General features: G+C 53.2%; 52 protein-coding genes and 1 pseudogene (2 of these 53 cut by a window edge). 40 read left to right on the top strand and 13 right to left on the bottom strand.

The window, feature by feature from the left end; genetic code table 11:
* From M3194_RS24250 to M3194_RS24295, 10 genes are all read left to right on the top strand, one after another.
* Window positions 1–478 carry the 3' portion of a sensor histidine kinase gene (locus M3194_RS24250; RefSeq protein ID WP_251656674.1) on the top strand. It extends 1,361 nt beyond the left edge of the window, so only the last 478 of its 1,839 coding nucleotides appear in the window; its start codon lies beyond the left edge, outside the window; the stop codon is at window positions 476–478.
* Complete coding sequence (locus M3194_RS24255; RefSeq protein WP_251656675.1) at window positions 459–1,223, top strand: response regulator transcription factor; 765 nt, start codon at window positions 459–461, stop codon at window positions 1,221–1,223. Before M3194_RS24250 ends, M3194_RS24255 begins: the two co-directional genes overlap by 20 nt.
* Window positions 1,224–1,379: 156 nt before the next feature.
* A complete protein-coding gene (locus M3194_RS24260) occupies window positions 1,380–1,931 on the top strand; it encodes a hemerythrin domain-containing protein (protein WP_251656676.1) in 552 nt (183 codons plus the stop codon).
* Between the two features lie 21 nt (window positions 1,932–1,952).
* Complete coding sequence (gene mobA / locus M3194_RS24265) at window positions 1,953–2,516, top strand: molybdenum cofactor guanylyltransferase (protein ID WP_251656677.1); 564 nt, start codon at window positions 1,953–1,955, stop codon at window positions 2,514–2,516.
* Window positions 2,517–2,617: 101 nt separating this feature from the next.
* Window positions 2,618–3,322, top strand: coding sequence for a Crp/Fnr family transcriptional regulator (locus M3194_RS24270; protein ID WP_251656678.1), 705 nt, complete (start codon window positions 2,618–2,620; stop codon window positions 3,320–3,322).
* A gap of 125 nt (window positions 3,323–3,447) precedes the next feature.
* Window positions 3,448–3,927, top strand: a complete 480-nt coding sequence (locus M3194_RS24275) for a hypothetical protein (protein WP_251656679.1) — start codon at window positions 3,448–3,450, stop codon at window positions 3,925–3,927.
* Window positions 3,924–4,577, top strand: coding sequence for a response regulator transcription factor (locus M3194_RS24280; protein ID WP_285889533.1), 654 nt, complete (start codon window positions 3,924–3,926; stop codon window positions 4,575–4,577). Before M3194_RS24275 ends, M3194_RS24280 begins: the two co-directional genes overlap by 4 nt.
* Window positions 4,570–5,682, top strand: a complete 1,113-nt coding sequence (locus M3194_RS24285) for a PAS domain-containing sensor histidine kinase (protein ID WP_251656680.1) — start codon at window positions 4,570–4,572, stop codon at window positions 5,680–5,682. Before M3194_RS24280 ends, M3194_RS24285 begins: the two co-directional genes overlap by 8 nt.
* 76 nt (window positions 5,683–5,758) lie before the next feature.
* Window positions 5,759–6,184 (top strand): nucleoside-diphosphate kinase, encoded by a 426-nt coding sequence (gene ndk / locus M3194_RS24290; RefSeq protein ID WP_251656681.1) that lies wholly within the window; start codon window positions 5,759–5,761, stop codon window positions 6,182–6,184.
* A gap of 113 nt (window positions 6,185–6,297) precedes the next feature.
* Window positions 6,298–6,831: a TQO small subunit DoxD gene (locus M3194_RS24295; protein ID WP_251656682.1), complete on the top strand. Its 534-nt coding sequence runs from the start codon at window positions 6,298–6,300 to the stop codon at window positions 6,829–6,831.
* On the opposite strand, the gene M3194_RS24300 is transcribed toward M3194_RS24295, so the two are convergent.
* Window positions 6,824–7,066: a hypothetical protein gene (locus M3194_RS24300; RefSeq protein ID WP_251656683.1), complete on the bottom strand. Its 243-nt coding sequence runs from the start codon at window positions 7,064–7,066 to the stop codon at window positions 6,824–6,826. The genes M3194_RS24295 and M3194_RS24300 overlap by 8 nt on opposite strands.
* Before the next feature lie 152 nt (window positions 7,067–7,218).
* On the opposite strand from M3194_RS24300, the gene M3194_RS24305 reads away from it, so the two are divergent.
* The 19 genes and pseudogenes from M3194_RS24305 (at window position 7,219) to M3194_RS24400 (ending at window position 28,171) form a co-directional block, all read left to right on the top strand.
* On the top strand, window positions 7,219–8,103 hold the full coding sequence (locus M3194_RS24305) for a LysR family transcriptional regulator (protein ID WP_251656684.1): 885 nt from the start codon (window positions 7,219–7,221) through the stop codon (window positions 8,101–8,103).
* A gap of 159 nt (window positions 8,104–8,262) precedes the next feature.
* Window positions 8,263–8,796 (top strand): GNAT family N-acetyltransferase, encoded by a 534-nt coding sequence (locus M3194_RS24310; RefSeq protein ID WP_251656685.1) that lies wholly within the window; start codon window positions 8,263–8,265, stop codon window positions 8,794–8,796.
* A 28-nt stretch (window positions 8,797–8,824) separates the two neighbouring features.
* The gene (locus M3194_RS24315) at window positions 8,825–9,694 is read left to right on the top strand and encodes a transporter substrate-binding domain-containing protein (RefSeq protein WP_251656686.1); all 870 of its coding nucleotides are present in this window, start codon (window positions 8,825–8,827) and stop codon (window positions 9,692–9,694) included.
* 39 nt (window positions 9,695–9,733) lie between these two features.
* Entirely contained in the window at window positions 9,734–10,534 is an 801-nt protein-coding gene (locus M3194_RS24320) for an amino acid ABC transporter permease (protein WP_251656687.1), read from the top strand.
* Window positions 10,524–11,234, top strand: a complete 711-nt coding sequence (locus M3194_RS24325) for an amino acid ABC transporter permease (RefSeq protein WP_251656688.1) — start codon at window positions 10,524–10,526, stop codon at window positions 11,232–11,234. The genes M3194_RS24320 and M3194_RS24325 overlap by 11 nt, the downstream gene beginning before the upstream one ends.
* On the top strand, window positions 11,231–11,983 hold the full coding sequence (locus M3194_RS24330) for an amino acid ABC transporter ATP-binding protein (RefSeq protein WP_251656689.1): 753 nt from the start codon (window positions 11,231–11,233) through the stop codon (window positions 11,981–11,983). Before M3194_RS24325 ends, M3194_RS24330 begins: the two co-directional genes overlap by 4 nt.
* A gap of 51 nt (window positions 11,984–12,034) precedes the next feature.
* The gene (locus M3194_RS24335) at window positions 12,035–13,045 is read left to right on the top strand and encodes an LLM class flavin-dependent oxidoreductase (protein ID WP_251656690.1); all 1,011 of its coding nucleotides are present in this window, start codon (window positions 12,035–12,037) and stop codon (window positions 13,043–13,045) included.
* 25 nt (window positions 13,046–13,070) lie between these two features.
* Window positions 13,071–14,252, top strand: coding sequence for an amidohydrolase (locus M3194_RS24340; RefSeq protein WP_251656691.1), 1,182 nt, complete (start codon window positions 13,071–13,073; stop codon window positions 14,250–14,252).
* A gap of 51 nt (window positions 14,253–14,303) precedes the next feature.
* Window positions 14,304–15,402 (top strand): annotated as a pseudogene (solA, locus tag M3194_RS24345) (N-methyl-L-tryptophan oxidase).
* A gap of 32 nt (window positions 15,403–15,434) precedes the next feature.
* The gene (locus M3194_RS24350; protein WP_251656692.1) at window positions 15,435–15,929 is read left to right on the top strand and encodes a DinB family protein; all 495 of its coding nucleotides are present in this window, start codon (window positions 15,435–15,437) and stop codon (window positions 15,927–15,929) included.
* The gene (locus M3194_RS24355) at window positions 15,929–17,257 is read left to right on the top strand and encodes an LLM class flavin-dependent oxidoreductase (RefSeq protein WP_251656693.1); all 1,329 of its coding nucleotides are present in this window, start codon (window positions 15,929–15,931) and stop codon (window positions 17,255–17,257) included. The genes M3194_RS24350 and M3194_RS24355 overlap by 1 nt, the downstream gene beginning before the upstream one ends.
* Before the next feature lie 32 nt (window positions 17,258–17,289).
* Complete coding sequence (locus M3194_RS24360; RefSeq protein ID WP_251656694.1) at window positions 17,290–18,483, top strand: M20 metallopeptidase family protein; 1,194 nt, start codon at window positions 17,290–17,292, stop codon at window positions 18,481–18,483.
* A gap of 229 nt (window positions 18,484–18,712) precedes the next feature.
* Window positions 18,713–20,056: an LLM class flavin-dependent oxidoreductase gene (locus tag M3194_RS24365; RefSeq protein WP_251656695.1), complete on the top strand. Its 1,344-nt coding sequence runs from the start codon at window positions 18,713–18,715 to the stop codon at window positions 20,054–20,056.
* 18 nt (window positions 20,057–20,074) lie between these two features.
* Entirely contained in the window at window positions 20,075–21,745 is a 1,671-nt protein-coding gene (locus M3194_RS24370) for an ABC transporter substrate-binding protein (protein WP_251656696.1), read from the top strand.
* Window positions 21,746–21,766: 21 nt separating this feature from the next.
* Window positions 21,767–22,687, top strand: a complete 921-nt coding sequence (locus M3194_RS24375) for an ABC transporter permease (protein WP_251656697.1) — start codon at window positions 21,767–21,769, stop codon at window positions 22,685–22,687.
* A 29-nt stretch (window positions 22,688–22,716) separates the two neighbouring features.
* On the top strand, window positions 22,717–23,610 hold the full coding sequence (locus M3194_RS24380) for an ABC transporter permease (RefSeq protein ID WP_251656698.1): 894 nt from the start codon (window positions 22,717–22,719) through the stop codon (window positions 23,608–23,610).
* A 15-nt stretch (window positions 23,611–23,625) separates the two neighbouring features.
* A complete protein-coding gene (locus M3194_RS31340) occupies window positions 23,626–25,653 on the top strand; it encodes an ABC transporter ATP-binding protein (protein ID WP_285889534.1) in 2,028 nt (675 codons plus the stop codon).
* Entirely contained in the window at window positions 25,632–27,116 is a 1,485-nt protein-coding gene (locus tag M3194_RS24395) for a DHA2 family efflux MFS transporter permease subunit (RefSeq protein WP_251656699.1), read from the top strand. Before M3194_RS31340 ends, M3194_RS24395 begins: the two co-directional genes overlap by 22 nt.
* Complete coding sequence (locus tag M3194_RS24400) at window positions 27,113–28,171, top strand: LLM class flavin-dependent oxidoreductase (RefSeq protein ID WP_251656700.1); 1,059 nt, start codon at window positions 27,113–27,115, stop codon at window positions 28,169–28,171. Before M3194_RS24395 ends, M3194_RS24400 begins: the two co-directional genes overlap by 4 nt.
* Before the next feature lie 383 nt (window positions 28,172–28,554).
* On the opposite strand, the gene M3194_RS24405 is transcribed toward M3194_RS24400, so the two are convergent.
* From M3194_RS24405 to M3194_RS24420, 4 genes are all read right to left on the bottom strand, one after another.
* Window positions 28,555–30,009 carry a glycoside hydrolase family 32 protein gene (locus M3194_RS24405; RefSeq protein WP_251656701.1) on the bottom strand — a complete coding sequence of 485 codons (1,455 nt, stop codon included), beginning with the start codon at window positions 30,007–30,009 and terminating at the stop codon, window positions 28,555–28,557.
* A 15-nt stretch (window positions 30,010–30,024) separates the two neighbouring features.
* Window positions 30,025–31,641: an ABC transporter substrate-binding protein gene (locus tag M3194_RS24410; protein ID WP_251656702.1), complete on the bottom strand. Its 1,617-nt coding sequence runs from the start codon at window positions 31,639–31,641 to the stop codon at window positions 30,025–30,027.
* A 21-nt stretch (window positions 31,642–31,662) separates the two neighbouring features.
* Window positions 31,663–32,544 (bottom strand): carbohydrate ABC transporter permease, encoded by an 882-nt coding sequence (locus tag M3194_RS24415; protein ID WP_251656703.1) that lies wholly within the window; start codon window positions 32,542–32,544, stop codon window positions 31,663–31,665.
* Window positions 32,545–32,675: 131 nt separating this feature from the next.
* The gene (locus M3194_RS24420) at window positions 32,676–33,611 is read right to left on the bottom strand and encodes an ABC transporter permease (RefSeq protein WP_251656704.1); all 936 of its coding nucleotides are present in this window, start codon (window positions 33,609–33,611) and stop codon (window positions 32,676–32,678) included.
* A 206-nt stretch (window positions 33,612–33,817) separates the two neighbouring features.
* Between M3194_RS24420 and M3194_RS24425 the strand changes: the two genes are divergently transcribed.
* Both M3194_RS24425 and M3194_RS24430 read left to right on the top strand, forming a co-directional pair.
* Complete coding sequence (locus M3194_RS24425; RefSeq protein ID WP_251656705.1) at window positions 33,818–34,801, top strand: LacI family DNA-binding transcriptional regulator; 984 nt, start codon at window positions 33,818–33,820, stop codon at window positions 34,799–34,801.
* A gap of 58 nt (window positions 34,802–34,859) precedes the next feature.
* Entirely contained in the window at window positions 34,860–35,822 is a 963-nt protein-coding gene (locus M3194_RS24430) for a carbohydrate kinase family protein (protein ID WP_311291975.1), read from the top strand.
* A 50-nt stretch (window positions 35,823–35,872) separates the two neighbouring features.
* On the opposite strand, the gene M3194_RS24435 is transcribed toward M3194_RS24430, so the two are convergent.
* The gene (locus M3194_RS24435; RefSeq protein ID WP_251656707.1) at window positions 35,873–36,676 is read right to left on the bottom strand and encodes a phytanoyl-CoA dioxygenase family protein; all 804 of its coding nucleotides are present in this window, start codon (window positions 36,674–36,676) and stop codon (window positions 35,873–35,875) included.
* Window positions 36,677–36,757: 81 nt separating this feature from the next.
* Here M3194_RS24435 and M3194_RS24440 point away from each other — a divergent pair, with 81 nt between their 5' ends.
* Window positions 36,758–37,639, top strand: coding sequence for an AraC family transcriptional regulator (locus M3194_RS24440; RefSeq protein WP_251656708.1), 882 nt, complete (start codon window positions 36,758–36,760; stop codon window positions 37,637–37,639).
* On the opposite strand, the gene M3194_RS24445 is transcribed toward M3194_RS24440, so the two are convergent.
* Window positions 37,623–38,288 carry a helix-turn-helix transcriptional regulator gene (locus M3194_RS24445; RefSeq protein ID WP_251656709.1) on the bottom strand — a complete coding sequence of 222 codons (666 nt, stop codon included), beginning with the start codon at window positions 38,286–38,288 and terminating at the stop codon, window positions 37,623–37,625. The two genes, M3194_RS24440 and M3194_RS24445, sit on opposite strands and share 17 nt — an antisense overlap.
* Window positions 38,289–38,546: 258 nt before the next feature.
* Here M3194_RS24445 and M3194_RS24450 point away from each other — a divergent pair, with 258 nt between their 5' ends.
* Both M3194_RS24450 and M3194_RS24455 read left to right on the top strand, forming a co-directional pair.
* Window positions 38,547–38,846 (top strand): DUF6171 family protein, encoded by a 300-nt coding sequence (locus tag M3194_RS24450; protein WP_251656710.1) that lies wholly within the window; start codon window positions 38,547–38,549, stop codon window positions 38,844–38,846.
* A 141-nt stretch (window positions 38,847–38,987) separates the two neighbouring features.
* A complete protein-coding gene (locus tag M3194_RS24455) occupies window positions 38,988–40,466 on the top strand; it encodes an alpha-N-arabinofuranosidase (protein WP_285889535.1) in 1,479 nt (492 codons plus the stop codon).
* 452 nt (window positions 40,467–40,918) lie between these two features.
* On the opposite strand, the gene M3194_RS24460 is transcribed toward M3194_RS24455, so the two are convergent.
* Window positions 40,919–42,076: a Gfo/Idh/MocA family protein gene (locus M3194_RS24460; protein WP_251656711.1), complete on the bottom strand. Its 1,158-nt coding sequence runs from the start codon at window positions 42,074–42,076 to the stop codon at window positions 40,919–40,921.
* 14 nt (window positions 42,077–42,090) lie between these two features.
* Window positions 42,091–43,164, bottom strand: a complete 1,074-nt coding sequence (locus M3194_RS24465) for a Gfo/Idh/MocA family protein (RefSeq protein WP_251656712.1) — start codon at window positions 43,162–43,164, stop codon at window positions 42,091–42,093.
* A gap of 124 nt (window positions 43,165–43,288) precedes the next feature.
* Between M3194_RS24465 and M3194_RS24470 the strand changes: the two genes are divergently transcribed.
* From M3194_RS24470 to M3194_RS24480, 3 genes are all read left to right on the top strand, one after another.
* The gene (locus M3194_RS24470; RefSeq protein ID WP_251656713.1) at window positions 43,289–44,125 is read left to right on the top strand and encodes an AraC family transcriptional regulator; all 837 of its coding nucleotides are present in this window, start codon (window positions 43,289–43,291) and stop codon (window positions 44,123–44,125) included.
* Between the two features lie 25 nt (window positions 44,126–44,150).
* Window positions 44,151–44,486, top strand: coding sequence for a GNAT family N-acetyltransferase (locus M3194_RS24475; RefSeq protein ID WP_285889538.1), 336 nt, complete (start codon window positions 44,151–44,153; stop codon window positions 44,484–44,486).
* Between the two features lie 367 nt (window positions 44,487–44,853).
* Window positions 44,854–51,303, top strand: a complete 6,450-nt coding sequence (locus tag M3194_RS24480) for an alpha-amylase family glycosyl hydrolase (RefSeq protein ID WP_251656714.1) — start codon at window positions 44,854–44,856, stop codon at window positions 51,301–51,303.
* Between the two features lie 429 nt (window positions 51,304–51,732).
* Here M3194_RS24480 and M3194_RS24485 read toward each other — a convergent pair whose 3' ends face one another.
* The gene (locus tag M3194_RS24485) at window positions 51,733–52,629 is read right to left on the bottom strand and encodes a LysR family transcriptional regulator (protein WP_251656715.1); all 897 of its coding nucleotides are present in this window, start codon (window positions 52,627–52,629) and stop codon (window positions 51,733–51,735) included.
* Window positions 52,630–52,761: 132 nt separating this feature from the next.
* Here M3194_RS24485 and M3194_RS24490 point away from each other — a divergent pair, with 132 nt between their 5' ends.
* Window positions 52,762–53,433, top strand: coding sequence for an O-methyltransferase (locus M3194_RS24490; protein ID WP_251656716.1), 672 nt, complete (start codon window positions 52,762–52,764; stop codon window positions 53,431–53,433).
* A gap of 35 nt (window positions 53,434–53,468) precedes the next feature.
* A complete protein-coding gene (locus M3194_RS24495) occupies window positions 53,469–54,461 on the top strand; it encodes an NADPH:quinone oxidoreductase family protein (protein WP_251656717.1) in 993 nt (330 codons plus the stop codon).
* A 45-nt stretch (window positions 54,462–54,506) separates the two neighbouring features.
* On the opposite strand, the gene msrA is transcribed toward M3194_RS24495, so the two are convergent.
* The 3 genes from msrA to M3194_RS24510 form a co-directional block, all read right to left on the bottom strand.
* On the bottom strand, window positions 54,507–55,028 hold the full coding sequence (msrA, locus tag M3194_RS24500) for a peptide-methionine (S)-S-oxide reductase MsrA (RefSeq protein ID WP_251656718.1): 522 nt from the start codon (window positions 55,026–55,028) through the stop codon (window positions 54,507–54,509).
* 150 nt (window positions 55,029–55,178) lie between these two features.
* Entirely contained in the window at window positions 55,179–55,844 is a 666-nt protein-coding gene (locus M3194_RS24505; protein ID WP_285889539.1) for an ABC transporter ATP-binding protein, read from the bottom strand.
* A 366-nt stretch (window positions 55,845–56,210) separates the two neighbouring features.
* The gene (locus tag M3194_RS24510; protein ID WP_251656719.1) at window positions 56,211–56,960 is read right to left on the bottom strand and encodes a YheC/YheD family protein; all 750 of its coding nucleotides are present in this window, start codon (window positions 56,958–56,960) and stop codon (window positions 56,211–56,213) included.
* 152 nt (window positions 56,961–57,112) lie between these two features.
* On the opposite strand from M3194_RS24510, the gene M3194_RS24515 reads away from it, so the two are divergent.
* Window positions 57,113–57,671, top strand: the start of a protein-coding gene (locus tag M3194_RS24515; RefSeq protein ID WP_251656720.1) for a phenylacetate--CoA ligase family protein. 710 nt of this gene lie beyond the right edge of the window; the window shows 559 of its 1,269 coding nt (coding positions 1–559); its start codon is at window positions 57,113–57,115; its stop codon lies beyond the right edge, outside the window.

The raw sequence follows: 57,671 nt of genomic DNA on the forward strand, positions 1-57,671 counted from the left end.
GCTCCGTGAAGAATTGGCTATCTGCGGGATGTATTTGGATATTCAGAAATTCCGCTTCGAGGAGAAGCTGCATTACCGGATGGATGTGCCGGATGAAGCGCTGGAGCAGTATATTCCAAAGTTCTCGCTGCAGCCGCTTGTGGAGAATTGCGTCATCCACGGCACCGAAACGGGCACGTCCAGAGTGACGATTACGCTATCAGCCGCCTTACAAGGCTCCGAATATACGGTTACGGTAGCAGATTCGGGCTCTGGCATAGAACCGGATCATCTGCGGCATATCGAGCGGGATTTGCGGGAGAAGGAGCTGTCTACGGTCGGCGCGCATATCGGCATCATTAACGTCCATCGCCGCATCATGCATTTATGCGGGGAACGGTTTGGATTAAGGCTCGCCAGTAAACCGGGGAAAGGAACTACCGTTACGATTACTTTGCCGCTGAAGGAGGAAGACCGCCATGACGCAATCTCCGTATAGCGTATTAGTGGTAGAAGATGAGCGCTGGGTAAGAGTTGTTCTGCGGGAGGTGCTCCGGGAGACCGGGCTGCCTTTTCAAATTGTGCAGGAATGCACGAATGGTCTGGAGGCATTGGATTGGCTGCAGGGACATACGGCCGATATCGTGCTGGCCGATGTAAAGATGCCGGTCATGGACGGCGTTTCTTTTATCGAGCGGCTAGCGGGTTTAAAGGATAGTCCGTCGGTTGTGTTCATAAGCGGCTATGACGATTTTCAAGCGGCACGCAAAGCCTTGCGCTGCGGGGTTATCGACTATTTGATGAAGCCGGTTGAAGCCGAAGAGCTGGCCGGGACGCTTGGCAAATGGATGAAGGAGCAGGAGCGGAAGAGGGAAGCGACTCAGAGCCCGGCAGCTCCGTCTTCGGAGGAAGGCCAAAGCGAGATTATGGAGCGGGTGCTTCGGCTTATTCATGAGCGTCCCGGCCATGTCAGCCTGAACGGAATAGCAGCGCAGGTTCATATGAATGCCAGCTATTTAAGCCAATATTTTAAGCAGCATACGGGGCGGAACTTTACGGATTACGTGGCGGGACTGCGGTTAGAGGAAGCCAAGATGCTGGTCGCCCGCACCTCGCTGCGCATCTCGGAGATTGCGGAAAGGCTGGGGTACAGCGATATCGCCTATTTTAGCAACACGTTCAAAAAAACAACCGGCAAAAGCCCGCTCGATTTCCGCAGGCAGGAGCAAGTGCTGCGGCATTAACGGCATAACGGAAAGCGACCGGCAACGGATTACTAGTCCTAGTAGTCCGTTTTTTGTTTTAGACGCCAAGTCCTGTGACGTGCATCACAGCCAGGAGCAAAGCCGGATGGTAAGCTGTTGGATATAGAGGAATTCAAGCCGTCGGGAGGGATTGGAATGAAACTGGATCCGTTAAATACAGCCAGGCCAAGCGCTTTTGTCGAGCTGGCTATGCGCCTTGAGGCCGATCATGAACAAATAAAAGCCATGTGCAGCGCTTTATGCCAGCAGAGCATCCATCATGCTACGGGGATGAGCAGTTATGTAACGATACAAGGATTAATCGAGCTCCGGCAGGAGGCGGAAGCGCTGCTTGGCGAGCTGCAACGGCATTCGCAGTGGGAAGAAGACGAGCTGTTTCCCGTTCTGATGCATTATTCGCACAAGAAGATCGAACCAACCATCATGCCTTCCTTATGGGTACTGGAAAAGGATCATGAGCTTGCTGTCCTGTATATTGAATCTTTTATTCGAGCGAGCAGCACGCTGCTTCATGCTTGGAGGCTGGAGCCGATAAGCGGCGCTGACCTGCAGAGCGGGCTGAAGGAAGGATGCGATTGCTTGACGCAGGGCTGCTTTATTTTGACCGCGCATTTTCAAATGGAAGAGGAGCTGCTGTTTCCTTTGGCCGAAGAGATACTGACCGACATGGATTATTTATTCTCCTGATTGAAGGAAGGAGGGATTCTTGTGCTATCCGGCGTGATATTGGCGGGAGACCTTCGGGACTGCAGCAAGTCGGATCAACGGGCGTTTCACAGGATAGGCGGAGAGACCGCAATTCAACGTCAGATCAAGGAGATGCGGAGCAACTGCGACGACATTACCATAGTAACGAATGAGCCGCGCCTATTCCTTCGTCATGTGGACCGGGATATTCGCATCATCGGCGATTATTATGCAGGCCAAGGCGTATTAAGCGGCATGCATGCGGGTCTCGCTCTTGCGAGACACCGGAATGTCTGGATAATCGGCTGCCACATGCCGTATCCTTCGGCGGAAGCCGCCGATCTGTTGTTATCCTTGAAGCAGGAAGGAACCGACGCGGTCATTCCGTGGATTGGAGGGAGAATCTATCCTCTGCACGGTCTATACGACCGGGCCTCCGCGGAGCTGATCCGAATGCTGCTGGAGACGGGACAGACGGAGGTCGCCGCTTTTTTGCATCAGATCAATTGGCTCAGGCTGAAGGAATCCGCGCTTAAGAGCAGAGGGATCGACAGCCGGTTTGTCCGGACTCTTCCAGCCCCGTAAATAAGGAAATGACCCCCCGCAATTCAGGGAATCCCCCGATGTTGCTCCTCTTCGATTGGCGTTATGATGGAAGCAACGGTCACTCGGAAGGGGATTGCGATATGGAAGTTCAACATGTACCAATAGATACCACGATTTTGTCCAAAGACAGCTTCAATAAGCTGGACAGCATTATGTATAAACGGAGCTATGACAAAGGGAGCTGCTTGTTCTGGGAGGGCGATGCGGCGGATAAATTGTATTTTATGATCAAAGGACGGATTCGGGCTGCCAAATCAACCGACAGCGGAAGGAGCCTGACCTTGTATCTGCATCAGGAAGGCGATCTGATCGGCCAGATGGATCCGTTTCGGGATTCGGTCCACAGCTTTCGCGCGGAAGTTATCGAGGATGCGAAGGTCGGAGTTATTCAGCGCAAGGATCTGGAGGTGCTGTTGTGGCAGCATGGCGATCTGGCCGTTGAATTTATGAGATGGATGGGGCTGATGCACCGCCTCACGCAGACCAAGTTCCGGGATCTCATGATGTTTGGCAAGACGGGAGCGCTTTGCTCGCTGCTCATTCGTCTCGGCAACTCTTACGGCAAACCGAAAGAGGAGCATATCTATATTACGCTTAAGATAAGCAATACCGAGATGGCAGACATGATTGGAGCGACGCGCGAAAGCGTCAACCGGATGCTGAGCGATCTGAAGAAAGAAGAGGTCATTGCATATGAGGACGGCCATTATATCATTAAAAATCTCCGTTATCTTCGGGATATATGCTGCTGCGAGAATTGTCCGAAGGAGATTTGCCGCATGTAAAGAGCCCCGGCTGATTGGCAGCCGGGGTTTTTCCTTTGCGCTAGGGGAATTCCCTGACGTACGAATAAGGGAGCACCCTTACTTACAGCATGCCTTACTTCCTATACAATAGAAGAATAGATCGCATGGAAACGAATAACAAAGGGGATAGCAGCTTGAGAGAGTTATCGGAGTCCGCGGCAGACGAGGGGCAGCTGCTGCGCAGCTTGTATGCCATTCGCCAGCGGAGCTGCAGCGATTTTGCCGCCTACGCCAGCTCAGCAGAGTTTAACCTGGGGATGAAGTGGAGCAAGGTGCATGGGAGCCTGAACGGAAAAGTCGAGCATATGAAGATTCAGCCGGGAATAGGAATAGGCGGAATGGTTCTGCGTCATGGAACAGTCTTCGCGGTGGATGAGAAAAGAAACGCCGCGATGCTCCGGGAATGTCCGGTTATGCTTGCGGAGAAGCTGATATCCGCGATAGGCGTCCCTGTCTCTTCGGCGGGCTATACTCATTCAATGAACGGAATTCTGCTGCTGGGCAGGAGAAGCAACCCGCTGTTTACGGAAGAGGAAATTCAAGGACTCTCTTCTTTTCTTGCCGAGAAAGGGGACAACCGATGATAAAGGTGATAATTGTAGACGATCATGCCATGGTCCGCTCCGGGCTGCGCATGCTTCTTAACGGATCCGAGGATATTGAAGTCATCGCGGAAGCGTCGGACGGAGATGAAGGGATTCAGGCTGCCCTTGCCCATAAGCCGGATGTGGTATTGATGGATTTGAGCATGCCGCTGGGCAAGGATGGCTTGACGGCAGCCGCGGAGCTGAAGGAGTCGCTGCCGTCAGCGGCTATTCTTATTCTGACGATGCATGATGACGATGAATATTTATTCCGGGCGATTCATGCCGGCGCGGCAGGTTATGTGCTGAAAAATGCTCCGCATGAGGAGCTCCTTGCGGCGATCCGATCGATTGCCAGAGGGGACGCGTATCTCTACCCGACGGCAACGAAACGATTAATGAAGGAGTACGTCGACCGAATGAAGCGGGGCGACAGCGGAGATTTATTCCATGCTTTGTCCGAGCGGGAGAAGGAGGTCCTCTCCCTGACGGCCAAAGGCTATGCGAACAAGGAAATCGCCGAGATGCTTGTCATCAGCGTCAAAACCGTCGAGACGCATAAAAGCAACGTCATGGAGAAGCTGGGCCTTAAGACAAGGCCGGAGTTAATCAAATACGCGATGAAAAAGGGGCTGCTGCATTTTGAATAAAGGGAGAGCTGCGCATTCGGGGAATAGGGTACTGGCCGAGCATGTCGACTCCTTGCTGCTGCAGCTGGAGGAGAGAATCGAGGACTCGCGGTTCAGAAGCGAATTGCAGAGCTCGCTGAAGCAGCTGGCGGATGTCAAATTAGCGCTTGATGCTTCTTCCATTGTTGCGGTAACGGATCACAAGGGAAAGATCTTGTACGTAAACGACAAGTTCTGCGAAATATCGAAATACGAGCGCTCCGAGCTGCTTGGACAAGACCACCGGATTATCAATTCGGGTGCGCATTCCAAAGCTTTTATGCAGGATTTGTGGGCGACCATTACGGCTGGCCGGGTATGGAGCGGAGATATCCGGAACAAGGCGAAGGACGGTACTTATTATTGGGTAAACACGACGATTGTTCCTTTTGTTGATGAAGGCGGGAAGCCTTATCAATACCTGGCGATTCGAAGCGAAGTTACCCGGTTGAAAAAGGTAGAGGAGCAGCTTCAGGAGACATTATCCAAAGTGATGACGATCCAGGAAGAGGAGCGGAGAACTTTTTCCCGGGAGCTTCATGACGGCATTGGCCAAAGCTTATTTTCCCTGCTCATTCAGCTTGACCGTGCCATCACGGCGCCGGGGCAGGCGAAAGATCAGCTGACCTTTATCCGCGGCCAGGTCGCGGGCATTATTGAAGAGGTACGGAGCATGGCGTGGCAGCTTCGGCCGTCGGTACTGGATGATCTCGGTCTTGTTCCCGCGCTGCGTACGCATATCGAGAATTATGCCTCCCATTACGGAATCAAGGTCGCATTCCGTCATCATCTGCAGAAGCGGCTGAGCGTACAGGCGGAGACCGTCATGTACCGGGTTATTCAGGAGGCGCTGACCAATATCGCCAAGTATGCGGATGTACCGGAAGCCGAAGTAGTCATCGGGGAAGACGAGAAGGAAGTCACTGCCCTAATTCGGGATCATGGGGTTGGCTTTGACGCGTCGGTTCCTACCCAAGGGGTTGGGCGATACAGCATGATTGAAAGGGCGAAGCTGGCTGGCGGCAGCTTGCACATTGCATCGGCCTTGGGCATAGGGACAACCGTTAGCCTAATTATTCCAAAATAATCATCAAGGTGTGATTTTCATCACTTCTTCCCCTTACGCAAAGCAGTAAGATGGAATCAAGAAGGAGATGATGGAGATGAACGAAAGAGCCTTCATAATCATTAAGCCCGATGGCGTACGGCGGGGATTAATCGGAGAGATTGTGAACCGTTTCGAGAAGAAAGGGCTGAGGCCGGTGTATGCGGAGCTGAAGGAGTTATCCGGGGAGACGGCCCGATCCCATTATGGCCATCTGAAGGAGCAAGTGTTTTTTGACGAATTAATTGCGTATATGACCTCCGGTCCGGTGTTCGCGATGATTGTGGAGGGACGATCGGCCGTAGCGAATGCAAGGTCCCTGATTGGGCCTACAAATCCCGTGAAGGCTCCTCCGGGAACCATTCGGGGCGATTATGGTTCGGATATCGACGAGAACGTGATTCATAGCTCGGATTCCTTAGATCATGCAAGCCGGGAGATTCAGCTGTTCTTCGGAAGGACCGGCTTGCTGCACAAGCTGTAACGCGTACACGAAATAAATGCACGCCGGATGATATACGACTCTTAGAGCTATCCGGTGCATGTGCTTTCTCAAAATATTGTGAAATTATTCACAAATCCAAAGGAGCGAGGATCATGATTATTAAATTTATGCGCGAGAATGTTTATGCGGCGGGTCTTATGCTGCTCGTCAGACTGTATGTGGGCTGGCAGTGGCTGGATGCGGGCTTTCACAAGCTGAAAGACGGCTTTAATGCCGGCGGGTTCCTGAAAGGGGCCATTACGAATCCGGTCATCGATCACGAGACGAATGCAAACGTCTATCCGAACTTTGTCCGGTTCATCGAGCATGTAGCAATGCCGAACGTGAAGGCGATTAATATTCTTATCCCGCTTGGCGAAACTCTTGTTGGACTTGGCTTAATCGTAGGCGCGTTAACGGCAACGGCAGCATTTTTCGGATTGCTGATGAACTTTATGTTCCTGTTCGCGGGAACGGTAAGCACGAATCCATGGCTGGTTCTTCTTGGCGGCATTGTGATGATTGCGGGAGCAAACGGCGGAAAATTCGGCGTCGATTACTACCTGCTGCCGCTGCTGCGGAAATGGACCGGGAACCTGCGGAAAGGCGGGGGTACAGCTCCTCCCGTTAATCAGCTTCTCAAATGAATGAACAGAAAGGGAGAGGAGAGCGATCATGGCGGGCAGCAATAGTGAAAGCGAAATGACGAAAAATATGATCAAGTTCTGTTTTACCTGCGAGGATGCCCACAAATGCGATACGGAGGAGAAATGCATCGCCTGCTGGAAAGCCAAAGGCATTATCATACCGGATAGGAAATAGCAGAGAAGGAAGGGGCCGGATTACCGGTCCCTTCTTTATGTGCTTGGCATTGGCTGCCAAGCACGTTTACCCTCCCGCAAGGTCGGAGGTGACGTGATTTTGAAGTTTTTTACAATCCCTCTATTCCCTAAATCCGATTAATCCTATATGATAAAAATAATTTAAAAACCGTATAGAGATTATCTATCGACAAGGTCACGGAGGGATTGCGTATGAATATTGAGAACATCGAAGCTTTTGTGTATGTCAATCATTACGGCAGCTTTAATAAAGCGGCGGAGGTGCTTTTCCTATCCCAGCCATCCGTTACCGCACGCATTCAGACGCTGGAGCGAGAGCTCGATTGCCGGCTCTTCGACCGGCTTGGCAAGCAGATCATGCTGACGGAGAAGGGCAAGCAGTTCCTGCCTTACGCTCAGCAGATCCTTCAAACGATCCAAAAAGGACGTCTCCATCTGCAGGAGAAGGGTGCCCGTCCGCAGGAGCTTCGAATCGGAAGCACCGTGTCGGTCTCCAATTATTTAATTCCGGATTTGCTCCCGCGATTACAGCGCTTATTTCCGCGTTTAACCTTCAAATTAACAACGGCGCCTTCGGATGATTTGGTCAAAAAGCTCCTCGACAGGGAGATTGATCTCGCTTTTGTCAGAAAGCTGGTTCATCCGTCGCTGCAGTCGTTTTCTTACTATGATGATCCCATCCGTTTGTATGTCTATGAAGGACATCCGTTCGCCGAGGAAGGACGAGTATCGATTGACGAGATCCGTGACCAGCCGCTTGTTTTCTTCGAATGCGGATCGCTGGACTGGCTGCGGCTTCACCGTGTGTTCGAGCATCTGGAGCAGCCGCCAAGCATCGTCTTCCACGCGGATAACTCCGAGACCGCCAAGAAGCTTGTGCTGCAGAAGGCCGGCATTTGCTTCCTTCCGGGCCTATGCGCGAGAGAAGAAGTAAGCAAGGGCAGACTTATTCCGATCGAGATAGAAGAGACAAAGGGCATTTCCCTGCAGACGAACCTGATTGCGCTCACGGGCGAGAACGAGGAGTTTATTCAAGCGCTGCTGCCCAAGAATAACTTAAGCTTTTACAGCATCTAAGAAGGCATCCATCCCCCTTATTCGCGGTTCCAAGATAATCAATCGATCAATAGAGAAAGTCTATTAGCGCATTGGGCTGACTAGATGATACATTTATACCAACTTAATTCTTACTAAGTTTATAGGAATTATCTAATTAGACTATTGAGGGGTGGAACTATGAGTGAATTGTTTAGGCAAGCCGGAGTGGAAGACGCGGAGCGTCTGCGCGAAGTAACGTATGAAGCCTATTCGCTCATTCGGGAGCTGAATCTGCAATGGCCAGCGGCGAATGCCGGACTGGATCAAATACGGGACAACATTACGCAGAATGAGTGTTACGTACTGGAGGCAGACGGCGTGATCGTCGCAACCATTACCTTATCGAGAAACGATGAAGTGAAGGCCATTACGGATTTGCCGTTTATCAAATGGTTCGCGGTCCATCCCGGCGAGCAAGGCAAAGGGTACGGAGATAAGCTGCTTACCTGGGTCGAGAACGCGATTATTTGCGACAAGGAGGGCGAAGCCGCGGTAACGCTTGGAACGGCCGAGAAGCATCCTTGGCTGCTGCCGATGTACCAGCGCAGAGGTTATGAGAGCATTCGATCCTTCGATTCCGGGAACGGCGACGGACCGATGCATCTGCTCCGCAAAATCGTTAATCCGGAGTTGTTTGAACAAGCAAGCAGAGAGCAAACGGCAGCAAATTAAATTAAAAAATGAAATGGGGGTTATCTATATGAAGAGAAAAGCATTAGTCGTTACAGCCGCATTATCGCTAGTTCTGGTGGCGGCAGGCTGCGGCTCGAACAATAAATCGGACAATACGCAAGCGCAAAACGGCAATAAAGCTGCTGCCAACGTATCGGCGTCAAGCAATGCAGGCGGCGAAGTGAAAAAGGTCGTTATCGGTACGGGCACCGGGTTCCCGCAAGTATGCTTTATTGACGAGAACGGCAAATTGACAGGCTTCGACGTCGAGCTCATTAAAGAAATCGACAATCGCCTGCCGCAATACGAGTTTGATATTCAAACGATGGAATTCTCGAACCTGCTGCTGAGCCTGGAAACGAACAAAATCGATCTCGTTGCGCATGAAATGGAGAAAAATCCGGAGCGCGAAGCGAAATATTTGTTCAATACCGAGCCTTACGCTCATTGGAGAAATAAAATCGTTGTTCCGCAAGACAATGACACCATTCATTCCCTCGACGATCTGGCTGGCAAGAAGGTGCTGGTTGGCGCAACAAGCGCGCAAGCTCAAATCCTTGAGAACTACAACAAGGACCATGACAAGAAAATCAACATCGTGTACCAGAACGGTGCGGCTAACGATACGGTCAGCCAAATTACAAGCGGCCGCGTAGACGCAACGCTTGCGGCAGACTTCACGCTGTCGCTGATTGATCCGCAAGCGAAGCTGAAGACAACGGGCGATAACCTGTCGGAAGCGGATATTCTGTTCGTGCTTCGCAAGGGCGATCCGGCAAGCCAAGAGCTGTCCGATGCGGTGGACGTTGCGCTGAAGGAGCTTAAAGCAGACGGTACGCTTGGCAAATTGAGCACGGAATGGCTGGGCGGCGACTTCACGGAAGACAGCGCCAAATAGCATGGCGATTTAAAGAGTAATGAGAGGTGAGACCGCAAGATGGAGTATGGCTTCGATATTAATTATGTATTCGATTTTATTCCCAAACTGCTGAGTACGCTGAATATTACCCTGTTAATCGTGGCAGGAGCTATCGGACTGGGACTGCTGATTGGTTTCCTGGTAGCCCTGCCCCGGCTCTACAACGTACCGGTGCTTCGGAATGTATCGATGGTATACGTTTCCTTCTTCCGGGGCACTCCGATTCTCATTCAGCTATTTCTGTTCTATTACGGGCTTCCGGAAATATTGAAGCTTGTCTCTATCGATATTTCGAAGCTTCCCGTCATTTATTTCGTCATTCTAACGTTTGGCCTTAACGTGGCCGCCTTTGTATCCGAGACGATCCGGGCAGCCGTACTGGCGGTTAACCGGGGGCAGGTGGAAGCGGCGTATGCCGTCGGCATGACCGGGTATCAGGCGTTCACCCGGATCGTGCTGCCCCAGGCAGTCGCGATTGCAATTCCGGTCTTCTCCAATCTCGTCATTGCGATGCTGAAGGACACCTCTCTTGCCTTTACGCTGGGCGTAATGGAGATGACAGGCAAAGCTCAAACGCTTGGCTCCTTGTCCCAGCATTTTATCGAAACTTATATTGCGCTGGCCCTTATTTATCTGGTTATGAGTATTGCGCTCGAACGTCTCATGCTTGTTGCCGAGCGCCGTTTATCCCGTCATATGCGCCGCGACGCAAGCGAGAAGAACCGATTCTTTACGAGAAGACGCAAACGCCTGACCTTAGGCGGCTTAACCCGCGAGCTCAAGCCGGGCAACAAGGAGGTGCCTCGTTATGAAGCTTGATCCGTCGTTTATATGGACCGCGTTCCTGCAGCTGTGGTCAGCTGTACCAACTACGCTGTACATTACGGTCGTATCCGTATCCGTCGGATTTGTGATCGGGATAATAACGGCACTCGCGCGGATTTACCGGATTCCGGTGCTGTCCCAGCTGTCCAGCGGTTATGTGACCTTTATTCGGGGTACGCCGATGCTGACGCATCTGCTTCTTATTTATTTCGGACTGCCGATGCTTGTGGACGGCCTCTCCGCCCATTACGGGCTTGGCTGGAATTCCGCCAAAATTCCGATGATCGGATTTGCTTACATTTCGTTCTCCATTACGGCGGGCGCGTATTTGTCCGAGGTTGTCCGCTCCGGGTTGCTTGCGGTTGACCGCGGGCAGATGGAAGCTGCCTGGTCGGTCGGAATGACAACGCCGCAGGCGCTTCGCCGGATTGTATTTCCTCAAGCGCTGGCGGCAAGCCTGCCGAATCTGTCTAACTCGGTTATCGGCATGCTGCACGGGTCGACGCTTGCTTTTACCGTGTCGGTTGTGGACCTGAACGCAAAAGCGCAAATCGTGGCTTCAACGAACTGGAAATTCTTCGAATCTTACGTTGCCGCGGCATTAATATTCTGGGGATTAACGATCCTGATTGAACGCATTACCGGCCTTATTGAAAGAAGAATCCGCGTGTACAGCAAGGGAGGGGTAGCATGATCAAGCTCAATGGCATTCGCAAGTCGTTTGGACGACATGAAGTGCTTCAAGGTATTGATCTTACCGTGAATAAAGGCGAAGTTGTCGCGATTCTGGGGCCAAGCGGCTCCGGCAAAACAACGCTGCTGCGCTGCATTAATTATTTGGAGAAGCCAAGTGACGGCCAGATTCAGATCGGCGACTTCACCCTGGACTGCAAGCATGCGGGGAAAAAAGATATTTATTCGCTGCGCCAGCGCTCGGCAATGGTCTTCCAGCAATACAATCTGTTCAGCCATAAGACAGCGCTCGAGAACGTGATCGAGGGGCTGATCGTGGTGAAGAAGGTTGGCAAGGAAGAGGCTCGCAAGCGCGGTATCGAATTGCTTGAGAAGGTAGGTCTTGGCGCCAAGCTGGATGCTTATCCGAGCCAGCTGTCAGGCGGTCAGCAGCAGCGTGTCGGCATTGCCAGAGCGCTCGCTCTTGAGCCTGAGGTGATTTTGTTCGATGAGCCGACATCGGCGCTGGACCCTGAGCTTGTGGGCGAAGTGCTGGCGGTTATACGGCGGATCGCGAAGGAAGGCATTACGATGATTATCGTCACCCACGAGATGGGCTTTGCCCAGGACGTGGCCAATCACGTGGTGTTTATGGACGGCGGGGTTATCGTCGAAGAGGGCAATCCGGCTGAGCTGTTCGGAAACCCGAAGGAAGAGAGAACCAAGCAGTTCCTGAAGCGTTTTACGACGGAATACAGCTATTCGATTTAGCAGAAATTCGTCACAATCAGCTTAATCCAGTCTTTTTGGGAGGTAGATGGCATGTCCATTACAATAAGCATTTTGGATCAAAGCCCGGTCTATCCGGGTGAGAGCACGGCAGAGGCATTTGCTCATACGGTAGCCCTGGTACAGAAAGCGGAAGCTCTTGGATTTCGCCGGTTCTGGGTATCGGAGCATCATGATTCCGAGCATGTAGCGGGCTCTTCTCCGGAGGTTCTGATCTCCTATTTGCTGGCCCGCACGAATCGGATTCGCATTGGCTCCGGCGGCATTATGCTGCAGCATTACAGTCCTTACAAGGTAGCGGAGAACTTCCATGTCCTGGCTTCCCTTGAACCTGGCCGGGTGGATCTTGGCGTAGGCCGCGCTCCGGGCGGACTGCCGCGCAGTACGCAGGCTCTTCAACGTAACATTGCAAATCCTCAATCTCTTACGGACAAAATCGTCGAGCTCCGCGGTTATGTAGAAGGACGCGCCGAAGAAGAAGGACCTCTTGCCGGACTGAAGGCGACGCCGATCCCGGCTGTTGCGCCGGAGCTGCATGTACTTGGCGCATCTGCCGACAGCGCAGAGCTGGCTGCAAGCCTTGGCCTGCCTTATGTATTCTCCTTGTTTATCGGAGGAGACGAGCAGGCGGCTATTGATTCGGTTAATAAATATAAGAATGAATTTAATTACGAGCTTGGAGCTGCTCCGCAAGCGATACTGGCACTGGCTGCCATTGTCGCGGATACGGACGAAGAAGCCGTCAGTCTGATTCCGCCGCAAAAGCTGGTGAAGGTGCATTTGGCAAGCGGCCGCAAGGTTACTCTCGGCACGGTTGAACAAGCGGAAGCTTACGGCCAGCAAGCTGGCGAGCCGTACACGATTGAAGAGAAGGAGCCGCTTATTGCCGCAGGCTCGAAGGAAACGGTGCGCGGCAAGCTGCTTGCCCTGCAGGAAGCTACAGGCGTAGACGAGTTTATTGTGACCACGAATATTTCGCCGTTCGAGAAACGAATTCGCTCTTATGAGCTGCTAAGCGAGGCGTTTGCCGAAGTGACGGCTTAAGCGTTAAGCGCAGGAGGTTGGACAAATGAGCAACGAAACGAGGACCCTTAGCGCTGCCGCGCTGGCGGGTCGTTTGACGGATATCCGCAGGGAGCTGCACCGGAACCCGGAGCTTTCCCATGAGGAGTTTGAAACAACCATCCGAATCCGGAAGTGGCTGGAGGCGGCCGGCATCCGGATCGCCAATTACTCTCTGAAGACAGGCGTCATCGCGGAGATCGGAGCGGGTAAACCGGTTATTGCGCTGCGGGCTGATATCGATGCGCTTCCGATTCAGGAGGAGACGGGACTGCCGTTTGCCTCGGCCGCAGCGGGCAAGATGCATGCCTGCGGACATGATTTCCATACGGCGGCCATTATCGGTACCGCCTATTTATTGAAGGAACGCGAGCATGAGCTTAAAGGTACGGTCCGGCTGATCTTCCAACCGGCAGAGGAGAAGGCGAAGGGCGCGCGGCAAGTGATTGCAAGCGGAGCATTGGAAGGCGTGCAGGCTATATTCGGCCTCCATAATAAGCCGGATCTGCCCGTGGGCGCCATTGGCATAAAAGGCGGTCCGCTTATGGCGGCTGCCGACGGTTTTGTTGTTGAAGTCGCGGGGCATGGCTCCCATGCCGCTGTACCGGAAGCCGGCAATGATCCGGTTGTAACGGCTTCGCATATCGTTACCGCGCTTCAGTCGATCGTTAGTCGTAACGTAGGCGCGCTTCATAGCGCGGTTATCAGCGTTACGAAGCTGAACAGCGGCACGGCGTGGAATGTGATCCCGGAGAAGGCTGTGCTTGAGGGTACCATTCGTACCTTTGATGCGGATGTCCGCCGCCGGGTTCGCGAGCGGTTTGATCAGGTGGTAGCCGGTGTTGCCGCTGCCTTTGACACAACCGCAGTTGTCCGCTGGATTGAGGGTCCTCCTCCGGTTCATAACGATGAAGGGCTGGCGGAGCTGGCATGGCGGGAAGCCGAGCAATTGGAGCTGCTTCCGGTCAGTCCTGTACCGTCGCTGGCAGGAGAGGATTTCGCAGCTTACCAGCAGCTGGTGCCGGGTCTGTTTGTTTTTATTGGCACGGATGGACCAAGAGAGTGGCATCATCCCGCGTTTGATCTTGATGAACGCGCGCTTCCGGTAGCAGCTGATTTCTTTGCCGGCACGGCCGTTCGCGCGCTTGAGCAATTTGCGGCCGACTTTGGTGACGGGACGGAAGCTTAAATGAGCAGCCGTCTTCCCGTCTATGATGTCATCGTGGTTGGAGCAGGCTCGATGGGGATGAGCGCGGGTTATCAGCTGGCACGGCGCGGCGTTAAGACACTGCTGCTTGATGCCTTTGATCCGCCTCATCCGGAGGGCAGTCATCACGGCGAGCCCCGGCTGATCCGTCATGCTTATGACGGAGGCGAGACTTATGTCCGGCTGGCTTTGCGGGCAGATGAGTTCTGGCGGGAGGCAGAAGCAAGGACGGGGAGCAAGCTGCTCGAACGTTCTGGAGTGCTGAATCTGGCGGATCCGGATGTTTATTCGTTTCAGGGGAAACGAACGGATTCGGAGGGGCTTGGCGTAGTGACCGAGCTGCTGCAGGCGGATGAAGTGCAACACCGCTGGCCGGGGCTGACGCTCCCGGAACGGTATCAAGCGTTGTATGAACCGGATGCGGGTTATCTGTTCAGCGAGCAATGCGTCGCCGCGTATAAGCAGCTGGCGCTTGCGAGCGGCGCGCATCTGGAAGTGAATACGCCCGTCCGGGGTATTACCGCGCAAGAAGGAAGCGTTATTGTCCATACCTCCAAAGGCGACTATGCGGCCGGTTCCGTTATTCTGAGCGCGGGTGCTTGGTTCAAGACTTTGAAGCCTTTCGTCACGCTGCCGATCCGGCCGGTAAGAAAGGTCGTCGGTTGGTTCGAAACGAATGGCCCGGCTTACGATGCCGGACGTTTTCGGGTTTACGCTGGGGACGGGGCAAGGCGGTTATTACGGTTTCCCAAGCATCGGCGGAGCGGGGCTGAAGATTGGCCGTCATGACGGCGGCGTTCCTTGGCAGCCGGGCGAGACACCGGCACCGTTCGGAGCTTATCCCGATGACGAAGGCGATTTAAGAAGCGCGCTGGAAGCATTTATGCCGGGTGCGGCAGGCAGACTGCTGCAAAGCGCGGTTTGCAAATACGAGCTAACGCCGGACGAACGTTTTCTGATCGACCGTCATCCGGAGCATCCGCAGGTTATTATAGCCGGCGGCTTCTCCGGGCACGGATTCAAATTTTCGAGCGCGGTAGGCGAGCTGTTGGCTGATCTGGTTCAAGGTTTTGATTCTGAACGGGATCTAAGCCTATTCTCGCTCTCGCGCTTCACGCAGGAACCGGCCTAGTGCCGGGATGCCCATATAACGGAGGGATTCTAATGAGTGCAATCAATATTCAAGCTTATTTAGATACGCATCTGGAGCTGACTCAGGCGATCGCGGGATTAGATGAGGTTAAGCTGAAATGGAAAGAAACCGAAGCCAAATGGAGCGTAACCGAGGTGCTCTCCCATCTGGCCGATCACAATATTGTAGTGTCCTTCCGCATCCGCGACATTCTTGCGGATACGAAGGCGCAGCTTCCTGCCTTTAATCAGGATCTTTGGGTGTCCGGCCAGCATTCCAATGACGGCAATGCATCCGATATTCTGAACGTGTTCTGGGCGCTGCTGCAGTACAACGGTCTGCTGTTTGGCCGCTTGAGCGAGCAGGATCTGGATAAAACGGGCATCAACTTCAAGGGCGAGACGGTCCGCGTCCGCGACATTATTCAAGGCTTCTCGAAGCATGTCCATCATCATCTCGGGCAAATCAACCGGATTAAAACAGCTTACCAAGCTCAAAGCCAGGTAGCGCAAGGAGGCAATGTATAATGGCGGCACGCAGACAATTAAAGCTAGGCGCGATGCTTCATGGCGTCGGCAGCAGCACTTCGCTTTGGAGACATCCGGAGATTCCGTCCGATGCAAGCGTGAACTTCGAGCTGTACAAATCGTGGGTAGAGAAAGCCGAAGCCGGCAAGTTTGATTTGGCCTTTATCGCCGACGGTCTTTATATCAACGAAAAATCCATCCCCCATTTCCTGAACCGCTTCGAGCCAATTACGATTCTGAGCGCGCTCGCTGCAGTGAGCAATCATATCGGCCTTGTTGGTACATTGTCCACTTCATACAGCGAGCCGTTTACGGTCGCGCGCCAGTTCGGATCGCTTGATGTCATCAGCGGCGGCCGCGCAGGCTGGAATATCGTTACCTCCCCGCTTGAAGGCTCCGCTCTGAACTACGGCAAGAAGGAGCATCCGGATCATGACAAGCGTTACCGGATCGCGACGGAATATCTGGAAGTGACGCGCGGCCTCTGGGATTCCTGGGAGGATGATGCGTTTGTCCGCGACAAAGAATCCGGCGTATTCTTTGACCCGGCCAAGATGCACGCGCTGAATCACGAAGGCGAGTTCTTCTCGGTTAAAGGTCCTCTTAACATTGCCCGCTCGAAGCAGGGGCATCCGGTTATTTTCCAGGCTGGCGCATCGGAGGTCGGCAAGGATTATGCCGCGAAGCATGCGGATGCCATCTTCACCGGCCATGATTCGGTTGAAGACGCGGCCGCGTTCTACCAGGACGTGAAGCGCCGCGCGGCGGCGTTCGGACGCAATCCGGATCATGTGCTGGTCTTCCCTGGCATCGGTCCGATTATCGGCAGCACGGAGGAAGAGGCGGAGCGCAAATATCAGGAGGTTGTGGATCTGGTATCGGCGGAAAATGCATTGATCTACATGGGACGTTTCTTCGAGCATCATGATTTCTCCCAATACGATCTGGATGCGCCGTTCCCCGAGCTGGGAGATCTCGGCCGCAACAGCTTCCAAAGCGGTACCGACAAGATCAAAGCCAATGCGAAGGAGAAGGGGTTAACGCTGCGTCAAGTGGCTTTGCAGGTGGCCACTCCTCGTCCGATCTTCATCGGCACGCCAGAGCAGGTAGCCGACCGTGTGCAGGAGTGGTTTGAAGCCGGCGCTGCCGACGGATTTATGGTGGGTTCTTCGGTGCCCCATGGCCTTGAAGATTTCATTGAGCAAGTCGTGCCGATTCTGCAGGCTCGCGGCTTGTTCCGCACCGAATACGAAGGCGATACGCTGCGCGGCAATCTTGGCCTGCCGATTCCGGGCAACCGTTATACGAAAGCGGCTGAGCACGTTTGAGTCTAAATAGGAATACGGCAGCAATAGCTGAGATGATGGCGTATGCAGGCTCGCTGCATGAGGAGCTTGTCGCGATTCGCCGCGATCTGCACCGCCATCCGGAGCTGCTGTACGACACGGATCGTACAGCGGCATTAGTCGCGCGGCTGCTGCAAGAATGGGGGATCGACGTCCGAACGGGCGTCGGCCCCCATTTTGGCAAAGGCGTAGTTGGAGTGCTGCGCGGAGGCCTGGATGGCGGCAGGACGATCCTGCTGCGAGCGGATATGGATGCTCTTCCGATCGCGGAATTAAACGAGATTGATTATAAATCTATAACGCACGGCATCATGCATGCCTGCGGCCATGATGCGCATACGGCGATGCTGCTTGGCGCTGCCAAGACGCTTGCGGCTTACCGGGAGAGCTTCGCCGGGGAAATCCGGTTTGTCTTCCAGCCCGCCGAAGAAGGGGCGCTGCCAAGTCCCCTTGACGGCAGGCTGCTCTCCGGCGGGAGGGATATGATCGAGGCGGGAATACTTCAAGGCGTTGACCGCTGTTATGCCCTGCATGTATGGCCGGAGCTTGATGCGGGAACGATTGGCGTCCATCCGCAATACGCGATGGCGGCTTCCTCCCATTTCCAAGTGACGTTCCGCGGGACTAACGGGCATCACAGCTCACCTCATCTCGCGGCGGATGCCATTCAGATGACGGCAGCTTATATTGCCGGCGTGAATGGCATGATGGCGAATAGTATTGACCCTCTTGAGCAGGCCGTGCTTGCGTTCGGAACGCTGCGTGCCGGCACCGTTATTAACGCAATTGCCGAGCAGAGCGTCCTTACGGGAACGTTCCGTGCCTTCAGCAAGCAGACGGTTGCCGCGATTACGGCGGGGCTGGAAAGACACGCGCAAGCAGCATCTCTTTCCTACGGCGGAAGCTATGATATTGTGCTGCGCGAGGGGATCGCTGTCGTAAACGACAGCAAAGCGATTGAAGAGGTTATCCGCGCGGCTACTTCCGTGCTTGGGAGGGAGAACGTGCTGACGCAGCTTGAGCCAAGTCTTGCCGGAGAGGACTTCGGCTGGTATCTGGACCAAGTGCCGGGAGCGTTTGTGCTGCTGGGCTGCCTGAATGAAGAGTTCGGGCAACAGGAGGGGCTGCATCGTCCACGCTTCAATCTGGACGAGGCTATTCTTGTTCACGGTACCAGACTGCTAGTTCAGCTTGCTGCAGGATCATAGAGATGAAGCAACGCCAAACGCCAACCGGCGCTTGGTGTTTTTTTGCCTTTTAAGGCCTGACCCATAGATGATTACTAACAGTCGATAGAAGACATTTATATGATATTGTGCTGCCGGTAGCCGGATGTTAGAGTATTGCCAAGATAAATTCCTATTAAACAGATGGGATATGTTACTATACCGGAACTTTATTGAATCAGACAAAAATTTGGATAAGGGTGGAGTGTATATGTCAAAGAGAAAAGCGTTGAAATTAGGAGCTATTATTCATGGCGTTGGAGGAAGCAGCTCAGGCTGGAGACATCCCGATATTCCGGCGGACGCAAGCGTCAATATCGGTTTCTATAAGCAGCAGGCGCTGAAGGCGGAAGAAGGCAAGTTCGACTTCCTCTTTATTGCGGACGGTCTATACATTACGGAGAAATCCATTCCCCACTTCTTGAACCGCTTCGAGCCCATTACGATTCTGTCGGCACTTGGCGCCGTTACATCCAACATCGGTCTAGTGGGAACCTTATCGACTTCGTACAGCGAGCCGTTTACGGTAGCCCGTCAATTCTCGTCCATCGATCATATCAGCGGCGGCCGCGCGGGCTGGAATGTGGTTACTTCCCCGCTTGAAGGCAGCGCGCTTAACTTTGGAGGCAAGCAGCATCCCGAGCATAGCGAGCGTTACCGGATTGCGGAAGAATACTTGGAGGTTGCAAAAGGCTTGTGGGATTCCTGGGAGGATGACGCTTTTGTCCGCGACAAAGAAAGCGGCGTGTTCTTCGATCCGGAGAAGCTGCACCGGTTGAATCACCAAGGTCAATTCTTCTCGGTTCAAGGACCGCTGAACATCGCGCGCTCGAAGCAGGGCCAGCCCGTTGTATTCCAGGCAGGATCGTCCGAAAGCGGCCGTAATCTGGCTGCCAAAACAGCGGATGCCGTATTTACGGGTCCCGAGTCGCTTGAGGATGCGAAGGAATTCTACCGCGATGTGAAACGCCGTATCGCCGAGAATGGCCGAAACCCGGAGCATACGCTTATTTTCCCTGGCATCGGGCCAATTATCGGTCGCACGCAGGAAGAGGCGGAAGAAAAATACCGTCAAATTGCGGATCTGGTTACGGTCGAGAAAGCGCTCGACCACTTGGGAAGATTTTTCGAGCATCATGACTTCTCGCAATATGAGCTGGATGCGCCGTTCCCGGACCTTGGCGATTTCGGCTCAAACAGCTTCCGCAGCACAACCGACCGGATCAAGCGCCGCGCCAAGGAGCAAGGGCTTACGCTGCGTGAAGTCGCTCTGCAGGCGGCAACTCCGCGCAACGCTTTTATCGGAACGCCGGAATTTGTGGCCGATCGGGTGCAGGAGTGGTTTGAAGAGGAAGCGGCGGACGGATTCATTATTGCATCGGCTACGCCGCGCGGCCTGGATGATTTTGTCGAGCTGGTCGTACCGATTCTGCAGGAGCGCGGATTGTACCGTACCGAATATGAAGCAGATACGCTTCGCGGCAATCTGGGCATTCCTGTTCCGGAGAACCGTTATACCGCAGCCCGCAAACAAGCCGGCGTTACCGTTAACTAACCCATTAGGAGAGATACCATGAATAGAAATGGATTCGTAAGAAGACCTATCCGGACTTCGGCTGCCTTGCTGCTTGCGCTAACACTGGTCCTGTCAGCATGCGCGTCGAATAAAGGAAGCAACAATAACGGCAGCCAGCCGGCTGCCCAGCAGTCGGATACGCCAGCGGTTACCGAAGCGAAGCAAGGAGGGGAGCTGACTTACGCGCTCGCCACTTCGCCGGATTCGCTTGATCCTCATCGCAGCGGCTTGGCCGTTGCGGTGCGCGTTATCCGCACCATCTACGATTCGCTGGTCGTACAGCTTCCGGACAATTCCATTAAGCCGTGGCTTGCCACTTCGTGGGAGATCTCGGATGACGGACTGAGCTATACCTTCAAGCTTCGCCAGGACGTGAAGTTCCAGGACGGCACGCCGTTTAACGCCGAAGCGGTCAAATATAACTTCGACCGTATTCTCGACCCGGCCACGAAAGCAGCCAATGCGGCAGCGTTGCTCGCACCGTACCAGTCGTCGGAAGTGATCGACCAATATACGGTTAAGCTGAACCTGGCTACCCCTTCACGCGCTTTCCTTGGCAACCTGAGCCAGGCGCTGCTTGGCATCGTATCCCCGACGGCCGCGAAAAAGGACGGTGACCAGTTTGGTCTCAATCCCGTTGGCACGGGACCCTTCAAGTTTGTGAAATGGGAACAAAATGCCCAAATCCAGGTTGCGAAAAACCCTGATTATAAATGGGCGCCGGAGCTTGTAACGAATACAGGCGCGCCATATCTGGACGGCATTACTTTTAAAATTGTCCCTGAGGAGGCTACCCGGATCGGAAGCGTGCAGAGCGGTCAGGTGCTCGCGGCAGAGACCGTTCCTCCGCAAAATATCGTGGCCCTGAAAGGCGATTCGAAGGTTCAGCTGCTTGAAGCCAATACGGTTGGTCTGCCTTATACGCTATTCTTCAATCAGGAGCATGCCCCATGGGATGATGTGAAGGCAAGACAGGCGGTACAGCTGGCCGTTGACATCGACAGTATCGTGAAGACTCTTTATCTCGGTACATACGACCGCGCTTGGTCGCCGCTTACACCGGGCACCTTCGGCTATGATCCAACGCTTGAGAACGGCGTGAAGCCTGATTTGGAGAAGGCGGGCGCGCTGCTTGACGAGATTGGCTGGGTAAAAGGCGCGGACGGTATCCGGGAGAAGGCGGGCAAGAAGCTTACCTTGCATTACGTGGACGGCACGCCAAACCGCGAGAAGCGCAACGATATCGCGGTTATTATCCAGCAGCAGCTGAAGGCTCTCGGCATTGCCGTTGAAGTGGAGATTACGAAGGATGTCCGGACGGTCGTGTATACGAACGGCGATTACGATCTTTATGGCAACAGCCAGGTGAACTCCGATCCAAACGCGCTGTATCCGTTCTATCACACGACCGATCCGAAAGCCCAGAAGTCGCTCACCCGTTTGTCCAATCCCGAGATCGACAAGCTGCTTGAGCAAGGACGCGTGGAAACGGACGATACCAAACGCGCGGACATTTATAAGCAAATTCAGAAGTATATCATCGACCAGGCTGTCATTCTTCCGGTTTACGTATTCCCCTATACGGTAGCGGCGGATAAATCCGTGCAAGGACTTGTGTTCGATTCGCTGGGTTACCCGTTATTTAACGGAGTCTCGATCCATTCTTAAATTCAAGGGAGGCGGCTCGCCATGTTTATCGCCCAACGCATTCTCTCCTCCTTGCTAGTCATCGCTGGCAGTCTGGTGCTGGTATTCGCGATTCTGTACGTGCTTCCCGGCGACCCGACGGACAACATGATTGATCCGTCGGTTGCCACAGCCGAGCAGATAGCCAGTCTGAAGCAACAGCTTGGCGTTGACCAGCCCTTCTATATTCAGTTCACCCGTTATATAAACGATATGGTTCGGGGCGATTTCGGCAGCTCTCTACTGAATTCCGAGCCGGTATTGGATAAAATACTGGAGCATTTCCCCGCAACCCTGGCGCTGACGGCGGCAAGCGCGCTGGTCTCGGTTACGATCGGCCTTGTCCTCGGCGTGCTGTCCGCTATCCACCGTAACGGCCCCATTGATTTCATTGCCCGCCTCGTCGGATTGTTCGGCATCTCGATGCCGACCTTCTGGTCGGGCATTCTGCTTATTGTGCTGTTCAGTCTTCAGCTTGGCTGGTTCCCTGCCATGGGCTCTGACGGATGGAAGACGATTGTGCTTCCGGCGCTCACGCTTGGCATTGTTGGAGCCGGCTTTATTGTAAGGATGGTGCGCAGCAGCATGCTCGACATTATCGATGAGCATTTCATGCTGACGCTGCGTTCCAAAGGATTATCCGAGCGGGCTGTAATGTATAAGCATGCGCTGCGCAACGCGCTGATCCCCGCGGTGACGATGATTGGCATGCTGATCGGGGAGATGCTTGCGGGAACGGTTGTTATCGAGACCGTATTCTCCCGCCAAGGCATCGGACGGATTATCGGGGATGCCTTGATGGCGAAGGATCTGCCGGTTGTGCAGGGCGTTATCTTTTTCACCGCGGTAATCTATGTCCTGGTGAACCTGCTGGTTGATTTGTCGTATTCGGTTATCGACCCGAGAGTCAGGCGTTCTGCATGAGGACAAAAGGAGAAAGGAGCTGAGAACCTATGCGTGAAGCGGCTACGGCTAGTACAATCCGGTACAAAAGAAGCGGCAGACGGTTCGCCGCAATCCGGTTCAAACAAGTTACGGCTAACAATCTGTTCCTGCTTGCAGCGGCAGTGATCATTCTGTTTATCGCGGCCTGCGCGGTTGTGCCGTCCTTCATTGCCCCTTATTCGCCTACCGAGATGTTAACGGACAGCATTATGCAGCCGCCTAGCGCGGCGCATCCGTTCGGAACGGATTATTTCGGCCGGGATATATTCAGCGTTGTTGTATACGGCAGCAGAGATTCCCTGTTTATCGGTTTCGCTTCCGTTCTTGTCGGAGGGCTGGCGGGCGGCGCTATTGGCGCTTTGTCCGGTTATGCGGGAGGCTGGATTGACGCGGTGCTGATGCGCTTCAACGACATTCTGATGACAATCCCCGGCATTCTGCTTGCGCTGGCTATCGCGGGCGCGCTTGGCAAAAGCCTGTTTAACATTGTGCTGGCCGTGGCCGTAGCCTCGATACCGGGTTATGCGCGCATTATGCGTTCCCAGATTATGAGCATTAAAGGGCGGACTTTTATTCTGGCTTCTCAGGCCGCAGGTGCTTCGCCGCTTCATATTTTCTGGAAGCATGTACTGCCCAATTCGCTTTCTCCGCTGCTAGTTATGGCGACTATCGGAATAGGGACATCCATTCTGACCGGTTCGGGGCTTAGCTTTCTTGGTCTTGGCGTTCTGAAGGAAGTCCCGGACTGGGGAACCCTGCTGTCGCAGGGCCGGGGGTATTTGACGGTCGCGTGGTGGATTTGTACCTTCCCGGGACTTGCCATCACGATGTTTGTGCTGTCGGTTAATATGATTGGCGACCGGCTGAGAGATCAGCTGGATCCGAAGAAAAGCGCGAGATAGGAAGGGGGAACCGTATTGGAAGCTTTGTTAGATATCCAGGAGCTGTCGGTTGGTTTCCGGACGAAAAATGGCTTGCTGGAGGCCATTACGGATATATCCTTCTCGATACGGCCTGGAGAAACCGTCTGCCTTGTTGGCGAGTCCGGCAGCGGCAAGACGGTTGCTTCCAAGGCCATTATGCGGCTGATCGATTACGAGAATGGCTCGATTACCCGCGGAAGCATTGTCCTGCGGGGACGTGACATTGCGGCGCTGCCCGAAGCCGAGCTCCGGCAATTACGCGGGAAGCGGGTAGCCATGGTCTTCCAGGAGCCAATGGCTGCGTTTGACCCGGTCTTCACGATCGGTCAGCAAATTGTCGAGACGATTATGCAGCATGAGCGAGTCAGCCGGCGTGAGGCGTGGGACAGGGGGATAGAGCTGCTCAGCCGCGTTGGCATACCGGAGCCAGCAATTCGCATGAAGCAATATCCCGGCGAATTGTCCGGCGGCATGCTTCAACGGGCGATGATTGCGATGGCGCTCTCCTGCAGTCCGGAACTGCTTATCGCCGATGAGCCAACAACGGCCCTTGACGTGACCATTCAGGCTCAAATCCTGAAGCTGCTGCAGGAATTGCAGCAGGAGCTTGGGATGTCTATTCTCCTTATTACTCATGATCTTGGCATTGCCGCCGAGGTGGCGGATCGTATTGTCGTCATGTACGCCGGCCGGATCGTCGAGCAGGGCACGGCGGCAGAGCTGTTTGCGAGGCCGCGTCATCCGTATACGAGAGGACTTCTGCAATCGATTCCTCCACTGGACAGCGTACGGGGAGAACGGCTCTATGCGATTCAAGGATCTATTCCGTCCTTAACGGCGCTGCCGGTTGGTTGTTTGTTTCATCCCCGCTGCGAGTATGCGACGGAGCGTTGCAAGGAGGAAGCTCCTCCGCTCGTCCAACGCGGCGGCAGCGGCGTGGCCTGTTGGCATGAGGAGCTGGTTGCCGCAACAGCCGTGAAAGAGATCCGTGCTAATCCGATCCGAGCGGAAGTGCTTGAAGGGAATTCAGCGGATGCTGTTACCCTCAAAGGCAGCGAGATTCTATTCGAAGCCGAGCATCTGCATAAATATTATCCGGTAAAGCGCAAAAGCTTCACCGCTCCCCGTACCTTCATCCGGGCGGTAGACGATGTCTCTTTCTCCATCCGTCGAAATGAAACGTTTGGCCTCGTTGGCGAATCGGGCAGCGGCAAATCGACGCTGGGCCGGGTGCTTTTGCAGATGGAGCAGGCTACTTCGGGCAAGGTATTGTTTCGGGGCAAGGATCTGGCCGGACTTAACGGCCCGAGGCTTCGCCCGTTAAGGAAGGATATGCAGGTCATCTTCCAGGATCCGTACGGCTCCTTGAATCCAAGATGGACGATCGGAGACAGTATTGCCGAGCCGCTTAAGGTACATGGCGCGTCGACGGCTAACGAGCGCAGGCAACGCGTGGAAGAATTGCTTCGTTTGGTTGGCCTTGATCCGGCAAGCGCGGGCAAATACCCGCATGAGTTCTCCGGCGGCCAGCGGCAGCGCATTGGCATTGCCCGGGCAATTGCGCTGAACCCAAGCTTTATTCTTGCCGATGAGGCGGTATCCGCCCTTGATGTGTCGGTTCAAGCCCAAATCGTAAATCTGCTTCAGGAGCTTCAGCAGAAGCTCGGGCTGACTTATTTGTTCATTGCCCACGGCCTGCAGATTGTAAGACATATCTCGGACCGGATCGGCGTTATGTACCTGGGCAAGCTGGTTGAGATTGCGCCTAGTGACGAGCTGTTCCGCCAGCCTGCTCACCCTTACACGAAGCTGCTTATCGACTCGATTCCGCAGCCCGTTCCGGGCCAGCACAGCAGCTCTGCCTTTATCCAAGGCGAAATACCATCGCCGGCCAATCCGCCAAGCGGCTGCCGGTTCCACCCCCGTTGCCCGTTCGCAACGGAAAGATGCAGGAAGGAGCAGCCGGATCTTCGCCCATTAGGCGAGGATCGTTTTGCGGCATGCCATTATACCCTTATATGAAGCAGACGGAGCAGCAAGAGCCGGCAGCGTCTACTCCGGCATTCTGGCCGGTGCTGGCAGCTATATTTATTGGTTCTTTTGTCGGGATGTACCATGTTGTTTCCCTCAACGTATCCCTTCCCGGATTTATCCGGATATTCGGCACAGAGCTGCAGACCGTCCAGTGGATGATGACGGGCTTTACGCTCGCTAGCGGCATTGTAATTCCGATAAGCGGTTATGCCATGGAAAGATTCGGCTGCAAGCGGGTGTTTCTATTTGCAATCGGCGGCATTACAGTCAGCTCGTTTCTATGTGCACAGTCTTGGAATATCGGAGCGCTTATTGCCTTTCGCATTATACAGGGATTATTCTGCGGACTCATTCAGCCGGTATCGCTCGCTTTAATTTACCGGACGGTCCGGGTGGAAAAGCAATCCTTCGCGCTTAGCGTATGGTCGTTCTCCACGGTGCTCGGGACGGCCATCGGCCCGTCGCTCAGCGGCTGGCTGCAAAGCTTTGACTGGCATCTTATATTCCTTATTACCGTACCGGTAGGAATTGCAGCTTGGATTGTTGGCGCGGTTGTCATTCCGAAGGATCTGGCCAATGGCCTCGCAAGATTGGATTGGCCAGGTTTGCTGCTCGCAACGGCAGGGAGCCTTGCGTTACTCCTGCTGTTCGGCAATATGAATGTTTGGGGCTGGGACAGCCTGCTTACCTGGACGATGCTGGTTGCCGGAATTGGCTGCTTTATCCTCTTTGCCTGGCAGGAACGCCGCAGCGACCATCCGCTATTGCAGCTTCGGCTGCTGCTTAACCCAAGGTTCTCGTTAAGTCTTATGGCATCGCTTATCTTATCGTTTGGCCTGTATTCGGTCGTATATTTCATGCCCTTGCTATTAGTGGAGATTAAGGGTTTATCCCCATTCCGGGTTGGTCTTCTGTTCCTGCCCGCAGCGGGATGCTTAACGGCTGCCACGTTTGCCGCGGGCAGGTGGTATCGCAAATTCGGGCCGGCAAAGCTCATTATGATCGGCTGTTCGATTCTGGTCGTAAGCACCTATTATTTCAGCCAAATGCCGCCGGAGACTAGTCTGGTAGCCATAATTATTTGGCTTGCCGTCCGCAATATCGGAACCGGTCTTGCCTCTACGCCTGCAACCAATGCAAGCATGTCCTCCGTTCCGCAGGAGTGGATCGGACATGCGTCGGCATTGCTCAATTGGCTAAGACAGGTGTTCAGCGCGATGGCGCTAGGCGTATGCACCTCCCTGTTTTATTGGCGGATGGGCATTCATCAGGCGGAAGCCGGCGGCGGAGGAGAGGGAACAAGCCAGTACCGCCTTGCTTACATGCATAGCATTCATGATGTCTTTCTTATATCCAGCATCATTGTCGCCTTCGCTATTCCGATAGCTTTGCTGTTAGGAAGACGCATGTCGGCAACGCTTACGACACCGAAGGAGAGTGAAAGCCTATGAAGTTTATATGGTTCAGCCTGGTCATGAATTTAAAAAATCCGGTGACGGGCGAGCATTTTACGACAAGCGAGAAAATCGAAAATATAATTAAACAGGCTGAGCTTACGGAAAAGCTGGGCTTTGACGGATACGGAATCGGGGAGCGGCATGGAGCGCCGTTCCTGTCCTCTTCGCCGCCGCTGCTGCTGACGGCGATTGCCGCAAGAACTTCACGTATCCGGCTGCTTACGGCCGTAACCGTCCTTAGCGTGCTGGATCCGGTACGGGTGGCGGAGGATTATGCGACCCTCGATCACCTGTCCGGCGGAAGGCTGGAGATGATTATCGGCAAGGGTAACGATCCCCGGCATTATCCGCTGTTCGGCATAACGGAGGAAGAGCAGTGGGATTCCATGGAGGAGCGGTACGAATTGCTGCGGCGTCTATGGCGGGAAGAGGAGGTCACCTGGCAAGGTCAGTACCGCCCGCCGCTTCATCAAGTGACTACGCAGCCAAGACCGCTGCAGAAGCCGATCCCGATCTGGCACGGGAGCGCGTCCAGCACCCGCTCCACCGAGCTTGCGGCCCGTTACGGCGAGCCGATATTTTCCTCGAACAGCTTCCATCCGCAGGCCAAGTATAAAGATCTTATCGATCATTACCGCGAGCGGCTGGCGTTCTACGGGCATGATCCGCAGAAAGCGGTCGTTGGCGCGGGTGCGGGCAGCTTATATATTGCGAATACGACGGAAGAGGCCATCAAGCGGTATCGCCCATACTATGAGGCATTCCAGGCGACGGCAGCGGCCCAGCATAACCAATCGCCGTTTACGTCGTTGGAGGATAATATCGCCAGAGGCCCGAGTCTAATCGGAAGTCCTGAGCAGATCATCGAGAAAATATTAAACTATCAGGCGGCCTTCGGCCACCAGGTATTATCTCTCAGCGTAGACGGCTTATCCGAAGCGGAGCAGCGGGAACAGATGGAGCGGTTCGCCGAGGACATTGCCCCCGTGCTGCGCCGGGAAGTGCCCAGCAGCTTGTGGGAGGAACAAGCGAAGGGGATTCCGGTTTAGCCCGAGCATAAGTAACCGACCGGCTCCTGGGAGACGGGAGACGTTAAGGTCCCTTAGGGGCCTTAACGCTGCAAATAAGGCACCGCATATAGAGATTAAGGTCCTTTATGGACCTTAACTATGTGCAATCGGCCGAAAATCGAGCAGTATTGGGGCTCCCGGGAGACTTTAAGAACCCTTAGGGACCTTAAAGCTGCAAATAAGGCACCGCATATAGAGGTTAAGGTCCTTTATGGACCTTAACTATGTGCAATCGGCCGAAAGCCGAGCAGTATTGGGGCTTCCGGGAGACTTTAATGTCCCTAAGGGACATTAACCGGTAGCTACGAAAAGGGAAAGGGCAGTAGCAAAGCCAATGGCTTTTGCTACTGCCCTTATATTTTTTATTTCGCCGCCAGTACGGTGAGGCTCGCAAGCTGTACCGTTCCGCCGCTCGCGAATAGTGTAATCTTCTGGCACGTCTGGTCCGGAAAGATCAGACTTGTCATTGCTGCCGTTCCGTCTGCGAGGAGGAGCTCAATGGATGCTGCATCAACTAGAATCCGCAGATTGAGGGAATCCGAAGGCTCCAGCTTCATCTGTTGAGGCTTCGCGAACATGTCGGAGAAGTCATGAGGTCCGGCATGCTCCCGCAGCAGGGTAATGACGCGCTCATCCGTGGAGTATTGAATCGTCGTGTACTGCTCTTCATTATGGTGAATAATGAGGCCGAATTCTTTTGCCTCAAGCGGCTCCGCTTCCAAGCGAAGCTCGAAGGCCTCCAGCGAGCACTCGATGACTTCCTTGCGGCCGTCGGCAAGCACAACATCCTTCACGGCAATCCTTTCATTGGAGAAGTAATTCTCCAGCTCTTGAACAGGGTGCTGGACGATTACGACATCGCCGTTCTCTCGGCGCTTCAAGCCAAGCGTTCTGGCCGCCGTCATCGAGCCTCTGAAGCCATTCGACGGAACGTGATTCGCATATCGCCAGTTGCTCATCCAAGCGATATAAATCCTTCGGCCGTCTTCGTCCGGAATATCCGAGAAGCTGACCCCTGCATAGTTGTCACGGCCGTAGTCCAGCCAGCGAAGTTCAGCGTCATCCGGTGTAAACACAGAGCCGTCAAAGGAACCAACAAAATACTGGGTTCGCGAACCTTCATTGTAGTCCGGGCTGTCGCCAACGCTGACCAGTAGCACCCACTTGCTCTCATCTGTCCCTTCTATCGTCAAAGGGAAGAGGTCGGGACATTCCCAGACGCCGCCGTGAAAGCCGATGTCGTCGCCAAACTCGCTTTCAAGCTTCCATGACTTTAAGTCTGGCGAGGAGTAAAGGGTGATGGTCTGGCCGGTTGCCAGCACCATTATCCACTTGCCGCTGTCTTTATGCCAGAATACTTTAGGGTCTCGAAAGTCTTCCTTATCTGCAAAGCGCAGCACCGGGTTACCCTCGTATTTCGTCCAAGTTCGGCCGTTGTCCCGGCTGTAAGCGAGGCTTTGCGTCTGGATGACCGGTTCGCCCTTCCCTTCGGAATGGCTTGTGAAGATGGCGACGAGTCCAGGTTCGTCCGGGAAGAAGCCGGTCGTATTGTGCCAGTCGACTACGGCACTGCCCGAGAAGATTGTACCGTTCTCATCGGGGTACAGAGCAATCTCTAATTCCTCCCATTGGACGAGATCCGTGCTAACGGCATGGCCCCAATGCATCGGCCCCCAAGTTGTTCCCTGAGGATGATATTGATAGAAGAGATGGTATTCGCCTTTAAAGAAGACAAGACCGTTCGGATCGTTGATCCAGTTCTGCTGCGGTGCAAAATGCCATAACGGCCGATATGAGCTTTTATTGATAGCTTCCAAGTAGACGTCCACCTTTTATGATTTGATATAGTTGTCGTAGCCGGTTTGCTTGATTTGCAGCCATTGGTCAAGGCCAAGGCGTTTCAGCTCTTTCAGGTAATCATTCCATTCCTCTTCTACCTTACCCGTCTTGATCCACTCCGCCCGTTTGCGGTTCACATAGGAGAACAGGTCAGTCTCAATGGTAGACAGCGACTTCTGGTCATCGAGCGAGAAGAAGATCTTCGGATAGTTATTGTCGGCAGTCATGTATGGAACGAGCTTTTCCTTCATAATATTCAGGCGCCAAGCGGCATCATCCGGCTTTGTTGTAAATTTCCCGTAGTACTCATCCAGAATGGCGAGCGGTCCACCGATATTGGTCTTCTGGCGAAGCTCTGCCGGTGCTGCTCCTTCAAGAGGGAGATGCTCCAGCATGCCCTTGGCTTCGTTAAATTTGAAAATGTTTTGCTGCGTTTCGTCCCCGTAAGTACCCCAGTTGTTCTGTACCGATTGTAGCGGATCATACAGCTGGTCGATCCATTTCGCCGTCAGCTCAACGTTTTTGTTCGCACTTGTGATAACCATGCGTCCACGGTCGAAGCCGTAGTTATTCGTGCGGGTGACGTTAACCTCCCCGGATGGGCCGGCAAGCGGCTGCATCAGATCGTATTTGTCGTTGCTGCCTGTAATATTGGCTTTATCCCAAGTGAAGTACAGGCCGTAGCGTTCATCCTGGCCTTTCGCGAGGAAAGTATTGTAATCCTGCTCGAAGGATTCCTCGTCGATCAGGTCGTTTGCGTAAAGATCATGCAAGTAGTTAACCGCGTCCTTGTAGCCGTCTTGATCGGCCGTAAATACAACCTTGCCGTCATTGGTTACAACGGTATGGTCGCCGTTGTCGCCAAGGCCAAAGGCGCCAAAGAGAAAGTTCAAATCCTCATTGCCGTTGTTCATGACGACGCTAAGCGGAATCTCATCCGCCTGGCCGTTGCCGTTTGGATCATCCTTTTTGAAAGCAAGCAGAACATTTTTCAGTTCTTCCGTAGTAGCAGGCATCTTCAGGCCAAGCTTGTTCAACCATTCCACGTTGATCCAGGGAATATCGTTGACGGAGTGGATGCTTTCCTTGCCGGCGCCAAGCTCTTCTATCCAAGGGAAGCTGTAAATATGACCATCAGGAGCGGTAATCATTGCTTTGTATTCGGGAGCCGCTTCGAGCACCTTTTGCAAATTCGGCATGTATTGGGTGATAACATCCTCCAGCGGGATGATCGTTTTGTCCGAGCCCAGCTTCAGCAGATCATAGTCGGAATAAGCTGCGTCCAGAATAGCGTCAGGCAGAGCGCCGCTTGCTACGGCTAAGTTTCTTTTCTCAACGAAAGAGTCCGAAGTGAAGTTCTTCCAATTAATATGAACGCCGGTTTTCTCTTCAAGCCGCTTGTAGATCAGCTTCTCGTTTGGATCGGTTGGGGCAAGCGGCGAGCTTTGAGTCATGAAGTTAAGCGTCACTTTCTCCTGAAGCGGGAAGGAGACATTCGTCAGATCGTAGCTCTTGGAAGCGGATGAGCCTTTGTCTCCGCCGCTGCCGCAGCCTGCGATCATCGAGATGGACAAAGCAAGCGCAGTTGCGGAATAAATCGTCTTTTTCATGGATTATTTCCCCCGTATAAGTTATTTGATGGAGCCGACCATAACGCCTTTCTCGAAGTATTTCTGGAAGAACGGATACATAATGATGAGCGGCAAACTGGAAACAACAATAGAAGAATACTTGATCATCTCGGACAGCTTCTTCAGCTCCGCCTGGGCGAGTATATCCGAGATCATGCCGGGATCAACCTGGTTCTGGATAAGGATCGACCGCAGAACAAGCTGCAGCGGGAACAGCTGTTTATTATCGAGATAGATCATGGCATCGAAATACGAATTCCATTGTCCAACAAACGCATACAGCGCCAGAACAAAGATAATCGGTTTGGACAACGGAAGGATAATCTGGAAAAAGAGCCTTTGATCCGTCGCGCCGTCAATCTGGGCGGCTTGATTCAGTTCCTTCGGAATGCCGGCGAAATAGGTTCTCGCCAGGATGATGTTGTACACGCTGACCGCGCCGGGCAGAATAATGGCCCAAATCGAGTTGAGCATATTGAGGTCCTTCACGACCAGATAGGTCGGAATCAGACCGCCGCTGATAAACATCGTAATGAGGAAGAAAATCATAAACAGTTTTTTGCCGACAAAGCCTTCAATGCTCAGCGGGTAGGCGGCAAAGACCGATACGACAACCGTTGCCAGCGCAAAACCCGTGGAATACAGGATGGCGTTCAGGAAGCCCTTTAGCATCGCGGCATTGCCCAATATTTTCTCGTACCCGGTTATGCTCCAATCGGAAGCGTTAAGGGACAAGCCCTTCGTCAGCAGCACATTAGGATTGAGAAAGGAGGCAAGGAGCACGTAAAGCAGCGGAAAGAGAACGATTAGCACGAGCAAGGCGAGCAGCACATAGGTGATAACGAGCAGAACGCGATCCCTTGGGGAATAATGAATGTCCATTTGAACCTCCTAAAAAGAATTGTCACACAAACAGCCTGGCAGGCTGTTCATGATGATTCTTGCTTCGAAAGCATGAGCTTAAAGAATTGTCACACAAACAGCCTGGCAGGCTGTTCGTGATGATTCAATTTTTAATATAGTCCTTCGCCTTCGTTCAGCCGCTTCACGACAGTGTTAACGAGGACGAGCAGGATGATGTTGATGAGCGAGTTGAATAATCCGATGGCAGTGGAGTAGGCGTAATCTCCGGACTGAAGACCAACCTTGTACACATAAGTCGCAATAATTTCCGAGGTTGGAGTATTAAGCGCCGTCTGCATCAGAAAAGCCTTCTCGTAGCCGATCGACATAATGCCGCCGGCCGCTAATATGAACAGAACGGCCATAACCGGCTTCAGCGTTGGCAGGTCGATATGCCAGATGCGCCGCAGGAGCGATGCGCCATCAACGGTTGCTGCGTCATGAAGCTGCGGATCCACGTTGGACAGGGCCGCGACATAAATAATGGAGGCCCAGCCTGCACCTTGCCAAATCCCCGACAGAATATAGACCGAGCGGAAGTAAGCAGGATCCGACATGAAGGAGATTGGCTTATCCGTAAACATCGTCACAAGCGAGTTGACAAGACCCGTAGGCGACATGAATACGAACAGCATGCCGGTAAGGACAACGACGGATATGAAGTTGGGCGCGTACAGGATCAGCTGAATATTTTTCTTGATCCTCGGACCTCTGAGCTGGTTAAGCATCAGCGCCAGCACAATCGGAACCGGGAAGCCCAGCAGGAGGCCGTAAACGCTTAGCTTCAGCGTGTTCATAAAGATGTCGTAGAAGTTAGGCGACGACAGGAAGCGGTGGAAGTTATCAAAACCGACCCACTCGCTTCCCATGATTCCTTTGAGCGGACTGAAATCTTTAAAGGCGATAATGGAGCCGTACATCGGGACGTATTTGAATACAATCGTGAGCACGACGGCCGGCAGAAGGAAGAGGTACAGCGCGTAATTTCTGAACACGTAATAAATCCAGCTTGGCTTTTGTTTTCTGCTAATGGATGTACTTGCCAAAAGTTAATGCCCCCTTAAGAGTACGCTTTCATTTGGATCTCGGAAAAGGATGCTAAACTCGTTTTCCCGATTTCAGGGCAATTATATGTCAACCGGATGACATATGTCAACCGGTTTCATAAATGCGCATTTTGTGGTTTAATCATATAGACATTAGGCTTATAATAGGTTCCATATAGTGGTATGACAGGAATGAGGTGAGACGAATGAACCCGAAAATAAGCGATGTCGCGGAGAAAGCCGGCGTATCCAAAACGACGGTGTCGCGGGTGCTCAACAACCGCGGTTATATCAGCCAGGAGACGAAAGACGCGGTATACGGCGCAATGAAGGAACTGAACTATTTTCCAAACGATGTCGCACGGTCGTTATTTAATAAAAAAACGAATCTGATCGGGCTTATTCTCCCGACGGTGAACAATCCGTTCTTCAGCGAGCTGGCCTTCTACATCGAGAGCATCTGCGCGGAGAAGGGGTATAAAGTCTTGCTCTGCAACAGCACCCATAGCAGGGAGAACGAGGAGCGGTATCTCGATATGCTTCTGCGCAATCAGGTGGACGGCATTATCGTATGTTCGTATAACCGGGGCTTTCACCATTACAATCACGGAAAAATGGCGGTTGTCGCAATCGACCATTACTTGGCCCCGTCTATTCCGGTGGTTGGTTCGGATAACTATAATGGCGGAAAGCTGGCAACAGAGCTGCTGCTCGCAAAGGGCTGCCGGAATATTGTCCATATTAACGGGCCGATTGAGCTGGAGACTCCGGCGAATTTGCGGCGCAAAGCTTATGAAGACGTGATCAGAGAGAACGGCCGCGAGCCCATCGTGTACGAGAACCGCCAGTCGTTCGAGCAGAAGGGGTATTCGAGCCTGTTCGATCAGATCTTCGCGGAGCATCCCGAAGTGGACGGCGTATTCGCCAGCGATGATCTGATCGCGTCGACGTTTATCCAGTTCGTCAAGAAAAAAGGACTGCGGATTCCGGAGGATATCAGGGTTGTCGGTTACGACGGCTCAGAGACGGTGCAAGCCTTCCTGCCGGAGCTGACGACGATTCAGCAGCCAATTAAGGACATTGCTTATGAATGCGTCCGGATTCTGTCGGAGCAGATCGACGGGGAGGCCGATCATGAAGCGGAGGAGCTTTATTTGCCGGTAAGTCTGCTGGAGCGGGAAACCACTTAGAGAGTGGTTTTCTTTTTAGGTTCTATGTCAACCGGTTATCATATTTGGGGAGAGAATAATTATGGCGGGGAATGTCATTTGTGTAGGCGAGCTGATCATTGATTTCTTCTGCATGGATATTGATGTGGATCTGATACATGGCGAGCAGTTTGTGAAAAAAGCCGGCGGAGCGCCGGCGAATGTCAGCGCGGCGATTGCCCGGCTTGGCGGGAGGTCCTCTTTTGCCGGGAAGGTTGGGGATGATCCGTTTGGGCATTATCTTAAGGCCGCGCTTGAAGAGGAGAAGGTCGATACCTCGATGCTTCTAATGGATGAGGAAGCGCGAACAACGCTTGCTTTCGTATCGCTGGAAGCAAGCGGGGAACGGGATTTTGTATTCAACCGCGGAGCGGACCGGCTTGTTGAGACCAATGAGATAGACCGTTCACGGTTATATGCTGCGTCTGTCCTTCATTTTGGCTCGGCTACCGCATTGCTCGACGATCCTTTCCGTTCAACCTATGTAGAACTCATGCAAGGCGCTGCCGAGAACGGATTTCCGTTTCTATCCTTTGATCCGAACTACCGCAAGGATCTGTGGGCAGGCAGAATGCCGGAATTCATCAAGCTTGCGCGGGAAGGAGCGGCTATCGCCGATCTGGTCAAGGTGAGCGAGGAAGAGCTGCATCTGATGACGGGTGAGGCGGATCGGACGGCTGCTGTAAGGTCGCTGCACGAGCTCGGAGCTAAGCGGGTATGCGTTACGCTCGGCAAGAACGGTACGCTGGTATCGGATGGCAGGGCTCTGGTGCAAGTACCGAGTATCCGGGTCCAATCCATAGATTCCACGGGTGCCGGTGACGCATTTGTCGGGGCTCTGCTGCAGAAGATCAGCGGGCTGAATGAGCCCAAGTCCGTCCCTTTCGAACAGCTTCTCTCCTTTGTGGAGTTTGCGAATAAAGTAGGGGCGATCGTCTGCACGAAGGTTGGCGCAATCGCGGCACTTCCGACTCTGGAGGAAGTGAATCGGTTCCGGGCATAAGAAAGAGGGAGGCAGCGATCGGATGAGATCGCGCGCCTCCCTTTGTTGTTTTAGTGATAAGCCGGCGTCTCGATGCCGCATGGTCCGCCGTCCGGATTGGCTTCCAGCGACAGCTCCGTGCCGTCTGCTTTGTACAGCGGGTTATACCAATGCGAGATGGACAGCGCGCTGCTGTTCGCATAGTGGGAAATAAACGCGCGGCGGAAGCGAGTCTTGGATTTGTTCCGGTAAGAGCCGTGAATCAGATTGCCGTTGAAGAACAGGATGTCGCCCGGATCCATAATGGCAGCGACCGGCTTTTCTTCTTTTGGCGGCTTCACGTAATGGTTGGTGAACGATTCGCTCGAATCGGATTCTTCCGGACACACAATCTCATACGTATTGGTCTTCGGAACAAGCAGCATGCAGCCGTTCTCCTCGTCGCAGCGGTCGATAGCCGCCCAGGCCGCAATGCAGTTGCCCGGCTCCACCTTCAGGTAGAAGTTATCCTGGTGCAGCGCTTGGCCGCGCGAGCCCGGAGGCTTGTAATAGAACATGCTTTGCGCAGCCAGCGCCTCTTCACCGTATAGATCATGCATAATGTCGAGGACGGCAGGATGCAGCATATAATTTTTGCTGAGCTCGTTGAACCGGTGAGGATGCATCACGCGGGGATAGCGGCGAAGCGGATCCTCCTGCTCCCCGTTCAGCACGGGCTCGAAATAACCGGGTACCTCGGAAAGGCTTATTTTATCGAACTCCGCCTGAATTTCCTCGATTTCTTCCTGGTTCCAAACGCCTCTTACAATGACGTAACCCTCGGTATCGAACTGCTTCATCTGCTCCTCAGTGAGCACTTTAAGCGATTGGTTCATTTGTATTGCTCCTCCCCTTGGTGGTTGCCTCTTCTTGTCTCTAATTGTACGGATTAAAGGGGGAAGGTTGAAGTCGGGATTATGCTCATTACTGCTTGGATTCTGCTATTGTGCTGGACGGATGGCGCGTTAGGCATTACCCTTGAGGTAATAAGAGAGGGCGGGGGGAACGTTCAGGTGAACGAATCGAAGAATGGCATTTTTACAGGATATTTTCGCGAAAATGATTCCTATACCATTGCGCGTCCAATCGGAAGAGAGGACTGGCTGCTTGTATATACGCTGGAGGGGCAGGGCTACTTCCGGACGCCCGCAGGGGAGAAGCTAGGTAAAGCGGGCGAGCTGGTACTGCTCCGCAAAGGGATTCCTCATACTTACGGCACCGTAAAAGGAGAGGCGTGGAACTTTATGTGGGTGCACTTCAACCGGCTCCCGGAGCTGTCCTTGCTGCCTGATGAGGAGCTGCTTCACTGCCCGCTGCCTTCAAGCGAGCTGCAGCGCCGGGTACTTCGCATATTCCGGTCGCTGCTTCATGATTCGAGGGCGCAGGGCAGCTTCTGGGAGGAGCTGTGCGACAATCAGCTGAGTGCCTTAATTCTGCTAATGGCTGGCCAGCTGGCGGATAAGCTGGATTACCGCGTAAGCCAGGTGATGCGAGTCTTGTCTTCGCAAATGCAGGAGCCCTTATCCATTAATGAACTGGCAGCGCGGGTAGGTTTGTCGGCTTCCCGGCTGTCGCATCTGTTCAAGGCCGAGACCGGCAGGTCTATTGTCGACACGCTTAATAATATGCGTCTTGAGCAGGCGGCGCTGCTTATGCTGAAGGCCAGCCGTACGGCCGGCGAAGCGGCCTTTGACGTGGGCTTCCAAAGCTATAACCATTTTGCCGCCTTGTTCCGCAGAAGATACGGCTGCGGGCCGGCGGAGTATAAACGGAAGACGGAGTCTACACCCGCGCTTTGAACTGGCTTGGCGTTTGGCCGACGAACTTCTTGAACTGGCGCATGAAGTGCGTTTCATGCTCGTACCCGCAGCTTGCCGCGATGGCGGACACGGAGAGGGTGCTGTTCTTGAGCAGGTATTTGGCAAGCTCCAGCCTGCCGTTAATCATATCGGTTACAACGGAGCAGCCGAAAATATCTTTATAGAGATGCTGGAAGTAAGATTTGCTCAAGTGAACGCGGTCGGCCAGCATCTCTACCGTCACATGGCTTTGCGGCGAGTTGTACAGCTCGTCCCGCAGCTCCGAGAACTGGCGGATGTAACGGCCCGGTCTTTCGGGATGCTGGGAAAGCTCATGCAGATTGCTCAGCTTCATGAGAAGCGCCCGGATATCGGTATCCATTATTAGATCCCTCAAATGCCCGCCCTGCTTCTGAACCCGGTGAAGCTCCATAATGCTTCTGGAGATCAGCATCGGATCAACGGCCTGCACAGGCGTATCGAGCGGAAAGTTCAGCTCGCCCAGCAGTCCCTTCAATTCTTCTCCCCGGCAATGGAACCAGTCGTTAATAAACGGCAGCTCAAACTGCGCATAAGAATGGGGCGTATCCGGCTGGAACAGGATAAACGAATCACTGTCCACCAGGATGCGCTCCCCTCTAATAATCACTTCGGATTTCTTCTTGAACAGAACAAACGCATAATCTCCCGAACCGTTAGGCCGGATAATGGAGATGCCATGCGGATGAACAAAGCGGTAGCCGCAGCTGTCTAATCGAATAATCGTAAACAGCTCCTTTCATCAAAAAAAGCAGGATAGGTCAGTTTTTTCTCATTATAGTGAATTGTAGGCGCTTTCTCAATCCCATACAATCTTTTAGTAGAGGTATGAAAAACGTCCTGTTCGCGGGTGGGAGCTGAAGCCAACATGACAATCACAGAATCTGTCAGTAAGAAAGAGCGGGAGGGCTGCAAGGGCTGCTCGGCTGACGTCCGGGTGACGGGCGAGCAGATCGAGCGCCTGTTATCCAGGATGAAGCCCGAAGTATGCGTAACCGACGAGCTGTACGAGAAGCGGCTTGCCGCATGCCGGGCTTGTCAAAGCTTCGCTTATGATACGACCTGCATGCATTGCGGCTGCCTGGTTCAGGTGCGCGCCAAGATGAAGGACAAAGGATGTCCTCACCCGCAGCAGGCGGTCAAGGCGTTATGGGAAGCATTAAGCTGATGCTTGCGAGGCAAGAATCATCACGAACAGCCGTCGGGCTGTTTGTGTGACAATTCTTTAAGCGAATGCTTACGAGGCAAGAATCATCACGAACAGCCATCGGGCTGTTTGGGTGACAATTCTTTTTAGGAGGCAATTAAGATGAATAAAGCGGTTGTCCATACGGACTGGAGTATCGGCACGATTAACAAGAATATCTATGGTCACTTTGCCGAGCATCTTGGCAGATGTATTTACGAAGGCTTGTGGGTAGGGGAAGATTCGGATATTCCGAACACGGACGGTCTTCGCAATGACGTGATTGAAGCGCTGCGCAAGCTGAAGGTGCCCGTTCTGCGCTGGCCGGGCGGCTGTTTTGCCGATGAATATCACTGGAAGGACGGCATTGGTCCACGCGAGACGCGGAAGAGAATGGTTAATACCCATTGGGGCGGCGTTGTTGAGAATAATCATTTCGGCACGCATGAGTTCTTCCGTCTATGCGAGCTTGTTGGAGCGGAGCCGTATATTTGCGGCAACGTAGGCAGCGGATCGATTCAGGAAATGTCCGAATGGATGGAGTACATGACCTTCGACGGCGATTCCCCAATGGCGAATCTGCGCCGGAAGAATGGTCAGGATAAGCCTTGGAAGCTGAAATATTTTGGCGTTGGCAACGAGAACTGGGGCTGCGGCGGCGAGATGCTTCCGGAGCATTATGCGGATCTGTACCGTAACTTCCAGACCTATGTCCGCCAATACGGCGACAATAAGCTGTACAAAATTGCAGGTGGAGCAAATTCAGACGATTACCGTTGGACTGATGTGCTTATGAACAAGGCAGAACGCTTCATGAGTGGTCTGAGCCTTCATTATTACACAGTGCCAGGCACTTGGGCTGACAAAGGCTCTGCAACTGAATTTGACGAGAACGACTGGTTTGTGACGATGAAAAAAGCTGCTCATATGGACGAGCTGCTCACCCGACATAGCACGGTGATGGACCGTTATGATCCAAACAAACGTGTTGGTCTTATTGTGGACGAGTGGGGAACTTGGTTCAATGTCGAGCCGGGCACGAATCCGGGCTTCTTGTACCAGCAAAGTACCATGCGTGATGCACTAGTAGCCGCGGTTAACCTGCATATTTTCCATAAGCATTGCGAACGGGTGCAGATGGCGAACATTGCGCAAATGGTTAACGTCCTGCAGGCGGTTGTATTGACCGAAGGCGACAAGATGCTGCTTACGCCTACTTACCATGTGCTTGAAATGTACAATGTCCATCAAGATGCGGAGTCGCTTGCCATTCATGGCCAGTTCGGCAAAGTTAATGCAGACGGCAAGGAGCTTGATCAGGTTGGCGTTACCGCGTCCAAGAAGGACGGCGTCATTCATGTCAGCTTGTACAACCTGCATCCTTCCGAGCAGTCCGAGATCAGCATTGAGCTTCGCGGTGCCGAAGGCAGCTTCAACTGCACGGGCAGGTTGCTTGCCGCAGACACCATTCAAGCTCACAATACCTTCGAAGATCCGGCCAATGTCAGCGTGAAGCCATTCTACGAAGGGACAATCGAGAACGGTAAATTGAACCTCGATCTGCCTGCTGCATCGGTAGTTACGCTTCGTTTGGAGCAATAAACGATTTAGAGCCGATAAGTCCCTCTTGCGAGGCTTATCGGTTTTATTTTTTTGCAGGAGACAAGGGGCTGAGGCTTAACGCTTGTTGGGAGAAAGGAGATCATTATGGTGCATGAAAACCAACGTGGGGCCAAAGCGTTCAAACGGTAATGTTTTGCCGAAGCTTAAGGTCCCTAAGGGGCCTTAAGGCAGTAAAATTAGCCGGAGTTGATGAGGTTAAGGTCCCTAAGGGACCTTAACCATGCGGAACAAACAGCAACCATCAATCAAACGGAGCGTTCGCGGAAGCTTAAGGTCCCGAAAGGACCTTAAGGCAGTAAAAAGAGTCTGCGTAGGTCGTGTTAAGGTCCCTAAAGGACCTTAACCATCCGGAACAAGCAGACACAGCTTTTATAATTCCCCATTAAATGGAATAAGACCCCGGCAGGGTCTTATTCCTGAACATCAATCTACTACCCTCTTAAATTACTTCCCGTTGTAATGGTACGGTCCTGGAAGTTCTCCACCGAAGCGCTTTTCTCGTAGAAATGCGGGACGTTGTCCTGAATGCCCTGACGAGTATAGAACGGGTCGTCGGCGCGGAGCGGGAAGGTTACCTTCTCCCCGGTGCTGGCGGATTTGTAGATACCGAGTATCAGCTCCAGCGTTGCCCGGCCGCTATGTCCGTCAATGAGCAGGGAGTCTCCCTTCTCGATCGCGGACAGCACGTTATCGATTTGACCAACATGTCCTTCATAAGCAACTTCGGGCAGGTTGTCGTAATAGGCCTGGATCTCCGCTGAGAGACTAGGATTAGGAGTCGGGAATCCGTTATCCATCGAGCTTGACGTTACCAGCTTCCATGGTGCGGAGATTCGGGCTGCCTTGCCTTGGAAAATCAGCTGCTGCTCCTCGCCGTGGTGGACGACGGAGCTTGTGATTTGGCCAAGACCGCCGCCGGCGAACTTCAGCATCGCAATCGACAGGTCTTCCACTTCCGCATTGTCATGCGAGGTATTGCTCATGAAGGCTTGCAGCTCGGCTGGCCGGCCCATCATCCAGAGCAGCGCATCGATATGATGGACGGCATGGTTTAAGGTGCAGCCGCCGCCTTCCTTCTCCCAGGTTCCGCGCCACCACAGATCATAATAGCAGTGGCCGCGCCACCAGTAGGAGTCCACCTGCGAGTGAACGACAGGACCGATCAGCCCGCTGTCCAGTACGGACTTCAGCTTCATCATTGGCGTGCGAAAGCGGTTCTGGGCAACAATCGACAGCAGCTTGCCGCTTTCCTCCGCCGCTGTATTCATCGCGTCGCATTCCTCGAGCGAGGAGGCCATCGGTTTTTCGACCAATACATGCTTGCCTGCCCGGAGAAATCGTACAGCCAGCTCGGCATGAGTGTAAGGAGGGGTACAGATGGAGACCAGATCGATATCCTGCTCGAGCAATTCCTTATAGTCACTATAGGCTTTCGCTTCGGCAAGCTGGCTTTGGGCAATTCGGCTTTCCGCCTTATCCTTATAAATATCCGATATGGCAACAACCCGGCATCTCTCCGGGAACTTCAGATAAGCGTCGATATGGGCTCGGCTTATAGCCCCCGCTCCAATAATGGCGATTTTCAGCATAATCAATTCATCTCCTATTCCATGCGGACCGCAAGATTTTGGGCTAATACGCTAAGCTCGGCAACCTTGAAGGCATGCTCTTGTGTCATTGCATTCTCGGTACGGTGGATGCAGTCGAGAATGAGCTGGCCGAAGAACGGATAACCAACCTGGCCTCGTACCGAAAAATGATACTCTCCCTCGTGATTGGCCATATATACTTGATCCCCCTCGGGACTACGGGCAAGATCGGTATATTTGCGGACTTCAATGTAACCTTGGGTTCCGAGAATAAGCGTCCGGCCGTCTCCCCAAGTGCTCAGTCCGTCCGGCGTCAGCCAGTCCACCCGGAAATAGGCAGCCGCGCCGTTATCGCCCGTCAGCATCACGTCGCCGTAATCCTCCAGCTCGGGATAGGACTTGTGATGGTAGTTGGCGATCCGGGACTGTACGATCTGAGCGTCCTTGGCCCCTGTATAAGACAGGAACTGCTCGATTTGATGGCTGCCGATATCGCATATAATACCGCCGTATTTCTCGCGTTCGAAGAACCATTCCGGTCTCGACTTCGCGTTCGTGCGATGCGGTCCCCAGCCCATCACCTGCACAACCCGTCCAATGGCGCCTTGCTCGATTAATTGACCAGCGAACAGGGCACCTTCGTTATGGAGTCTTTCGCCATAATAAACCATGTATTTGCGTCCGGTCTCCGCCGCCACGCGCTTGGCATCTTCAAGCTGCTCCAGGGTCGTGAGCGGTGCCTTATCCGTAAAATAATCCTTGCCTGCCAACATGACCCGAAGGCCAAGCGCGCAGCGCTCGGAGGTAATGGCTGCGGATGCAACCAGCTGGATCCGGGGATCCGCGAAGATCTCCTCTTCCGAAGCCGCTCTTTTTACATGAGGATAACGCTCCGCAAACCTGGCTACCTTCTCCGGATCCGGGTCATATACGTAAACAAGCTCGCCGCCTGCTTCGATAAGTCCGTTGCACATGCCGTAGACATGTCCGTGATCCAGCGCAATGGCTGCAAATTGAAACTCTCCGGGCGCAACAGCCGGATTGGGTTTGCCCTGCGGTGCATAGTTCATGCCGTCTGATTTATTCAAAGCGAGTAACATCTCCTTTAGTGGAATTGCTTCTAGAATATATGGAAAAAGGAATGCTTTGTCGCTCGATTTTGCGGTAAAATGTTTGTATCTTGCGGTAATTCTGAGAAGGGCGGGAAACCGGGTGCTACAGGCAAAATGGTTCCAATATGAATATCGAAGAACGTCAACCGAGTACTTCCGAGAGGTCTTTCATGCTCATTCCCAATTGGAGCTCACTTACGTGCATGAGGGCAGGGGGCTGCTGATCCTTGACGGGAAATCCTATTCGATCGAGCCTAACACGCTACTCGTATTTCCGCCGTTCCAGATGCACCGGATTCAGATTCAGGTGACGGAAGAGGAGCCTTTCATACGAAGCGTGCTGCTGTTCGAGCCGGCCGTGCTGCATGGCTATCTGAATGATTTTCCGAGTCTGAAAGGCTTCTTCCAACGGTTAATGCTGCAGCAGGCGAATGTCCATCCAGTGAACGCCATGGCGGAGACCGAGCCGTTTGTTGCTCTGCTCAGGCAGTTCAGTACCTCGATGGCCAGCATGCGTGAAGCGGAGTTCGAAGAGAATATGGGCGTCTTCCTGCTCAGTCTTGTGCATCAGCTCAAGCAAAGCCCGGATGGAGAATCTGCCTTTCTGAAGAAACATAACCACCGCGTCGAAGATATCATGGGATGGATTGAGAAGCATTACATGGAGCCGTTCCGGCTGGAGGAGCTGGCAAGCGAGCTGCATTTGTCGCCTTATCATGTCGCTCACTTGTTCAAGGAATCGACGGGAACAACGATTGTGGCTTATACCCAGGCGACGAGAATCCGGCATGCCTGCTCGCTGCTTCGCAAAACCGCCTTGCCTTTATCGGAAGTCGGCTATCGCGTAGGGATTGGGAATCCGTCGTATTTCAGTAAAATTTTCCGTCAGATTATGGGGGTAGCCCCTTTATCGTACAGGCAGCATCTAATTAAATGACGTCATTGAACAAGGAGCTGAAGAGATGATTCTTTTTCGGGGGAAAGAAATTGGTCTTCGTACGCTAGAGCCTGAGGATGCCGAGAAGGGCACGCTCTACGGCATGGATCAGTTCATCGGTGAACCCGGCTATTGGAACAAGGGGATTGGTTCCGAGCTGATGAAGGAAACCGTCCGTTATTTGACCATGGAGCGGGGAGCAGTGAAGATCGCGATGGATCCGCAAGCCTGGAATGCTAGAGCGCTAAGAGTGTACGAGAAGAACGGCTTCAAGAAAGTGAAGCTGCTCGAGAAGCATGAATGGCATGAGGGAGAATACCGGGACTGCTGGCTGATGGTGTACGAGGCAGGTAAGGCGTAGGTGGCATCCCGCCCATGCCGTGCGGTGAAGGGCAGGATGCCTATTTTTTCCCCCAGAGAGTAATTTTCCTAGTTCAAATTGCGCAAACGATTGCTCAAAATATTGCCAATTCTGTCGAATAGTAAATTTCTTCTATCCTCCCATTGACTGTAAAGCGTTTTCATAATAGGATGGAATTAATCAACACATGCTGATAAATGCCTAATTTAAGGGCAATGCATTCCGGTTTTTGCTGATAATGCCGGAACAACCCCGCTATCTCTTCTAACCCAAGGGATAGCTTTTTTTATCGGCAGGAAAGGAGTTTTTGCGTCTGTTTGTGCAATCGTTTGCTCAATTTCGATGATCTAGGGAGGATTACGCGCATATGATAAGACATATAAGGAGCAGGCAACAAACAAGAATATGGTCGCTGCTGCTGGCGATCATAATGGTTATTCAGGTGGGTGGGCTGATGCCTAAGCAGGTTCATGCAAGCGCTGTCAGCGAAACGTATGCGGAGGATGGAACAATTCATTTTGTCCTGCCGAAGTCGGCGGTCAGCATTGCCGCCAAAGGCGATTTCAACGGCTGGGGAGATCCGGCCGCAGCGCTGGCGGATGAGGACGGGGACGGTACTTATACCGCTGAACTAACCGGTGATGCGCCAAACAAGGCTTACGGCTACAAGTTTCTGGTTAACGGCAACTGGCTGGATGATCCGAATTTGAGCGTAACCTCGGACGAGAACAGTATCATTCGTCTCAGCTATACGCCGCATTTCAAGGTGGCCGGCAGCTTTGATGAGAACGCGTTTGCCGATCAGCATGAGATGGCGCTTAGCGAGGGCAGTTATACGTTTGCGGCGGAGTCGCTCGCGGACGGGACTTATACGTACAAATTTATTTCGGCGGCAGACGGTCTGCCAAGCATTTGGTTCCTTGATCCAACCCATACGGACACCTCGAACGGGAACAGCAAAATCCTCGTAGGCGAAGCACCCGTTGATGCTCCGGCGCCGGATGTATTTGCGAATCAGCCTGGCGGCAGTGCCAAATGGGTTGTAGCCGGCTCCTTCCAAGGCTGGAATAACGCTTCGACGGAAACGCAAATGAGTCATTTGGCTGGCGAATTCTATGCGTATTCGACCGTGCTGGATCCAGGCCGTTACGAGTTCAAGCTGGTGCGCCAAGGGACTTGGGACGGTTACTCGGATAATGGCAATAACTTTGCTTTTACCCTTGCCGCTCAGTCGAAGGTGAACTTCTACGTGAACGACGAGCTGGGGCAGGTCCGAATCAGCGTGCCGGGGGCAAGCGGCATCCCGCAATATACGCCTGCTCAGTCGGCAGCGGAATGGCCGCGCCTTGTGGGAGACATTCAAGCCGTACTCGGAGAGTCAGCCTGGGCCCCCGATCAAGCGAAGCAAAGGTTTGTCGACTACAACTTTGACGGTTCGGTCTATAAGCTGCAGCGCACGCTGCCGGCCGGCCGCTATGAGATGAAGGTTGTGCTGGGTGACAACTGGTCGACTGACAATTACGGCGCTGGCGGCGACAATTTCATCCTGACGACCATTGATCCGGCAGATGTGACCTTCAGCACCGTGCTGGAAGAACGGACGATCGTGACGAACTACAAGCCGGCGGACAGCCAGTATGACGGGACGATTAAGCGGGATAAGCTGCTGTTTGATTCCCGGTCGGTTACTTACAAGAAACCGTTTGGCGCTATAAAAGAAGGCAGCGAGGATGTGACGCTCCGTATTGCGACGGAAGCGGGCGACGCGCAGGTCGTGCGCGCAGAGCTCAGCAATCCGGAGGGTATTGCGTCGGCATTCGATATGCATAAAGCAACTTCTTTCGATAACAAGGATTATTGGGAAGTGACCATTCCGGGTGCGGCATTCCAGGGCATCGGGGTGTGGGGCTACAAGTTTATTCTGATCGACGGGGCAGCGAAAATTGAATACGGCGATGACGGCTCGCGCGGCGGAACGGGGACAACGGCGGATGAGGGCGTATTGCCTTACGATCTGACCGTCTACGACAAGGATTTTACGACGCCGGATTGGATGAAGAACGCGGTTGTGTATCAGATTTTCCCGGACCGCTTCTATGATGGAGACAAGTCAAATAACCGCGCGAAAACAGAGGACGGCTACCGCGGTCCCGTCCAAGGCGATACGACAACGGCAGGCGTAACCGCGAAAGGCGGCTATGAGCTGCAATACTTTGACGGCGGAGTGACCAATGATCCAACGCCGGGTCAGGTGGAAGGAACATGGACGACGGCTCCGGAAAATCCCGACCGGATAACACCGGAGCAGAAGCCGTACTTCCCGGATGCCAAATCGGACGGTGTCTGGACGAATGAGTTTTACGGCGGCGACATTCAGGGGGCTTCACAAAACCTCGACTACCTGAAGTCGATTGGCGTAAACGTCATTTACTTCAACCCGGTTGCCTGGGCGGCTTCAAACCATAAATACGATGCAACGGATTACGAGCATCTTGACCCGATGTTTGGCGAGCCGGTATACAATACGCCTGGCGATCCTAGCTCCGGTCTGGATTATGAAGCAACAAGAGTGGCCTCTGACCGCGTATTTACGGATTTTGCGAAAAAAGCGCATGACATGGGCTTTAAGCTGATCGTTGACGGCGTGTTTAACCATGTCGGCGATGACTCGATTTATTTTGACCGTTATGAGAAATACCCGGAGATTGGCGCTTACGAGTTCTGGGCAAAAGTCTACGACAAGGTGAATGATGAAGGCGCGGCGCTGGAAACGGCGAAGCAGCAGGTCATTGATTCCTTTACGGCTCAGATTAACCCGGCAACGGGCGGGCATTACGCCTATCCGGAGGATTTTGATTTTACAACCTGGTTTACGGTATCCAATGAAAAGGTGGACGGCCATTACAAATACGAAGGCTGGTGGGGGTATGATTCCTTGCCCGTGATCGATGCGCTGACGCCTGCGGCAGGCGATGCCGAAGGTCTTGAAGGCAACCATGAATGGAACGTGCAGGGCTACCGCGATCTCGTTATTGGCCATGATTTGACCGGCAAATCGGATGAAGAGGCTTCCGCCATGATGCAGGAGGCGAACTCGCAGCGCTGGGGCTGGATGGGCGCGAACGGCTGGCGTCTTGACGTCGCGCCCGATGTGTCCTCAGGTACCTGGCAGAAATTCCGCGAAGCGGTGAAATCGACGGAAGGGCGCAAGGACAGCAATGGAGAGACCATTCCGGAGCCGATTATTCTAGGCGAAGAGTGGGGCGTAGCCACAAAGTTCCTGCTTGGCGATCAGTTCGATTCCGTTATGAACTACCGCTTCCGCGGCGCGCTTCAAGGCTTTATTATCAGCGGCAATGCGCAGCAGTTTAACGATGCCTTGGAGTCAATCCGCGAGGATTATCCGGCAGAAGCTTGGGAAGTAATGCTGAACCTGGTTGATTCCCATGACACGATCCGCTCGATTACGAAATACGATAAGCCGGAATGGGAAGAGGAGCATTTGGCGATTGCGCCGGAGCCTTCCGACAAAGCTTTGCAAATGCAGGCGTTAACGGCGATTTTCCAAATGGGCTACCCGGGAGCCCCGACCATTTATTATGGGGATGAGGTTGGACTCGCCGGTACGAAGGATCCGGATTCCCGCCGCGCCTTCCCTTGGGAACGCGTATCCGGCTCGAATGGCACGTATGCAGGCGTTGGCCGATATGCCTCGTTGTTCGATACGTATCAGAAAGCAGGCGGCGTTCGAGACAACAATGAAGTATTCCGTACAGGCGATTTGAAGACGGCTTACAATACGGGCGATGTCATTGCTTATGCTAGGAAAACGGGCAGTCAAGGCGGACTGGTTGCCATAAACCGAGGTTCGTCGGATGCTACGATTCAAGTTGACGTGGCTGGCTTCCTGCCGGAGGGTCTGACGCTTGAGGATCAGCTGGGCAGCGGTATGGAAGCAACGGTTGCGGGCGGCAAAATCGCCTTGACGGTAAAAGCGATGAGCGGCCTCATGATGATCTCGACGACAGAGCTTGTACAAGTTCCTGAAGTTCAGAATCTTCACGCGACCGGCGGCAACGGTAAAGTGACTCTCACTTGGGACGCTTCTGCCGGAGCGACGGGCTATAACGTATACCGCGCGGCAATTGAAGGCGGTCAGCTGCAGCTGGTTGGACAGCCAACCGACATAAGCTGGACGGATTCGGATGTCGTAAACGGCAAGAAATATTACTATACCGTAACGGCTGTCACCGAAGATGGAGAGAGCCCGTTAAGCGAGTACGGGTCGGCAACTCCGTCGTTCCCGGTCGGAGGTACAGCCGTGACGAAACAATCGGAGGAAGTGACGCTGGGCGTTGGTCATAAGACCTCCGAGATTGAAGTCACGATCGATATTCCCGGTCTGACCGATGATGCGGCTTATGCGGGCAAGGAAGCGCCAAACGTCATTGCGAGACTAGCTTTCTATAAGGACGACGCAAACAAAGCGAACGCGGAAGATACAAAGCTTCGTTACAAGGCGGATACGGAAGACGGCAAAAAAATATACTGGGCGGCGTTTGAGCCGACGGAAGCGGGAACCTATTCCTATTATGCAAGAGTATCCACGGATAATGGCGAGTCCTACACCGATTCGGCCGAGGCCGCGGTGAACGTTCAGGCGGACAGCTCGGATACAGCGGCTCCGAAAGCGCCAGTGCTATCGGATATTGCGGTTGAATCGAACCGCGTTCTGCTGAACTGGACAGAGGATGCCGAAGAGGAAACGGTGGATCATTTTGAGATTTACCGGAAGGCTGCGGATTCGGATTTTGTGAAAATCGCCGCGGCCGCGAAGACAGCTGTTTCTTACGTTGATTTTACGGTCAGCAATGATACGGCATACACGTATAAGGTAGCTGCCGTGGACAGCGCCTATAACCGTGCTTTCTCGGGCGAGCAATCGGTTACGCCTAAGCTGGTTATGGTCGATGTGAAGCTCCGCGTTCATCTGCCCGGTTATACGCCGGTTCAAGACGATATCTATTTGGCGGGCGATCTGAACGGCTGGAATTCGTCGGGCAATAAACTGAATGTGCCAAGCGGCGCAACCACTCGCGACGTGGTGGAATACAGCTTCAAGATGATGGCAGGCAAGACGATCCAATACAAATACACCCGCGGGACATGGGCGACCGAGGCCTTTACCTCGCATGCCCGCGTAGCCAGCGATACGGTGGATGCCGGCAACTATGCGTATTCTTCGACGGATACGAATATGAGGCTGACGATTAAGAACCAGGGCGGCAATACGATGGTCGTTGACGATTACGTGCTGCGCTGGGTGGATATGCCGATGATCGTTACGATGCCTCGCATCTCTTATGGGGAAGATATTTCGTACGAGACGGGCGAGGAGTCATTCACCCTGAAGTCGAATGTGCCGTACGGCGTGGACTTCACGATTAACGGGCAGCCGCTTGCCGAAGGCGCAATGGATGCTTACGGGAATGTGTCGGTGGACCATATTGCGCTGCAGCCTGGAGTGAACCGGTTTACGCTTCATATTGAGCCAAGCGCGGAGACGCTGGCGCAGGAATGGTACACCGATAAGGGGCGCGCTTCGCAAGCGACCAAAACGATAGAATTGGTTATCACGAGAGAGGGCGGCGAAAGCGGCAGCGGCAACGGCAACGGAAGCGGCGGAGTGACGCCTGGCAGCTCCTCCGTCACGGTAACGGAGCAGCAGTTGAAGGATGCGGTCAAACAATCCGGCGACGGCAAAGCGACCATTGCGGTTGAAGGGAAGTCGGAAGTTCTCCTGCCAATGAATACGGCAGAACTGCTGAACGGCAAGGCGCTCGAGCTGAAGCAGGGAGACCTGACGCTGCTCGTGCCAGGAGCGGTACTGCAAGAGCTGCTTAAGAAGGCAGGGGCAGGTTCGGCTTCGCATATTGTTCTGAAGCTTCAGGCGCTGGCTGCCAAGGCGCAGAAGGAATTGATTGATAAGGCTGCTGCGGCAAGCGGCGTGGAATTGAAACCCGCCTCGGAAGTGTACGACTTCCGGCTTGCGGTAGTTGACGGCAGCGGCAAGGACACGGCAGTGCTCAGCACCTTTGTTCAACCGCTCAAGCTGACGTTCAAGCTGGACAGCGAAGCTAACCAGAAGCTGACCGGTATATATTATGTGGCGGATAACGGCAAGCTGGAGTATAACGGCGGAACGGTAAATGCGGATGGTACAATTACAACAGCAATTCACCACTTCTCCAGCTATGCGGCATTGGAATACGCCAAGACGTTTGAAGACGTTCCGTTGTCCCATTGGGCAGGGGAGATGATTAGGGAGCTAGCCTCTCATCATGTAATTACGGGCGTCACCGCTGACCGGTTTGAGCCGGAGCGCAGCGTGACCCGTGCAGAGTTTGCGGCATTGCTTGTGCGCGCGATGAACCTGAAGGCGGCGAAGCCGGCCGGATTTACGGATGTAGCGTCTGGCAGCTGGTATGAAGGCAGCGTAAATGCCGCTGCCGAAGCGGGGATCATTCGCGGCCGCACGGCAACGATTTTTTCCCCAAATGCCGTAATCACGCGAGAAGAGATGGCCGTTATGCTCATGCGCGCGTATGAAGCGAAGAGCGGCAAGAAAGCAGAAGGCGGCGGTGAGGGCAGCTCCCTTATCGATTCGGCCGCGATTCATAATTGGGCAAAAGAGTCCATTGAAGCAGCCGTGAAGCTGGGCTTCCTCAATGGCAAGGGTCAAGGCCAATTCGACCCGCAAGGCAACACCACACGCGCTGAAAGCGCGAAGGTGATTTTTAAGCTGCTAGGCTTATAGCAGACGGAAAGCTGTCCCTAATGGAGACCGCTGCAAAAGTACCTATTTAGAAAAAAGCACAAAAATCAGGGGGTCAAAAATGACCTCCTGAACAAGAAACGAGCCTTAGAAGCGATTCTGGAGGCTCGTTTTTCTTTGATTTTTTCCTTGGTCTAAAAAAGTGGACTTTTGCAGGGCTCTCCTAATGGGGGACAGCTTTTTTGCGTCTCAATAGGAGCAGTGACGGTGCGTAAGACGGGTTCATGCGGTAGAATAGTAGGTCAAAACCTTACTGCAGCCGGTATGCGATATGATAGAAGGAAGCAATCAGCGAAATAGCAGGCAAAAACCTTACTACAGCCGGTAGGCGATGCGATAGATGGAAGCAATCAGCGAAATAGCAGACAAAAACCTTACTACAGCCGGTAGGCGATGAGATAGCCCCGATTCCTACCTCACAAAGGGGTTCTGGCTAATCATGTTTACTAGATTCATCGCCGAAGCGGAGAGTGGTTCATATTTCCGGGTACAGATGGCAATCGAGTTTTTGAGATGAATGCCTTCAACATATACCCGCGCAAGCTCGCCGCGCTCGACATAATCGCGAACGACAAGAGAGGAGACGAAGTTGGCGCCGTAGCCTGCGATGACGGCAGTTGTGGCTTCATGCAGTCCGTTAAACTGCAGGGAGATGGTCGGGACGGAGGAGTTATAGGTGCGGCATAGCGATAACAGCCTTTCCCTCGTGGAGCTGCCTTCTTCGCGCATGACAAACGGCTCCTTCATCATCTCGGACAATGTAACCTGCTGGTTGGCATACCGGTGGCTTGGCGCAACAACAAACCATAATTCATCCTGGAACAGCTCTTCCGTCTGAATGGTATCGGGGTAGTTCTCGGCCATGCCGCCGAATATCGCGATATCGACCTCGACGTCTAACAGCTGTTGTAAGGCGCCGCTGGAATTGGTTGTTGTAATGTTCATCTCTACCTGCTCGAATTGCTGCTTGAACTTGGCGATCCAGGCCGGGATCAGGAAGTGGGCAGGCAGATAAGTGGCGGCAAGCCGAATGCTGCCGATGGTGCCGCTGCGATAATTCAAGGCAAATTGCTCAATCTGATGCTCTACGGCAAATAGTCTTTTGGCCAGCACGGCAAGCTCCTCGCCGGCATCGGTTAAAGCTATTCCTCTCCCTTGAGGCATGAAGAGAGTCAGCATCAGCTCCTTCTCGAACTTCTTGATCTGCCCTGTTATAGCAGGCTGGCTGATGTTCAGCAGTTCTGAGGCGCGGGTTACACTTCCGGTAACGGCAATGGTATGAAACAAGCGCAAGGCATGCAGGTTCATGGTTAAGGTCCCTCTTTTCCACACATATATATATATTATATAAGTTACTCAAAAACATATATTATTCTTATCATTATAACTCGCTTACTATGGAAGTAGAAGATCATCTCAAAGCGAGGAGAAGTGGTAAACATGACTACGATGCACACTTGGGAAAAGGTTGATGCGTACATCACGGAGCGGCTTATTGAGCAGGATGAGGTTCTGGAGCAGGTGCTGGCGAACAATAAGAAGGCTGATCTGCCTGCTATCGATGTAGCGCCTAATCAAGGGAAGCTGCTAAATATGTATGCTCAAATGATAGGCGCATCCCGAATTTTGGAGATTGGCACGCTTGGCGGCTACAGCACGGTCTGGATGGCAAGAGCGCTGCCGGAGCTTGGACAGTTGGTTACGTTAGAGCTTGATCCTCATCATGCTGAAGTTGCCGGGCAAAATATTGCTTTAGCCGGGCTCAGTCATAAGGTAGAGATCAGAGTTGGAGAGGCGCTGGAGCAATTAGCGAAGCTGGAGGCGGAAGGGGCAGCGCCGTTTGACCTTATCTTTATTGATGCCGACAAACCTAATAATCCTCAATATCTGCAATGGGCGCTGCGATTCTCTCGTCCCGGCACGGTTATTGTTGGAGACAATGTCATTCGGGACGGGGAAGTAACGAACAAGCACAGCACGGATCCGCGCGTCCAAGGCGTACGCAGGTTTATGGATTTGCTTGCGGAGGAGCCGCGAGTAACGGCAACAGCCCTTCAAACGGTTGGAGCAAAGGGCTATGACGGTTTTGTGCTTGGGATAGTAAAGGAGTAAAATAAAAGAAACAAAACCGAAGGAGTGGATGCAGGGTGAATCACTATCGCGCATTAGTAGCGGACAAGGAGGGAGAAGAACAACCAAAGCTGTCGATCAAAAACCTCACCGCGGCGGACCTGCCTGAAGGAGAAGTAACCATTCGCGTAGCCTACTCCAGCGTGAATTATAAAGATGGAATGGTTGGAATCCAGGGGAGAATGGTCAAGAATTACCCTCATGTCCCGGGCATTGATCTCTCGGGTACGGTAACCGAATCAAGCGATTCGCGTTATCAGCCCGGCGATCAGGTGATTGTTACGAGCTACGGTCTTGGCATAGCGCATTATGGCGGATATAGCGAAATCGCCAGGGTTCCGGCCGGCTGGGTTGTTCCTCTGCCCGAAGGACTCACTCTCCGCGAAGCCATGATACTAGGCACGGCGGGCTTTACAGCGGCGTTATCGGTTCAGCGGCTTGAGGACAACGGACTTACGCCGGATAAAGGCCAGGTGGTGGTTGCCGGCGCGAGCGGCGGGGTAGGCAGCGTTGCCGTTAATATTCTTGCCAAACGCGGCTATGAGGTAACGGCGAGCACCGGCAGGCTAAGCGAAGAAGGGTATTTGAAGGAGCTTGGCGCAGCTCATGTCATTCATCGGGATGAATTGACGGAGTCCGAAAAAAGGCCGATTCGGCGACCGCAATGGGCGGCGGCGGTTGATCCGGTTGGAGGCAAGACGTTATCCTATCTTCTGTCCACGCTTCAATACGGCGGTTCGGTCGCAACAAGCGGACTTACCGGAGGGGTTGAGATAGAGACGTCCGTGTATCCTTTTATTCTTAGAGGGGTGAACTGGCTGGGGATCGATTCGGTAGAATGCCCGATGGAGCTTCGCCGCCGGGTATGGGAGAGGCTTGCTGCCGATCTTAAGCCAACGATGCTCAGTACCACGATCGTAAACGAAATTACGTTAGATGAGCTTCCGGAGGAGCTTGCCCGCATTCTGCAAGGCCAAGTGCGCGGCAGAACCATCGTAAAGCTCGGATAAAAAAGCGAAACCCGCCGGGGCTGTCCAGGCGGGTTTCGCTTAGTTTTATTTCCAATTCTGCTCAATGAATTCATCGCGGCCGGACTGCTCGCGGTCTTCCTTGTAATGCTTCGGATTCTTCTTATGGTAATCCTGATGATAATCCTCCGCCGGATAGAACGTCTCCGTCTCCCGGATCTCCGTCACAATCGGCTTGTCGAAGCGGCCGGACTGCGCAAGCGCCTCCTTCGAAGCCAGCGCAAGCTCCCGCTGCTCGTCGTTATGATAGAAGATAGCCGTACGGTATTGGCTCCCGCGATCCTGGAACTGTCCTTCCGCATCGGTTGGATCGATCTGCGGCCAGAACAGCTCAAGCAGGCGCTCATAAGGAAATACCGCCGGGTCGAAGGTAATCTGAACGACCTCGAGGTGACCGGTTGTCCCTTTTTTAACGTCCTCATAAGTTGGATCGACCAAATGGCCGCCCATATATCCGGATACAATTCCGTGAATGCCGGGAAGCTCCTCGAATGGCGTTACCATACACCAGAAGCATCCTCCTGCAAAAGTAGCATGTGTAAGAGGCATCTTATCTAACCCTTTCTTGTTGCGGCTTACGTTCCTTCACCTCTCTAAAAGTAACTTGTCCCGCCCAAGAAGTCAATTTCGCCGCGCCGCCAAGCGCCAATAAGCCTCAAAGCCCTCCGCATCGGGCGGATAAGCAATGAGGCTTACGGCTTAAGCGATAGCTCCGTCTCTGATATATAGGACCCTGTCCGCATAAGAGGCCACCGCCTGATCATGGGTGATCAGGATAATCGTACGGCCTTCGGCATGCAGCTTGGCTAACAGCGCCATTATTTCCTTACCCGTATGTGAATCGAGCGCGCCTGTAGGTTCATCCGCGAGCAGTATCGAAGGATTTGTTGCAAGCGCTCTCGCTATTGCGACCCTTTGCTGCTGGCCCCCTGACAATTCCGCAGGACGATGGTACAGATGCCCGCTCAGCCCAACCGATTCGAGCGTATCCAGCACGGCCTGCTTCCTCTGATGTCCCGGCACTCCCCGGTAGATTAACGGCAGCTCGACATTATCATAAGCCGTTAAGTTTGGTATCAGATTATAGCTTTGGAAAATAAACCCGATCCGCCTGTTCCGCACATCCGCCAACTGATTATCGCTCATTGACGATACCCGTCTGCCCTCCAGCGTATAGGTGCCGCTGTCTGCAGTATCCAGGCAGCCCATGATATTCATGAGCGTAGATTTACCGGAACCGGACGGCCCTTGAATCGCGACAAATTCACCTTGCTGTACTTCAAGGGAAATATGCTGCAGCGCGGTGAAACGCTGCCCGCCCATGCGGTAATGCTTCGTAATTTGCTCCATTTGAACGATGGCCATGTAATGATCCCTCCTATAAGAATTGACGCGCGCTTTTTGCGGCAATTCTGCTTCGTAAGCATCGACCTAGAATTGACGCGCGCTTTTTGCGGCAATTCTGCTTCGTAAGCATCGACCTAGAATTGACGCGCGCTTGTTGCGGCAATTCTGCTTCGTAAGCATTGACTTAAGAATTGACGCGCGCTTTTGCGGTGACTCACGCTTATTGCGGAAATTCCTGCTTCGTAAGCATTGACCTACTATAGAGGCTATTCAAACAGCTTGTTCAAAATATCACAAAAAGCATAAGTTTTCCCTGCAGTGGGCTTATATTTTGACCGCTAAACGCGTGTTGCTCCCATTCAAAGAATCGCTGAATGTTTCACCTTAAGATCTGCGGGCGTTCAGCCTCCGCAGCTGCATAATGCGATTGTACATCGTCCTCGTCGGAAGCTTCTTGAAGGGGATTGATTCAGGAGTTGTATTCACCTCAAGAATCCAGGGATGCATCTTATGGTCAAGCGCAATATCGAAGCCCAGCTCGTTTAAGAACGGATACTTTGCCTTCAGAAGATGGGCAGAGTCTACGCATAAGACATGCAGCTCCGATTGCAGCCTTTGGACCAGCTCCGCGCCGCCATGAGCGGCAATAACCGCGTCGAAGGTGTATATATCGGCGCCTTGCGCTCCATTGGTTACGGCCATGCCGTGCTGGGCAACCCTTGCGAGCATGCCGCTGATCTGCCATTGCCAGCTTTCGTTCAGCTGCACCTCAATGCGCAGATCATAGATCCGGTTCTTGAATCGCGACAGATGGATGCCCCGTTGCACGAGGTATTTGGTGCCTCTTATTTTGTTTTTCAAGGAAGTAATCAGCTGCGGCCAGGTCAGATTTCTTCTCTTTTTTGCACCCAGCTGATAGGAATAACTGCCATTCTTATGTTCTACACGCATAACGCCGTCGCCATGGGAGCCGGTATTTGGTTTGATATAGACCATTTGATAGAGCTGGAGCATCCTTCTCAAAGAGTTTTCACTAAACAGGAGAGTGTGCGGAACATGACTGCGGATTGAAGCTTTTCGGTTAAGAACAACGGTTTTAGCCCATTTGTTATAAACGCCTCTTCTTTTTTTCATAGGGAAACTATCTTCCTCCGTCTTCCTGACATGATAGTCTTACAGAAATAACATATGCTTGCCTTTTCTGCTGCGAGTGGGCTTTATGCGGGGCGATTCTCTTTTGGGGCGCATAGGATGGAAGAATGATCGACCGAAATGGAGGATGCTTCATGCCTATTTCTATGAATATTCTCTCTCTCCGTACCAAATGGGAGGAAGTGAGACAGCTGTATCCTTGGTATAAACAGCTAACCGGGGATCGGGACGACTTCAATTGGGAGGACGTTCCGCTGCTTACGCAGGACAGACTGCTTCCCTATTACGAGAGCGACGAGAGGACTGTTCCGCAAGATTGGAATGTATACCGCACATCGGGTACAAGCGGCAATAAACGCAAGGCCATCTACTACGACGCAATAGATGAAGAAGCATATATCCAGTATAAAAAAGAGATGTTCGCGGAGCTGCTCAAAGGCTATAACGTAACCCGGGCGTTGAGCGATATGGGGACAGGTCATGCGGAGGCTACCGCCGTGCAAATATTTGAGGAGCTGGGCCTTGCTTGCGAGTCGGTTCCTTTTGGTCTGCCTGCCGCCGCTCATTTGATCCGTATTTCCGATTATGAACCGGATGTTCTGTACACGATGCCTTCTCTTCTTGACGGCATGCTGCGCGTTGCTCCTCCGGATTACAAATGGGGCGTGAAATGCGTCATTCTGGTCGGGGAAC

This window comes from Paenibacillus glycanilyticus (assembly GCF_023715145.1).
Taxonomy (GTDB): domain Bacteria; phylum Bacillota; class Bacilli; order Paenibacillales; family Paenibacillaceae; genus Pristimantibacillus; species Pristimantibacillus glycanilyticus_A.

Coding starts and splice junctions, on each gene's coding strand:
- M3194_RS24255 (WP_251656675.1), top strand. CDS start 459: ATGACGCAATCTCCGTATAGCGTATTAGTGGTAGAAGATGAGCGCTGG.
- M3194_RS24260 (WP_251656676.1), top strand. CDS start 1,380: ATGAAACTGGATCCGTTAAATACAGCCAGGCCAAGCGCTTTTGTCGAG.
- M3194_RS24270 (WP_251656678.1), top strand. CDS start 2,618: ATGGAAGTTCAACATGTACCAATAGATACCACGATTTTGTCCAAAGAC.
- M3194_RS24275 (WP_251656679.1), top strand. CDS start 3,448: ATGGAAACGAATAACAAAGGGGATAGCAGCTTGAGAGAGTTATCGGAG.
- M3194_RS24280 (WP_285889533.1), top strand. CDS start 3,924: ATGATAAAGGTGATAATTGTAGACGATCATGCCATGGTCCGCTCCGGG.
- ndk (WP_251656681.1), top strand. CDS start 5,759: ATGAACGAAAGAGCCTTCATAATCATTAAGCCCGATGGCGTACGGCGG.
- M3194_RS24295 (WP_251656682.1), top strand. CDS start 6,298: ATGATTATTAAATTTATGCGCGAGAATGTTTATGCGGCGGGTCTTATG.
- M3194_RS24305 (WP_251656684.1), top strand. CDS start 7,219: ATGAATATTGAGAACATCGAAGCTTTTGTGTATGTCAATCATTACGGC.
- M3194_RS24310 (WP_251656685.1), top strand. CDS start 8,263: ATGAGTGAATTGTTTAGGCAAGCCGGAGTGGAAGACGCGGAGCGTCTG.
- M3194_RS24315 (WP_251656686.1), top strand. CDS start 8,825: ATGAAGAGAAAAGCATTAGTCGTTACAGCCGCATTATCGCTAGTTCTG.
- M3194_RS24320 (WP_251656687.1), top strand. CDS start 9,734: ATGGAGTATGGCTTCGATATTAATTATGTATTCGATTTTATTCCCAAA.
- M3194_RS24325 (WP_251656688.1), top strand. CDS start 10,524: ATGAAGCTTGATCCGTCGTTTATATGGACCGCGTTCCTGCAGCTGTGG.
- M3194_RS24330 (WP_251656689.1), top strand. CDS start 11,231: ATGATCAAGCTCAATGGCATTCGCAAGTCGTTTGGACGACATGAAGTG.
- M3194_RS24335 (WP_251656690.1), top strand. CDS start 12,035: ATGTCCATTACAATAAGCATTTTGGATCAAAGCCCGGTCTATCCGGGT.
- M3194_RS24340 (WP_251656691.1), top strand. CDS start 13,071: ATGAGCAACGAAACGAGGACCCTTAGCGCTGCCGCGCTGGCGGGTCGT.
- M3194_RS24350 (WP_251656692.1), top strand. CDS start 15,435: ATGAGTGCAATCAATATTCAAGCTTATTTAGATACGCATCTGGAGCTG.
- M3194_RS24355 (WP_251656693.1), top strand. CDS start 15,929: ATGGCGGCACGCAGACAATTAAAGCTAGGCGCGATGCTTCATGGCGTC.
- M3194_RS24360 (WP_251656694.1), top strand. CDS start 17,290: ATGATGGCGTATGCAGGCTCGCTGCATGAGGAGCTTGTCGCGATTCGC.
- M3194_RS24365 (WP_251656695.1), top strand. CDS start 18,713: ATGTCAAAGAGAAAAGCGTTGAAATTAGGAGCTATTATTCATGGCGTT.
- M3194_RS24370 (WP_251656696.1), top strand. CDS start 20,075: ATGAATAGAAATGGATTCGTAAGAAGACCTATCCGGACTTCGGCTGCC.
- M3194_RS24375 (WP_251656697.1), top strand. CDS start 21,767: ATGTTTATCGCCCAACGCATTCTCTCCTCCTTGCTAGTCATCGCTGGC.
- M3194_RS24380 (WP_251656698.1), top strand. CDS start 22,717: ATGCGTGAAGCGGCTACGGCTAGTACAATCCGGTACAAAAGAAGCGGC.
- M3194_RS24395 (WP_251656699.1), top strand. CDS start 25,632: ATGCCATTATACCCTTATATGAAGCAGACGGAGCAGCAAGAGCCGGCA.
- M3194_RS24400 (WP_251656700.1), top strand. CDS start 27,113: ATGAAGTTTATATGGTTCAGCCTGGTCATGAATTTAAAAAATCCGGTG.
- M3194_RS24410 (WP_251656702.1), bottom strand. CDS start 31,641: ATGAAAAAGACGATTTATTCCGCAACTGCGCTTGCTTTGTCCATCTCG.
- M3194_RS24415 (WP_251656703.1), bottom strand. CDS start 32,544: ATGGACATTCATTATTCCCCAAGGGATCGCGTTCTGCTCGTTATCACC.
- M3194_RS24425 (WP_251656705.1), top strand. CDS start 33,818: ATGAACCCGAAAATAAGCGATGTCGCGGAGAAAGCCGGCGTATCCAAA.
- M3194_RS24435 (WP_251656707.1), bottom strand. CDS start 36,676: ATGAACCAATCGCTTAAAGTGCTCACTGAGGAGCAGATGAAGCAGTTC.
- M3194_RS24440 (WP_251656708.1), top strand. CDS start 36,758: ATGCTCATTACTGCTTGGATTCTGCTATTGTGCTGGACGGATGGCGCG.
- M3194_RS24450 (WP_251656710.1), top strand. CDS start 38,547: ATGACAATCACAGAATCTGTCAGTAAGAAAGAGCGGGAGGGCTGCAAG.
- M3194_RS24455 (WP_285889535.1), top strand. CDS start 38,988: ATGAATAAAGCGGTTGTCCATACGGACTGGAGTATCGGCACGATTAAC.
- M3194_RS24460 (WP_251656711.1), bottom strand. CDS start 42,076: ATGCTGAAAATCGCCATTATTGGAGCGGGGGCTATAAGCCGAGCCCAT.
- M3194_RS24475 (WP_285889538.1), top strand. CDS start 44,151: ATGATTCTTTTTCGGGGGAAAGAAATTGGTCTTCGTACGCTAGAGCCT.
- M3194_RS24480 (WP_251656714.1), top strand. CDS start 44,854: ATGATAAGACATATAAGGAGCAGGCAACAAACAAGAATATGGTCGCTG.
- M3194_RS24485 (WP_251656715.1), bottom strand. CDS start 52,629: ATGAACCTGCATGCCTTGCGCTTGTTTCATACCATTGCCGTTACCGGA.
- M3194_RS24490 (WP_251656716.1), top strand. CDS start 52,762: ATGACTACGATGCACACTTGGGAAAAGGTTGATGCGTACATCACGGAG.
- msrA (WP_251656718.1), bottom strand. CDS start 55,028: ATGCCTCTTACACATGCTACTTTTGCAGGAGGATGCTTCTGGTGTATG.
- M3194_RS24505 (WP_285889539.1), bottom strand. CDS start 55,844: ATGGCCATCGTTCAAATGGAGCAAATTACGAAGCATTACCGCATGGGC.
- M3194_RS24510 (WP_251656719.1), bottom strand. CDS start 56,960: ATGAAAAAAAGAAGAGGCGTTTATAACAAATGGGCTAAAACCGTTGTT.